Genomic DNA, 55,593 nt, shown 5'->3' with positions numbered 1-55,593 from the left:
AGACCGCGTTCCGACCGGACCTCATCGGTCGCGCGGTCGACGCCGCTCAGGCCAACCGGAAGCAGGCCTACGGGGCCGACGAGTTCGCCGGGCTGCGGACGCCCGCCGAATCGTTCGGCTCCGGCCGCGGGCTCGCGCACGTGCCACGTTCCGAGAACGTCGCCCGTCGCGTCCCGCACGCCGTGTCGGGGCGCGCCGCGCACCCGCCGAAGGCCGAGAAGGACCAGTCGAAGCAACTGAACGACAAGGAGCGACAGCTCGCGATCCGGTCAGCCATCGCGGCCACGACCGACGCCGAGCTCGTCGCCGAGCGCGGCCACGCGTTCGACGAGGACCTCGACCTCCCGCTCGTCGTGAGCGACGAGTTCGAGGACCTCGAGAAGACGCAGGACGCCCTTGGCGTGCTCGAAGCCGTCGGCGCCGACGCCGACATCGAGCGCGCCGAGGAGGGTCGCTCCGTCCGCGCCGGACAGGGCAAGGCCCGCGGCCGCAAGTACCGCCAGCCCAAGTCCGTCCTCGTCGTCACCAGCGAGGAGCCGTCCCGCGCCGCCCGCAACCTCGCGGGCGTCGACGTCGCGACCGCTCGCGAGGTCAACGCGGAGGACCTCGCGCCCGGCGCGCACCCGGGCCGACTCACGCTGTGGACCGAGAGCGCCGTCTCGGAGGTGGCCGACCGATGAACTCGATCATCGAGCATCCGATCGTCACCGAGCAGGCGATGAACGAGATGGACTTCAACAACAAGCTGCTGTTCCTCGTCGACGTGGACGCGACCAAACCGGAGATCGAGTCCGAGGTCGCCGAGCGCTACGACGTGGGCGTCGTCAACGTGAACACGCAGGTGACGCCGCAGGGCGAGAAGAAGGCGGTCGTCACCCTGTCCGCGGACGACGACGCGACCGAAATCGCCTCGCGTATCGGGGTGTTCTGAGATGGGACGACGAATCCAAGGACAACGGCGCGGACGCGGCGGCCCGACGTTCCGGGCCCCCTCCCACCGTTACAAGGCGGAACTGTCGCACAAGAAGCTCGAAGACGTGGACACGGTCACCGGCGAGATTGTCGGGATCGAACACGACCCGGCCCGCTCGGCCCCCCTCGCGGAGGTCGAGTTCGAGGACGACGACCGTCGGCTCGTGCTCGCGCCGGAAGGCGTGCGCGTGGGCGAGACGATTCAGGTCGGCGTCTCGGCCGAGATCAAGCCGGGCAACACGCTCCCGCTGGCGGAGATCCCCGAGGGCGTCCCGGTGTGTAACGTCGAGAGCAACCGCGGGGACGGCGGGAAGTTCGCGCGCGCCTCCGGCGTGTCGGCGACACTCCTCACCCACGACCGCGACGTCGCGGTCGTCCAGCTCCCCAGCGGCGAAGTGAAGCGACTCGACCCGCAGTGCCGCGCCACGATCGGCGTGGTCGCGGGGGGCGGCCGGACGGAGAAACCCTTCGTCAAGGCCGGCAACAAACACCACAAGATGAAGGCGCGCGGCACGAAATACCCGCGCGTCCGCGGCGTCGCGATGAACGCCGTCGACCACCCCTTCGGTGGCGGTGGTCGCCAACACCCCGGCCAGCCGAAGTCCGTCTCGCGGGACGCCCCGCCGGGACGCAAGGTCGGTGACATCGCATCCAAGCGCACCGGACGAGGTGGCAACAAATGAGTTCAGACTACCGAACCGGCCGCGAGGGCGAGGAGTTCGCCTACCGCGGTCACTCGCTCGACGAGCTGCAGGAGATGGACGTAGACGAGGTCGCGGAACTGCTCCCCGCACGCCAGCGGCGAAGCATCGTTCGCGGACTCGGCACCGAACAGCAGAAGCTGCTGGAGACGGTCCGGAGCCGCGACAAGGAGACGACGGCGGACGACCCGATCCGGACGCACCTGCGCGACATGCCGATCCTGCCGGAGTTCGTCGGCGTCACCTTCGCCGTGTACAACGGCCACAGCTTCGAGCGCGTTCAGGTTGAGCCCGAGATGATCGGGCACTACCTCGGTGAGTTCCACCTCACGCGAAGCACCGTCGAACACGGTCAGGCCGGCATCGGCGCGACCCGGTCCTCGAAGTTCGTGCCCCTCAAGTAACCCATGGGAATCAACTACAGCGTCGAGGCCGACCCGGAGACCACCGCCAAGGGGATGCTCCGCGACCGGCCCATCAGCGTGAAGGACAGCAAGGAGATCTCCCGAGAGATCAAAGGCGAGACGGTCGCCGACGCGGAGGAGTTCCTCCAGGAGGTCATCGACGAGGAGACTTCGGTGCCGATGCGCCAGCACAACGCCGGCGCGGGCCACCGCTCCGACATCGACGGCTGGGACGCGGGACGGTACCCCGAGAAGGCCGCCAAGGACTTCCTCAAGCTCTTGGAGAACGTCAAGAACAACGCCGACGAGCAGGGGTTCGACGGCGAGGCGATGGTCATCAAACACGTCGCCCCTCACAAGGTCGGCGAGCGACCCGGTCGGAACCCCCGCGCCGCGGGCGCGACCGAGTGGAACACCACGCTCGCGGACGTCGAACTGATCATCGAGGAGCCGGAGGCTGACAACTAATGGCTGACGAACACCAATTCATCGAGGACGGCCTGCGCCGTTCCCAGATCAACGAGTTCTTCGCGGACGAGCTCGGCCGCGCCGGCTACGGTGGGATGGACGTCGCCCAGACGCCGATGGGCACGCAGATCGTCCTGAAGGCCGAAAAGCCCGGGATGGTGATCGGGAAGGGCGGGAAGAACATCCGCAAGATCACCACCGAGCTCGAGGACCGCTTCGACATGGACGACCCGCAGATCGACGTTCAGGAGGTCGACGAGCCCGACCTGAACGCACAGATCGTCGCGGACCGTCTGGCGAACGCCCTCGAACGCGGCTGGTACTTCCGGAAGGCCGGTCACACGACGATCGACCGCATCATGGACGCGGGCGCGCTGGGCGCCGAGATCGTCCTGTCCGGCAAGGTCACCGGCGCGCGCTCGCGCGTCGAGAAGTTCAACCGCGGCTACATCAAGCACAACGGCGAACCCGCAGAGGAGGTCGTCGACCACGGCCAGGGCGTCGCCGTCATGAAGCTCGGGACGATCGGCGTCAACGTGAAGATCATTCCGCCGGGGGCGACGCTCCCGGACGACTTCCAGATCCGCGAGGACGCCGAGGTCCCCGAGGTCGAGCAGGCGGCCGCCGGCGCCGGCGACGACGAGGGCGTCGAGGCGCTGCTCGAAGAGGATCCGGAGGAGGTTCCCGACGTGGGCGCCGACGAGGATGTCGGTGTCCCCGACGAGGACCCCGCGGATGTCATCGACGAGGAGGTCGTCGAGGAGGTCGTCGAGGAGACGCAGGACACGGCCACCGAGGCGACTGACGTCGCCGCGGAGGAGCCGGTCGGCGACGCGGACGCCGACGAGCTCGACGAACTGGACGAAGAGATCGAGTCCGAGGCGGCCGACCTCGTCGCGGAGATGGAGGCGGCCGACGAGGAGGAGGAGGACGAATAATGGCGATCCTCTACACCGACGAGATCCGCGACATGACCGCGGCGGAGCGCCAGGTCGAACTCGAGGAGCTCGAGACCGAGCTGCTCAACTCGAAGGCGCAGCGGGCGGCCGGCGGCATGCCGGAGAGCCCGGGCCGCGTCAACGAGCTCAAGAAGACGATCGCCCGGATCAAGACGATCCAGGCGGAAGAAGGCGACTTCGACGAGGACGAAGCGTAAGATGATCTCCCCCGACACACTCGTTCGGCACGAGCTCGTCGGCCTCCCGGTTCGGGTGCCCGACGCCGACAGCGACGCCCACGTGGGTATCGCCGGTCGCGTGCTCGACGAGACGTTCGGTACCCTCGTGGTCCGAACGGCGTCGGGGGACAAACGCGTGCCCAAGTCGGGCGCGACGTTCGAGTTCGGCGTCGCCGAGACGCCGACCGCTCGCACAGATGAAGCCGCCGGCGACGGACAGTCGCCGGGGTCCGCGTCCCAACTCGGGTCGGATACTACGGGGGTCCGCCCCCGTCAGTCTGGCCCGTCCGGATCCGCAAGCGTCGTCGACGGTGACGGCGCGGGTCCGGCGAGCCGCCGAGGCGAGTGCAAAGACGCGGTCTACGCGACGGTGGATGGCGATCGGTTGCGATATCGGCCCGCCGAACGCACCGAACGAGGTGCCACACAATGGCGATAGGAATCGACGTACCCACGCCTCCGGAGCCAGACAACCCGGAGGATTACGACTACGAGAAATGCCCGTTCTACGGGCAGCTCTCCGTCCGCGGCCAGACCCGCGAGGGAACGGTCGTGTCGACGGATATGGAAAAGACCGTCATCGTCGAGCGAGAGTACGACGTGTTCGTACCGAAATACGATCGGTACATGAAGCGTCGCTCGCGCATCCCGGCCCACGTGCCGGGCGTGCTCGACTCGCTCGAAGTCGGTGACGAAGTGACGATCGCGGAGACGCGACCGCTCTCGAAGACGAAGTCCCACGTCGTCGTCGAGATCCGCTCGGGTGATCAGTGATGGAGGCGCTCAAGGCCGACGTCACGCAGGGGCTCTCGAAGGGCTCGCTGATCACGTGCGCCGACAACACCGGCGCCCGTGAGCTGAAGGTCATCTCCGTGTCGGGCTACTCCGGCACGAAGAACCGCCACCCGAAGGCGGGGATCGGCGACAAGGTGACCGTCTCGGTCACCAAAGGGACCCCGGAGATGCGGCGGCAGGTGCTGGAGGCGGTCGTCGTCCGCCAGCGCAAGCCGATCCGCCGTCCGGACGGCACGCGCGTGAAGTTCGAGGACAACGCGGCCGTCATCATCGACGACCTCGAGGAGCCGCGGGGCACGGAGATCAAAGGCCCCGTCGCCCGCGAGGTCGCCGAACGGTTCGGGAGCATCGCCTCGACCGCGACGATGATCGTCTAACTATGACGAAACAGCCACGCAAACAACGAAAACGGTCGGAGACCGCGCCGCTCCACGAGCGGCAGAATCAGGTCCGGGCCACCCTCACCGACGAGCTCCGCGAGGAGTACGGACAGCGCAACGTCCGCGTCAACGCCGGCGACACCGTCGAGGTGCTTCGCGGCGACGCGGCCGGCACGGAGGCGGAGGTCGTCTCCGTCGACCTGTCCGCCGAGCGGATCACGGTCGAGGACGTCACCGTCGAGAAGGCAGACGGGGAGGAGGTTCCCCGCCCGATTCCGGCGAGCAACGTCCGGGTGACCGAGCTGGACCTCGAGGACGAGCGCCGCGAGGCGCGGCTCCAGGAGGATAACGAATGACGCGACACCAGAAGCGACTGTCAGTACCGAACTCCTGGCCGGTCGAGCGCAAGACGAACACGTTCACCGTGAAGGCGGGCGCGGGCCCGCACGGCGAGGCGGGCGTTCCGCTCGTCGTCCTGCTGCGGGACGTGCTCGGCTACGTCGACTCGACGAAGGAGGCGCGCTACGCGCTGAACAACGACTCGATCCTCGTCAACGGGGACGCCGTCTCGGACGAACAGCGTCCGATCGGGATGTTCGACATCCTGGCGTTCCCCGAGCGCGGGGAGTACTTCCGCGTCTTCCCCGACGAGGGCGGTCGGCTCGCGCTGACTCCCGTCGACGAGGACGCCGCGGGCAGCCGGCTCGGGAAGATCACGAACAAGACCGTCGTCCCTGGCGGCGTCACGCAGCTGACGCTCCACGACGGGACGAACGTCCGCGTCGACGACGACGCGGACTACGAGACGAACGACTCGATCGTCGTCGACAACGAGACGAAGGAGATCGTCGCCCACTTCGAGTACGAGGAGGGCGCCTTGGTGACCGCCGTCGCCGGCCAGCACGCCGGCCAGATCGGCGAGATCGAGGACATCGACGTGACCCTCGGCTCCGGCGACAACACCGTGACCGTCGCCAGCGAGGACGGCGGCTACGAGACGGTCGAGGAGTACGTCGTCGTCATCGACGAGAACTTCACCGACGACGAGGGTGATGCGGATGAGTGAAGCCGAGAGCGCCGACCACGAGATGCGCGAGCCGTCCCTCGAGAAGGTTGTCGTCCACATGGGCGTCGGGCAGGGCGGTGAGCCGCTCGCGGACGCCGAGGAGATCATCGAGGAGATCACGGGCCAGCAGTCGGTCCGGACCACCTCGAAGCGCACCATCGCCGAGTTCGGGATCCGCAAGGGCGACCCGATCGGCGTCAAGGTGACGCTGCGGGGCGAGGACGCGCACGCGTTCCTCGAGACCGCGCTCGATCTCGTCGATGTCTCGCGGAGCCAGTTCGACGACACGGGTAACCTCAGCTTCGGGGTCGAGGACCACACCGACTTTCCGAGCCAGGAGTACGACCCCAACATCGGGATCTACGGCCTCGACGTGACGACGACGATCGTCCGTCCCGGCTACCGCGTCTCGAAACGCGACAAGGCGACGGGGACCATTCCCTCTCGCCACCGGATGACAGCCGAGGACGCGGCCGCGTTCCTCGAAACGAACTTCGACGTCGAGGTAACCGAATGAGCGAAGCGAACAACGACACGGGCGAGCACGCCGCGAAGCGCACCGACTCCCGGCACACGTGCCGGCGGTGCGACCGCGAGCAGGGACTCGTCGGCAAGTACGACATCAACCTCTGCCGGCAGTGCTTCCGCGAGGTCGCCCGAGACATGGGATTCGAGAAGTACAGCTGATCATGACGGGAAACGATCCATTCACCAACGCGCTCGCCGGCATGGACAACGCCGAGAGCGTTGGCCACCTGTCGTACACGGTAGAGCCCGCTTCGAACATCATCGGCTCCGTCCTCGAGGTCCTCTACGACCGCGGGTACGTCGACGGCTTCGAGTACGTCGACGACGGGAAAGCCGGGAAGTTCGAGGTCGAACTGAAAGGCGCGATCAACGAGTGTGGCGCCGTCAAGCCCCGCTACTCCGCGGGTGCGGACGAGTTCGAGAAGTGGGAGAAGCGGTACCTCCCCGCCCGTGACTACGGGACGCTCATCGTCACGACGAGCCACGGCGTCATGAGCCACTACGAGGCCCGCGAGGAGGGCATCGGCGGCCAAGTGATCGCATACGTCTACTAACAATGAACAGAGTCGAAATCGAGATTCCGGACGACGTCTCCGCCGAGACCGACCACCTCGAACTCACCGTCGAAGGACCCAACGGGAGCGTCACGCGACGCCTCTGGTACCCCGACGTCGACGTGACGATCGAGGACGGCGCGGTGGTCATCGCGACCGAGAACGAGGACGCGAAGACCAACGCCACCGTCGGCACCTTCGAGAGCCACGTCGCCAACATGATCCACGGCGTCACCGAGGGCTGGGAGTACGCCATGGAAGTGTACTACGCCCACTTCCCGATGCAGGTGAACGTGGAGGGCGACGAGGTCGTCATCGAGAACTTCCTCGGAGAGAGCGCCGCGCGGCGCACCCCCATCCGCGGAGACACGGACGTACAGATCGACGGCGAGACGGTCACGCTCTCGGGCTCCGACAAGGAGGCCGTCGGCCAGACCGCCGCCGACATCGAACAGCTGACGAAGGTGACCGACAAGGACACGCGCGTCTTCCAGGACGGCGTGTACATCGTCGAGAAACCCACCGGAGGTGCCTAACCGATGGCAGACGAACTGGAAGACATCAGCGGTGTCGGTCCCTCGAAGGCGGACGCGCTTCGCGAGGCCGGCTACGAGACGGTCGAGGACGTGAAGGCCGCCTCCCAGTCGGAGCTCTCCGAGGTCGACGGCGTCGGCAACGCGCTCGCAGCGCGTGTCAAGGCCGACGTCGGCGGGCTGGAGGTCGACGAGGAGGCGGACGCGGAGATCGAAGACGAGACCGACGAGGAGGAGCCGGTCGACGAGGCCGAGGAGTCCGAGACGGTCGAGACGGAGCTTCGGCCCCGCGGTCACGCCGACAAGACGCCGGAACTGGACGACGAGACCGCTCGCGCGCTCGCACAGAAGCACCGCGAGGGGAAACCGCAGTTCAACCGGCAGGACTACCACAAGAAAAAGCGGATCCCGACGTCGTGGCGCAAGCCGCGCGGCGGGCTCTCCAAGCAGCGCCGTCGCATGAAGTCGAAGGGGCCGGTCGTCGAGGCCGGCTTCCGCTCGCCGACGGCGTCGCGCGACCTGCACCCGAGCGGCTTCGAGGAGGTCCGCGTTCACAACACGGACGATCTTGAGGGCGTCGACGGCGACACGCAGGCGGTGCGGATCGCCTCGAAGGTCGGCGGTCGAAAGCGCGAACTGATCGAAGACGAGGCCGCGGAGCGCGAAATTCGCGTGCTGAACCCGACCTACGTCGAAGTGGAGGTCGACGATGAGTGATCTGAAGGCGCAGAAACGACTCGCAGCGGACGAGCTGGACGTCGGCAAGGGCCGCGTCTGGCTCGACCCCGACGCACAGGAAGAGATCGAGGACGCCATCACCCGCGAAGACGTCCGCGAACTCATCGATCAGGGAACGATCCGCGCGAAGGACGCGAAGACGAACTCGCGCGGTCGGGCCCGCGAGCGCGCCGACAAGCGCTCGTACGGCCACCAGTCGGGTGCCGGCTCCCGCAAGGGGCGCTCCGGCGCGCGGCAGAACACGAAGGACGACTGGAAGGCGCGCATCCGCGCACAGCGGGCGCGCCTGAAGGAGCTTCGCGACGACGAAGACGTGCTCGACGCCTCCGAGTACCGCACGCTGTACAACAAGGCGAGCGGGGGAGACTTCGAGGACGTTGCCCGTCTCGAGGCGTACATTCGGACGGAGTACGGTTACGAGGTGACGGACTAATGGCGACAGGACCACGATACAAGGTGCCGATGCGGCGCCGCCGCGAGGTCCGGACGGATTACCATCAGAGGTTGCGCCTGCTGAAATCGGGCAAGCCTCGCCTGGTCGCTCGGGTGAGCAACGCTCACGTCAGGGCGCAGCTGGTGACCCCCGGATCCGACGGCGACGAGACCCACGCGGCCGCCTCCAGCGAGGAGCTCGGCGAGTACGGCTGGGACGCCCCCACGGGTAACCTCCCCAGCGCGTACCTCACCGGGTACCTCGCGGGCGCTCGCGCAGTCGACGCCGGCCTCGACGAGGCCGTCCTCGACATCGGGCTCAACACGGCGACGCCCGGCAATAAGACGTTCGCGGTACAGGAAGGAGCGATCGACGCGGGCCTCGACATCCCGCACAACGACGACGTGCTGGCCGACTGGTCGCGCACGCGGGGCGAGCACATCGCCTCGTACGCCGAGCAGCTCGACGACCCGCTGTACAGCGGGTCGTTCGACGCCAGCGAGCTACCCGAGCACTTCGACGACGTGCTCGCGACCATCCAGGAGGACCATGAGTAGACACAACGACGGCTGGGAACCGCGGACGCGACTCGGCCGCAAGGTACAGGACGGCGACATCACGTCGATGGAACAGGCGCTCCAGTCCGGGCTCCCGCTGAAGGAGGCCGAGATTGTCGACCAGCTCCTCCCGGGGCTCGAAGACGAGGTGCTGGACATCAACATGGTCCAGCGCATGACCGACTCCGGCCGCCGCGTGAAGTTCCGTTGCGTGGTCGCCGTGGGCAACCGCGACGGCTACCTCGGCTACGCGCAGGCCCGCGACGACCAGGTCGGCGGCGCGATCCAGAAGGCGATCGACGTCGCGAAGCTGAACATCATCTCGGTGGACCGCGGCTCCGGGTCCTGGGAGGACCAGCCCGGCGGCACCAACTCCCTGACCCGCACGGCGAAGGGGAAGGCCGGCTCCGTCACCGTCGAGATCAAGCCCGCCCCGCAGGGGCTGGGCCTCGCGGCCGCGGAGACGGTCCGCAACATCCTAGAACTCGCCGGCGTCGAGGACGCCTGGACGAACTCCGACGGCAACACGCGCACGACGGTGAACCTCGCGAAGGCGACGTTCAACGCGCTGGAGAACGCGGCGCAGTCCCGTACGCCCCAGCACGCGCGCGAAGTCCACTACGACGAGGTGAGCGAGTGATGCAGGCGATCGTTCAGCTCCGCGGCGAGGTTAATCTCGGGTCCGGCGTCGAGGACACGCTCGACATGCTGAACGTCGGGCGCGTCAACCATGCGACGCTCGTCCCCGAGACGGACTCGTACAGCGGCATGATCGCGAAGGTCAACGATGTCGTCGCGTTCGGGGAACCGAGCGTCGAGGCCGTCGCGCGAACGATCGCGCGGCGCGGCGAGCCGCTCGAAGGCTCGGCCGACGTCGACGACGAGTGGATCGACGACAACACCGACTACGCCGACCTGGAGGCGCTGGCCGAGGCGCTCGTCGACGAGGAGACCACGCTGCGCGAGCAGGGTCTCTCGCCGACGCTGCGGCTCCACGCTCCCCGCGGCGGTCACGAGGGCATCAAACACCCCGTGATCGAGGGCGGCGAACTCGGGAAACACACCACCGAGGAGATCGACAGTCTCCTGGAGGCGATGCGATGACGAGCAAGAAACGACGACAGCGCGGCTCTCGGACGCACGGCGGCGGCACGCACAAGAACCGGCGCGGCGCCGGGCATCGCGGCGGTCGCGGCGCGGCCGGTCGCGCGAAACACGAGTACCACAACTACGGTCCGCTCGGCAAGCACGGGTTCAAGCGCCCCGAGGACGCTCAGACGGAGGTCCTCGAAGTGAAGATCCAGAAGCTCGACGAGGACGCGGCGCTGTACGCCGCGGACGGTCTCGCCGAGGAGGACGGCGACGCGTACGTCTTCGACGCGCGCGACGTCGTTGAGGACGGCCACGAGGCTGACGTGGTGAAGGTGCTCGGCGGCGGGCAGGTCCGCCGCGAGCTCCGCGTCACGGCCGACGCGTTCACCGCCGGTGCGGTCGAGCTCATCGAGGAGGCGGGCGGCGAGGCGACGCTCTCCGAGCGCGCCGAAGAGCCCGCTGACGAACCGGAAAACACTTCCGACGACGAGAACGACGAGGCGTAACATGAGCTGGAAGGAGGCCGCCGAACCGGTGCTCTCGCGGATGCCCGTCGTGGAGCGGCCCGCGGGACACGTCCCGTTCAGACGGAAGCTTACGTGGACGGCCGGAATCCTGATCGTCTACTTCTTCCTGACCAACATCAACCCGTTCGGGTTGGCGGTCGGGCAGGGGTCGGACTTCTTCGGGCAGTTCCGGTCGGTGCTCGCCGGGTCGTCCGGGTCGCTGCTACAGGTCGGTATCGGACCGATCGTCACGGCGTCCATCGTCCTCCAGCTGTTGGGCGGTGCGAACCTCCTCGGGCTCGACACCGAGAACGACCCGCGCGACCAGGTCCTCTATCAGGGCCTCCAGAAGCTGCTGGTGATCATCGTCTCCGCCCTCACGGCGGCGCCGATGGTGTTCACCGGGGGGTTCCTCCCTGCGGACGACGCGGTCGCGAGCGCGCTCGGCATCGGGACGTTCGGCGTTCAGGTGCTGATCTTCGCGCAGATCTTCGTCGGCGGCATCCTCATCCTGTTCATGGACGAGATTGTGAGCAAGTGGGGCGTCGGCTCCGGCGTCGGGCTGTTCATCATCGCGTCGGTGAGCCAGCAGATCGTCGGCGGCTTCTTCAGCTTCTCCGCACTCGGCGCCTCCGGCTTCTTCGCGAGCTGGTACGGCGTCATCTTCGGCGACGTGCCGGTGTCGATGTCGCCGTTCACGGCGGAGGGGCTCCAGAATCTCCTCTTCGATCCGGGGAACATTCTGGCGCTTTTCACCACGGTGTTCATCTTCGGGATCGTCGTGTACGCGGAGTCGGTCCGCGTCGAGATCCCGCTGTCGCACGCCCGCGTGAAGGGCGCCCGCGGACGCTTCCCGGTGAAGCTCATCTACGCGTCCGTCCTCCCAATGATCCTCGTTCGCGCGCTACAGGCGAACATCCAGTTCCTCGGCCAGATCCTCTCCTCGCAGTGGGCGGGGATGCCGGCGATACTCGGGACCTACAGCGAGCAGGGGCAGCCCATCGGCGGGTTGTTCTACTACCTGAACCCGATTCAGAGCCGGGGGCAGTGGATGTGGTTCCTCGGTGAGATACCGGCGTCCGTCGAGCCGTGGATGATCGCGATCCGGCTCGCGATCGACCTCGCGTTCATGATCGTCGGCGGCGCTATCTTCGCGATCTTCTGGGTCGAGACTACCGGCATGGGGCCGGAGGCGACCGCGAAACAGATCCAGAACTCCGGGATGCAGATCCCCGGGTTCCGCCGGAACCCGCAGGTCGTCGAGAAGGTCATGGAGCGGTACATCCCGCAGGTGACCGTCATCGGCGGCGCCCTCGTCGGGCTGCTCGCCGTGATGGCGAACCTGCTCGGCACCATCGGGCAGGTCTCCGGTACCGGGCTACTGCTTGCGGTCTCTATCACGTACAAGCTGTACGAGGAGATCGCCGAAGAGCAGCTCATGGAGATGCACCCGATGATGCGCCAGATGTTCGGAAACGAGTAACGAACATCTACACTCCTTTAAATTCTTTTTCGACCCTGAGCGACTGCTCCGTCCTCTGTTGACTCCCATCTGGGGGTGGTCGCAGTGACCGACCCGGACGACTTCTTCGGGCAGCTCGACGAGGCCGAGGCGGTCACTGACGACCAGACGGACTCTATCGAAACATCGGTCGAGCAAACGGAAGCGGACGCACTACGGTCAGATGCGGATACGACAGCCAACTCAGCCACATCCACGGAGCCACGGCGACGAACCGTTAACCCCCGATATATTGCTAGATGTCGATTCTGTCGGTGTAAGTTCAAACAACACCGTATCGCGGTGAGGCACGAGGGGAGGTGCGACGCTGAAGCAGTCTCACAGTGTCGATACTGCCACGAGACGCATACCCGGGACGATGATCCGGTCCATCATCTCAAAACGTGTGAAGCGTACCAGCGCGCCGAGAAGCGTCTCGAAGAGAGTGAGTCGGATGCGACCAATACTAACGAGGCTACCGAAGCTGCCGACTCTGATCATGAACACTTCGCCCGTACGTTCATCGACCCACAGCCCCACGAGTTCCACGCCTATCTCAAATGGAACTGTGAAGACCTCGATAATCCGCTCCGATCGTACTTCGGTCTGCGCTCCCTCCAGGGAGAGCACGACTTCGAGCAGCACGGGCGACTCAAGACGACGGCCGAAATCGATGGGACCGAGTGGAACGTTGAGTTCGGATTCAAATCCTCCGGGCTTGCCCCACGCGCTGCCGAGAATTTCCAACTCGATGAGGTCCGGGAGTATCTGGTATATGTCTATCCGAGGGGGTACGACTCGTGGGGTGCTGCCAAGTCAGAAGCTCGGAAGCGCGTGTACTTCCGAATCTCTCCCCGATGGCCAGACATCGAGACGAAGGAGGGGAACAGGTCGATGTCCAATCCCTATGACTTGGAGGGATACGACGTAGAAGTTGAGGGCTCATACTGGGACTTCGAACAGTATCCGGCGGTACTCCGGCAGTCGCTCGATGCGCTCGCGACGCGTCAGGGGTTCCGGTTCAACAGTCCGACCCCCATCTACCCGGACGACTTCGACGAGGACCGGCTTCACAAGTCGTCAAATATTGTCGACGCGGAGCTGTACGTCAGAGTGCTCAAAGGGGAAACCGGTGAGGTTATCGCGTACGACGGGACGCTTCACGAGATCTCCCTGTTGCTCGCCGGCGACCGCGAAGGGTACACGAAATCGGTCCGTGACGACCGGGAGTGTCCTGGTCACTATCACACCGCGACTATCGACTCGCGTCGTGCCGGTGAGTTAGTCGGCAGCCACGACTTAGCGAAAGAGTTCAAGCATTACCACATGCGAAACCCCGATGCCGTCGAGGGGACAGCGCTCGAAAATCCGAAGATTGGTGTCTCCTTCCAGAACTCGATCCACGACGATACGCTGTACTGGAGAGACCTCGACACGCTTGTCACTGAACTCGACGAGGCGCTGTTGAACGTTCTCAACTGGTCGAACATCCCCACCCGTCCGGACGGTCAGATGTTCGTCGACGACGACTACTTCGAGGTGACTGGATCTCGTCGGTGGCGGAAGATTCTCGAAGACCGTCTACCGCGGATCGAAACCAAACAAGACGATCAGATCTTCGGGACGGCGACGCAGATGAACGAGACGGACACGGAGCTGGTCGAGACGCTGCTCACGGACGGCGGAGAGACGTCGCCGAAGGAGTTGGCCCGTTCCATTGGTGTCCACCTCGACACTGTCTATCGCGCCCTCAAGCGGCTCTCGCCGCTCGTGGATCATACCTACGGAGAGGTTCAAATCGGGTCGAAGTACATCGCCCAAGAATTGACGGGCTATATCGATGCGGTGTCGAACAGCATCCAATCCGGTCTTGAGAATGCGCTTGATGGACTCACCAGAGCGGAGGCCCACGGTGGTGACGACGATCCATGGAGTCGGTGGCTCGACAGGTACGGTGGAGAGATTAGCCGCACCGAGGGCGTGGATCCCGACACACTCGATATCGGCTTCCAGCCTGAGACCCTCAGTGAGGCACGACGGCTCCTGCGAAGTGGGGCGAGTCAGTGGTCGAAGGTAACTGACGAGAAGCTTCGGCAGTTCGCGTTCGAGTTCGCGCCGAAGATCACTCTCGTCGACGGCCGTGTATACGAGCCTCGGCACTTTGCCGATGCGTTAGGAACTCCCGGATAGCGCGGGGCCTCCTGAGAGGCATCACTATCGATTTGGGCATTTAGAGGCTTATTTTGCTGCTTTTCGTGGGGTATTCGCGAGTAGTCTGTTGATGATGTGGCCCCTGAGCCTCCGCCCCGTCTCCTCTGCCGGCGTAACTTCGAGGTGGGGTACCCAACTCTCAGTTACGTGTGTGGCTAAGGAGCCACTGGAGTAAACCACTGCCTCGCTTCGCTCGGCAGATTACAGCAGAAACACAGGGGGTCGGCGCGCCTCACTCGGCGCCCCTTGCTTTTTTTACGCAAATCAAAGACAACTCCAAGACGTTCGAGTCTACTAAACACTAAGTTGCCTCCCTCCGATCTTCTCTCCTAAATGATCTCTCTCCCTCCGCTCGTCGACAATAGCGACAGGACGGTCGAAGACGTCTACAAAAAAATAATTCCGCAAACTGAAGAAGCGCGTATCGCAACCGGCTATTTCTATCTCTCCGGTTTTAACCTGTACCGCGAGGATCTCGAACAACTTGCCGACCCTGGTGAGCTCGGTCACGCTCCAATTCGCATCCTGATGGGCCGACAGACGAACCGGAGTACCGCAGACGAAATCGGAGAGGGGCAGAACCTGCGCGATGATCTCAAAAACGAGGTCAAACAGAGCATCGAGGAGCTGAACAACGCGCAGTTGGACCGGTTGGACCGCCTGCGAGATTTCATAGCTGAAGACAAAGTTAGCGTCCGCGTGCGAAATCCAGAAAACGGATACTTCCACGCAAAGGGGGCCTCGTTCAGAGCGCCACGCGACGATGACGACTGGGAGACTGACGATAATACAGACACACGTCCGTGTGCCACTGTCGTCGGGTCGTCGAACTTCACCGCTAGCGGGCACCGGAACAACATCGAACTGAATCTCACGAGTCAGGACAGACGCGAGGCGGAAGCGTTCGAAAACTGGTACGACAACCAGTGGGCGAACGCCGAGGACTTCAGCGAGGAGATCATCCGGATAATTGAGAACAGCGACAAGTACCAAGACTGGCAGGAACAGCAGGAAGACGAGCCTGACGACGACGAGACACCCGACGACTTAGGGACGCACATCGAACCGTTCGAGCTGTACAAGCTCCTCGCGTATGACGAACTCAGCGGGAACGTCAACATCCGTGACAGTCCGTTGTACTACTTCCAGACGCTCGGATACGAAAGCGCGAAGGAGAAGCTCTCTCAGTTCAACGGGTGTATCATCTCCGACTCAGTCGGTCTCGGAAAATCGTTCATCGGTGGTGAGCTCCTCCACGACTACCGCCAACGCGGGGATCGCTGTCTGCTGATTGTGCCGGCGAACCTTACCGAACAATGGGAAGACCTGCTCCAAGACGATACCGACGAAGACGGGAACCCGTACTTCGGACTTGAGGTCGACGGTACCCACTTGGACGTAATGAGTATTAGCAAGTTCCAGAACCTCGCGTACGAGGAGGTCCAAGACCTCAAAGACGCATTCGACGTCGTACTTATCGACGAAGCTCACCGGTTCCGGAATCACGGAAAATGGCGACCCGAGCCGGACCACGATGACGACTACAAGGGGACTCGCCGCCACGCGAACCTCCGCCAGCTCCGCGGGAAGACGATGATAATGCTGACGGCAACGCCGATCAACAACTCTGCGACCGACTTGGAGAACCTCATCAGTCTGTTCACCAGTTCCGAGGAACTGCGGAACAAGGCGTCGCTGGACTTCGGTGCCTTCGAGGAGTACATCGAACTCTCCGAGACGCGAAAGGAGATCGCCGCCGGAAAAGAGGAGGCCAGTGACGAAAAGCTCAAGAGCATCACCGAGAAGCTTCAGCGTCATTCGGAGGAGATCTCGAAGATTCTGAACGAGGTGATGGTACTTCGGACGCGGAAACACGTCAAAGATCAGATCCAAGAGGACGAGGACTTCGAGATGAGCTTCAAGCCGCCGACGCTCAACAAGGAGCAGTACTCGCTCCCGGCGGCGTACCAGCCAGTCTATCAGATGTTGCCGGACGTGATGGACGCACTCCACCTGCCGCACATCACGGTGAAGAACCCGAAGGCGGGCGGGACACTGAAGGCGCTGTACAAGCTGAATCTGCTCAAACGGCTGGAGTCGTCGACGTACGCGTTCGTTCAGTCGATCCAGACGCTTCATCAGAGCGAACGGCGGCTACTCGGGCTCCTCGACGGCCTTCCCGAGGAGAAGAAGATCGACCTGTTGCGCGCAGCGCAGGACGACGAGCAGGCGGAGACGCTCGACGACTTCGTGGAGGGAGGCGACGCTGCCGAAGACCTCGAACAGACACTCGAAGAGTTCGGATTCGACACGACCGCGGTCCGCGCGGACGAGGACACGGAGACGGACACCCCGGACGAGTTGGCGGACGCGACGATTGGCGAGGTGAAGACGTACATCCGAGAGGACCTGACGCTGCTCGCGTACTTCCTGTCGCAGTTCATCGGCGACATCGCACAGGACTCAGGCGACGTGAGCGACCAGGCCGTTGCGACGAGACAGTGGCTCCACGAGCACAACGCTGGCGTTCTTCCGGACGTTCCGGAGGAGGAATTGAACCCGATCCTCTACCCCCGAAGTGACCTGAGCGACGTCGACGGGGCGACCCGAGAGTTCTACGAGGCGGTGTTCTCGCTCCGGGAGTTCCGCGATCCGAAGGTCGAGCGACTGGTCGACGTTCTCAACGGCTACGACGACGAGAAGGTCCTCGTCTTCACGCAGTACCGCGCGACTGCGGACTACGTTCATCGAACGCTGCTCGACGACCCCGACTCGCCGCTCACGGAAGCGAACAGCGCTGTCGTCAAGGGCGGCGACGACAACAAGCAGGACGTCATTCAGCGGTTCGCGCCGGAGGCGTCGGGGTACCAGCAGACACTGGCCGAGTCTGGCGAGGACGAACTCCAGTACGTCATCGCGACCGACACGCTCTCCGAGGGGGTCAACCTTCAGGACGTATCGGTCCAGATCTCCTTTGACCTGCCGTGGAACCCGATGCGGATCGTTCAGCGCGTGGGGCGTATCGACCGGATCGGGAGCACCGCCGAGAAGTACGTCCACAACTTCTACCCCGACGGCGATATCGAGGCGGCAATCAAGCTGCTGAAACGGCTTCAGGCGAAGATCAACGACATCGCGCTGATCGTCGGCAAGGAGAACAACATCCTCGACCCGAACGAGGACCAGATTCTCGAACAGACCGGCGTGGAGACGGAGAAGACGATCGGCGAGCTACAGGTGGACGAGATCGAGGACTCGCTCCAGAAGTCCCGGGAGGTTGAGGACGTGAACGAACTCGACGACACGAGCAAGAACCCGCTCCTCCGCAACGCGGGGAGCAACGAACACGCCGCCTACGAGCGGTTCCTGCTCAAGAAGGAGCTGAACGAGGAGTTCGGCCTATCCGAGGACGACTTCGAGTACGCCGCGGACTACTTCGAGGAGTCGGCGGAGGAGCGCGAACGCCTGTACACGAACGTCACCGGTCACGAGTCCGGGCCGCGTCCGGGTGTGTTCGGGCTCGCGCATCTCTGGTTCGACGACGAGGATAGCGACCCGCCCTTGGGTCGCGTTCGGCGGGCCTTCTACTACAAGCCGTTCGCGGACGAGGTGAAGGAGCGCCCCGTCGGCACGCTCAAAATCAACCCTGAGGTGAGGGGTGAACCGATCACGGGCGACGCCGACAACGTCCTGTCCAACCGAGAGGAAATTCAGGAGGTCCTCGACGAGCGACTGGAGGCGATTCGGGAAGGGCAGGTGGAGGGCGCGTTCAAACAGGGAGACTCGTTCTCCAAGGAGCAGGAGACGATTCTGGACTTCATCGCATACTACCTAGGACCGAACCACGGGGAGGAGTCGGTTCCGCGAGACGATTACGATACACTCGGCGAGTGGGCTGAGAATCTCAGCGAGCGGCTTCAAGACGTGAAGTTAGCCAACACCGATGAAGATCGTATTCTCAGAGAGAAATTCCGTGATACTACTGAGTACAATTCGTTCCCAGACTGGCCACCCGTGGATTTCCTAGAAGAACTGGAAGTGTTCCTAAAAGAGAACGTGGAGGGTTCGACAGAGTACCAAACCAAGCTGGTTGGAGAGAGCGAGGTACAGGCCAGACTGATGTGCTGGGGAGTTATTGGAGTGTAGTCAGTTTTAATTGGCGTCCCTACGGTTGTGGCCCCTTTTGTTGGAGCGTCTCATACTTTTCGAACACCATATTGAGGTATTCATCTGTCATAATCCGCGGCGACTGGACCGTGTGGAACGTGTTCAGAACGAACTCTGTATCACTCTCTGTGAGATCATACGCGTGGAACGCAGCTGCGTCGATCTCTGCCCGCAGTTCGTTTCGTTTCTCGGCATCCGTGACCGAATCAACACCACCTAGCCTTTCACGCATTTCGGCAAATGGTTCGCCGTAGCAGTTGAGACGTGCTGCTCGGTCAGAAATGTAATTGAACCAATCATCATCTTCTGTGAGTCGGGGAACCTGTGACTCTGTGAGTTTGTACATCACGAGGTTCTCCTCGATTTTCGTCCGCATGAGATAGTCGAACGGAATGCTGTTTAAGAGCCCTAAAGCAGCGAATAGTTCCTGATCGGTGAACACGCGCTCGTACACAGAGTGTAATGAGTCGTTTGAGAGATCTTCACGGGAGATGTCGAATGTGTACGGGCGAATTGTGTTGATTGCGTGGTGGCAGACGACTCCCTTGGGGATCACCGAACAGATCATCGTCCGCTCATTCGTGGAATTCGTGATGTTCCGGAAGACGATCCGGTATTCGCTACAGTCCAACTTGACGTCGTCCAAGGAAAGTGGTTTCCCGCGTTCACGTTCCAGCAGGTCGTTCACGAACCCTTTCTGTGACCCGGTCCCGTCGAACTCGTTGTAGATCGCTTTCTTCAATCCCATATCCGGGTCACGGGATCGGAATGTCTTCTCTCGAATTCTTCGTTTTGCGCTCTTATCAGGATTCTTGCCTTCGTTAACACTCCATAGTGTTGGCGGCTCTAAGTCCTCGATGAAATCTGGTGTATAATCGTACTGGTAGATATTTGACCCACCGTAGACTGGATAATTTCCTTCATCTTCTAACTCTAAAAATCGATCCCTATCCTGATTACGGTCAAGTTCCCGGTATGGGGTTACTTTCCACCCCTGAGAGGCATCACTCAGCGGCGGATGTTCAATAACTTTCTCCAATAGTTCTGCCTGTGCTTGGGATTCAATAAGCGGAAAAATCCCAGCCTTGGGTGAATACTGCGTCAACACTTCTCGTGTGACGGAGACTGCCGATTCATCGATGTGCCGTAGGATGTCAAGATCACCTTTTCGATAGATCGATTTAAGATCCTCCGTCTTACCAGAGTTTTTGAAGGTGACAACCCCGAATTTATACTGTCGGTGTAGGTCTTCGAAGATCCCCTCGTTTTGGAACACAGCTAGGTCATTGACAGTCGTGTTATCGAGTAGATTTCGGCGTAGATCTTTCCCGGCTGCCCCTACAAATATTGTTCCTGGAAGGATCTGTGCCACGTATGATGAATCACTAGCCAACTCAAACACACGTTCCAGAAAGAGCAGAGAGAGATCGTTTTCATTCCCAACAGAATTCCCATCAATTATCGGGTCTTGGAGCTTGTACTGTGAATTCTTATTGAAATAGGTCGCACGAGTTTCCATTTCAAGTTGGTATTCTTCCCATCCCTCAGCGATATCTGGGTCTTCCAGAAGTTGATCCTGTGTCTCGTCCTTATCCGAAGGACCACGCTGTCGGAATACCTCGTCAAATTTGGTGAAATAGTCCTCACGATTAGGTGCGACAACATCCCACGGAGGGTTACCGATGATAATATCGAACCCACCGCTGGCATACACTGTCGCAAATTCGAGTACCCAGTGGAACGGTGAGTGGTCTTCTATATCATCCTGCGTGAGGCCCTCGACACCGGCTTCTTCGAAGTCCTTCTTAACCTTCTCATTGAGATCACCGCGGTAATTCGAGAGGCGTCTTTCTGCCTCTTTTCGCCAGTTTGTCGCGTCAGTTCCGCTCTCCGCAGCACGATGATTTTCGACGGCCTCGATGATGTCTTCGTACTTTTCTTCGACGCTTCCACCGATTCCGCCCCCATAGTTAGTCAGCGCAGCGTCTCCGTCTGAGTTCACTTCCATCAGATCGGTAAACCCAATAAGTGAGTTCCCCTGCCGAATGTTGAAGTCGATGTTCGGGAGCGGTTCCACCTCACTTGGCTCGTCTTCGATGTCCGCAACCATCGAGAGCCAGAGGCGGAGTTTACAGATCTCGACCGCACCCTCGTCGATGTCGACCCCGTACAGGTTGTTCAGGATGACCGTCCGCTTCGCGTACAGCGACGCGCCGCCCTGTCCCTCGTTAATCGTTTCCAACTCGTCGCGGGTCCGGGACTCCAACTCCCAGCCCTTCCCCTCCACTTCGAGCTGCTGGAAGTACTCGATACACTGGATATAGATGTCCACGAGCACATCCTGCGCGGCGAGCAGGAACGCGCCGCTCCCGACCGCGGGGTCGAGGACGTGCGCCTCCTTCAGGATGTCGTGGTACAGCGTCTCCACGTGTTTCGTATCCACGCTCTCGGTGGCCGCTTGCTGGGTCATCGTCCCGCCGTCAGCGACCGCCGCCTCGCCATCGCCAGCTTCGAACTCGGGGAACCCGAACACGTCGTCGATCTCGTCGTACTTGGCGTCGACGGCGTCGTTGAGCTGGTCGAGAAGGTACGGATGGATCGTCCGGCGAGACATGAAGCCGGTGATCTCCTCGGGCGTGTAGTACGCGCCCATCTCCTTCTGATTCACCGTCTGCTCGAAGATGTGGCCCAGTATCGCGGGCGAGAGGTTCTTCGGGTCGACGATGTCGAGCCGTTCGTCCACGTTCCAGTTCCAGTCCGACAGGAAATCCAAGACGTCGCCGAAGAGCTCGTTCGTTTCTTCGGCGGACGCGCCAAGCTTTGCGTCCGGGAACTCCTCCTCGACGGGGTTCTTCGCGAACAGCCCGCCGTTCAGGTACGGGAGGCTCCCGAAGTCGGGGTTCTGCTTGTCCTCTGCGAGGTAATCGAAGAACAGCGGCCGGTAGAAGTTCTCGTACCGGTCCTCGCCGTCATCGACGACGTCGCCGGGCTGCTCGTGGAGGTAGTTCGGATTCCGGTCCAACAGGCGCTTCTCCTGAATGAAATACAGGAAGATCATCCGGTCGAGGATGACCTGAACGTAGCGCTGCTTCGCGTCGCCGCGGTCGTCTTGGATCCCGGACACCTCCTGAACGAGGCTCGTCCGGAGCTCCTCGAACTCCTCGTAGAACTCCTTGACGACCTGTTGGGTGTCGTACAGCGTGTCGTAGATCGCGGCTGAGGAGCCGTATTCGATCGAGTTCAGCTTCTTCAGAACGGTGTTCTTCTCGCCGCTCTCGCTCGTGAACTGCGCTTTGGTAAACGAGATCTTCTGGTGTTTGATGCGCCCGTGCTGCTGTCCTTCCCAGCTCCGCATCCGCGTGAGGAAGGTGAACTCCTCGAAGTCGTTCGTGGCGACGAGGTTCGTGTGCCGAGAGCGGTTGTCCGGCTTGAAATCGGTCGCCGTCTCACCGGGCCCCGCCTTGACCAGCACGACGAACTCGTCGTCGGCGAGCTGAAGGACGAGTTCGTTGCTCTCTCCGAGGTTAGGACGCGGTTTCAGTCCGCGTTTCTCGAAGGAGTCGGCGATATCTTGGAGGGACTCCCAGCCCGCGATATCCTTCTTGGTAATCTGCTGGACGGACATGGATATTGCGACACCCGTCACTCGTATGAAAGTATGGGAATCATCCGCTATTGTCCCAATCTACTGGATATCGAGTATCAGTTTACCATACTCTACTGAACTGCGGTAATTGAGCGAGTAGGCAGGGTAGAATCTATTTGCGAGCAGGTGAGCCACCTGAGCCTGAACTCTTGGTCACTGTTCAACAGAGCTAGTGACAGTAATTACACCGTCTCATATCAGAGATCATATCGGGAAGTGGGGTGTCTCTTGAGCCGGTCTCAACTGGAAGTAATTCCCCCTGGCTCTTCTTGATCATCTCACACGAGCTGGTTGTGTGGTAACACTCTGAGCCGGCTGAGTCCACGATCCAAACTTTCCCACTCTCGCCAGTAGATTCTTCGACCAAATCACCAGACCGACCCGAAACCTGGTGTTTTGCTTCAGCGATAATACTAGCCGAACGCATCTCCACAACCGACACTTCATACCACAGATCCGACTCAATGTCCCCTCGCACGTGAATCGGGATATCTGGTACATCTGTGACAGGGATCCCAGATACATTTGTGAATCCTCCCATACAAAGCCCATCCGCGATACGACTTTCCTTGGTAACGTGGACAACTAGCGTATCTCCGGGAGAGATAGAACTCATCACACAAATATCGAATAGTGGACAACTTAATCTTTAGCACATTTACAACTTGAACTGATTAAAAGCTTGTTTAGCGCGGCCACGGCATTCATCAATGGAACTGTGACTGCCAATTTATATTACAAACTCAGATTTGAACATTGTCGTGTTGACACTATTGGACCCGAAATCGGAGGAAAAGACGTTCTACGAGGTGTTTACGGTATCGGCCGAACTGGAGAGTGATTCACAGAGGGTAATGAAGGCAGCGTTCACGGCGTTTGAACCTCTAGTGGAGAGTGGAGCGTCTGCGGCTGAACTGTCTTTTTCATGCTCACACCGTCTCAGCCGCCATTTTCGGTCAATTAAGTGTTAGATACACAACGTTCAAAGCTGAGTTCCAGAGAGTATCAGTAGCTTCTCTACTAAGATGGCCAGATATTATCGAGGAGTCCTTTTTATAGCCAAGCCACCTTCTCACGAGCGCGACGCTGCGCAGCTGGGCTGTACGTGCCTTTGTAGTGGTCGAGGAACGTCTCTAAATCTTCCCACCCACCCCAATCGAGCACCAAAAGCGGGTCTACCTCCTTCTCAGCGAGTGATGTCGCCCATGTTCGACGGAGATCGTGTGTCGAGAGGTACCTCCAGCCCTCGTCGCCAGTCTCTTCGGCCAGCTGTTCGCGAGCGTTTTTGACCCACCGACGCAGTGATCGCGTTGACTGTATCGATAAGACCGGGGCATCAGAGGGTGTGTCGCGAACGTCGCCGACAGTCTGGATAGTGGTTGCGAGATTCGCCGGCATAGGCGTCTCACGGTATTTTTCGCCTTTCCCGTCCGGAACCCGCAGCATCGGCCCGGCATCTGTACTAGCGACGTCCTGCGGAGCGACAGCAGTAATCTCTGCGGACCGCAGGCCGCAACGCGCTCCGAGCTCGAAGGCGACTCGGTGTTCGGTGTCGCTCGCGATATCAACAAGCTGCTGTACCTCCGCTTGGCTAAGCCACACCTTCTTGCCCGCCTCGTTTTCTTGATGGTCCCGCAGATTCATCGTGGCGTCCGGTTATCAAGCTAACCGGACATAAAGATGAGGTCTGTCCCCCATTTCAGGACTATTCTGGGCCGATAGACTCTATATGCGTCCGGCTTCTCCCCAATAGTCGGACAAGCACATTGAGTTAATAGCCGAATACACCATGCTGAGATATACATATGGTTTCGTATAAATTTTTAATAATATCCGTCTATATGCTTGCCGTAGCTGAATGAAAAAGAAACCCTTAGCAATTTTATTGGCGATCATCTCCCTAATTATCGCATCAATTATACTTACTGGGTACCTGTACCCGGCACCATACTTTCCCTCTCCTCAGGAACCAGCTGGCGCTGGTGATTTGTTAGCGGCAGTCGTTCCCGGTGTATTCTCACTCCTACTGGCTGTGCTATATTGGGATATGACCGGCATTCAAGAAAGACAGGTAAGTCTACAAAAAACGCAAAATCAGATTGACAGAGCATCTCGTGAACCACACATAAATGTAAGAAAAATCACCGCTAATAATGATACTGTCAAATTTGAGCTCAAGAACATTGGAGAAGGAATCGCCAAACGTCTCTCTGTAGTTGCTCACTTGTATATAAGAAAGATTGACGAGGATTCGATTTCGATCGGAAAGCCAGACTATCGAAATCAGTTAACAATGATCGATTCTAACAATTTTATAACTTCATTGGAATCAGGCAGACAACATAAGTATTCAACCAATATATATATCCCTAGTCGTGCGCATGAAGACCTCGATGAACAGTTTAATTCTGTTATCAGCAAAATCAAGGACACCGCTTCAGACGACATATCTGACGTGTACCTCCAATTTGAGATCCAGTATGATCATCAAATGCCCGACCGAGGGCGAGCTAGACAATATCTTCAATTAATGAGGGTCTCACTTGACCGTGGGTCCACTGTAGAAGCAGTCCTTTCATCGGGAACCACAGCACAGGAAGAGATTCAATCAATACTGAATACGCCAGAAAACACGCTCAAGACGCCTATGACGTTGTATGAGTGAGTGGCGGATCAGATACTACCGAATGCTTACACAATCTTGTCTCCCCGTCATTTGAACACTCAAAAATCTCGATTTTCCCCCTCATTCTACCTCTATACTGTGACGGGAGAAGAACTTTCATGAGAATAATACCCTCTCCTTGAACCCCGGTAGCGGATATCTCCTGTCTATCGCTTTTCCACTCTATGTCCTTAGGCCGCCCACGATTCTTTATTTTAAGTGGGTCAGGAGCTTGTAACCTAAGCGTGCCAGAATATGAGCTGTCGTCGGCGATTTGGTATTTTAAATTGAACTTAGCCTCTGGCTGTAATAGTAGTTCATCAGATTCTGGTAATGTATCCCTTGGGACCAAGTTGAGTGTTAAATCGGGAATCCCATCTTTTGAATTTAAAAAACACCATGGGAACCCTGCCATCTCACTATGTAGTAAAAATTGTCTCAAAAACTTGTACCACATACTCCCGGAACGTACCGTTCTGTGCCACTTGCTGTAGTAGGTCCTCACCGTTCACATTTAGCGGTATCTCAAGTTGACCATCAGCATAGGTAACCCTACGACTGTCTCCTTGGTAATTGAACCGTAACCGAGCTACTTCAACAGGCACATCTTCCCCATTCCTAATTCTTTCACTCGCGTCCTCTACTCCTGGGGGAGCACCAATTTTAATGATACCATCTGCCTGCCGGATAAAATCGCAAATCTCAGTATAGGTGGGTGAAAAGTCCTGTTCTATTTGTGGGCCCTGCTCGGAGGCCGCAGAGAGTTCGGCAAAGATGGTGTCTGGCTTGGGAACATCTTGATCCAATATTAAAAAGATCAAGTCTGATCCCTCTCGAATCTCAAGTACGCCCGTGGCCTGTACCGGCGACCCGAACATGGGGTCAGTTGTAAACTCAAAACCCCTGTACCGCCGTTGCTGACCAACATAAGGATATTCAAGCTCGGACCCACCAAGTAGATCTTCGCTCGTTATTTCCCTCTCATCTTGCCAATCAAATTGCGTGATCTGGCCCGATAGAAGTTGCTGTTGACCGTTGGGGCCTGACAAACGGCGAACGGTGTCAACAGCCATTTGCCTCTATTTGAGCTTAATTCCGCATCTTGATAGCAGTTGCGATGCTTTCATTTATATGTTGAACTGGGTGTTGTAGTCCGCTGGGTTTTCACCTCTGAGGTGAGCGTACCGTTGTACAAGAGCATTGAAATCAAAATCATAGGTAGCACTGCGTGGTAGATTCTTAGCGCGTTCGTGAAGTAGTTCAAAATAATCGGGATGAACGTATTTACGAGTGGGATCCATTGAGCGCCACTCAAGATAGACATCTAGAAACTCTCGAAGGAACTTGTTTGTAATTAGTACTCGTCCGTAGTCGGAGGCATCTCCAACGTCCTCTTGGGCCATCACGCGGATTCTACCGTCTCTCCAAAGTTGCGCGTCAACCTCTACGTCGTCCACTTTAAATATGCCTTCGAGTTTCTCAAAGTCACGATCATCCAACATTCCAGCAATAATTGGATGTGATTTAGTAATATCCCGCGAATCCCCAACATCATTTCTCTTACCAAAGTTAGAAAGATCACCAGACATGGACGCATCAGAGAACTCAACGAGCTCTAATCCATTGGCGTGTCCAGTAGTATCATACTTCCAAACAAGCCACTGAAGAAATTCAGGATGGAATAGTCGGTGGGGATGGTTTCCTTCTCCATCTCCGTTGTCTCCGCCCTCATTGGAGTTTCCATCCGTATCATTATCATCGGTTTCACTTGCTTGTTCAGATTCGAAGTGTGAGCGCCCTATTGTTGGGAACAGCTTCTCTTCTAGATCTTCTAGCTTGGATTTGCTTGCCTGTAATATTAGGAACTCATCTGGATACCAATACACGTACGCCGACCAATCATCGCTCACAAACCCATCGACTGGGTCACCTTGCTCATCAACCAAGTCTTCAGAAAGATCATAGGTCTCTCGACGGTACTCTATATCCCAAACGTCATCAGTTATCTCTAGCAGTTCAGGAGGTATCTCACTGTATCGCTCGGCCCACTCACCAAGCTGTAAGTCCTTAAATCCGAACCCGGGTTCCCCCGGAGTGCCCTCAGTGAATTCTGACAGTTCACTGAGCAGTTCTTCTTTTGAATTATACGGCGAAGATTCTGTTTCGATAAATATTCCATTGAAGACTAATCTCCCATCATACTCGAACTTCTCGTCAAGGTCGTTGGGATCTCCCATATATTTCTGCTTTACCTGTTACCTACAAAATACTTAATATTACATGTTTCCGTCACGAGCTACCGGAATAAATACCTGCGACATATCGTACAATTTCTGTTTGGATATACGTAGCAAAATCCTCGCTGTTGAATTCTGAAGGTTGGTATATTTCAATATATCCGCTCTCTGTCAGTGTTAGTTTCATTTGCTCCCCATCATACTCGTATCTGAACCCAAGCTGGTTGATTTGTGCTTCTCTCAGGGGATCGCCCATGTCACTATCATCGAGGACATCCTCACCATAGACAACGCCTTTCTGTGCGGTCCCGAGCCGATCGTAGAACCCAGCCTGCCAAAGTTCGGTTTCCGCATAATCTGACCGCATTGAGGTAAGATCTAGCTTGGCCCTATTTGCCTCGTAACCGTATTCTGAAGCGAGTAAATCAAAAAAGAATTGTCCACCACTGTTTTCCACCAACACAATCTCATCAGGAATCAGGATCCAATTAGTGTGCCTTGTTTGAGTCCTTGTCTGAGACTCTTCCACGATATTTCCGTCGTGTATCACCTTTTGATCGACCCTTTCTGGTACCTCAAGGGCTGCTTCGCCGATCTGGACCGGCTTACTGAGACTTTCTGGGTGAATTGTCTCACTGGGTTGAATACAATACTGATACTCACGGCCATCACGATCGGCGGTTCCAACAGCCTGATCAATCGGTGTTTCTGTAGAATTTAGCAGTCCGAGGATCCCGGCTTTCATACAGGTTAGTAAAACAACTAATAAAAATATTTTTCGAAAATAAACGATAGCTGTTATTTTGGGTTGCTACCTTGAGTCCTACCTTGATAAGGGTGACCTAGAGTTCTTTCGAGCCACATCAGACGAGGATCCTGTCTACGTCTGTGGTACTTCGGTAGACATGGTATGGAAAAACGTCAAGAGTAACGATATTGCGCTCGTCATTACGATGGAGGGTTGGTTGCGAGAGGCTAAGTCCTTCAACTCGACACGATCCCAACCTTGTGGAATCTCTCTGGAAGGAGAATGTTGGCCACGATCGCTTGGAACAAAGAAAGTCCCTATGAGTACGAATTTCCTGATCGATATTGAAGAGGTTGACGTCGACATCGAGGATTTCAACGAGATCGGAGGGTCCGACGAGACCTATCGCTCTAGAGGTTTACACGAATCGCCGACAATCGTTTTGACCAACTTGCCAGGGACAAGTTGGTCGAAACCGCTATAGCTGACCCGACCGATACCGGCGAGAGGTTCATACACCCAACTTGAGAAAGAAGACGACCATGGTGGCAGACCAACTCCTAACCTTATCCACCAACTTTCGCCGACCAGCACGGACAGAAACGCCTACGACGAGTTCGAAACTCGTCGCGAAAGACTTCTCCAAGCTAGGTGTACCGCCGACTGGACCGAGGGAGGGGGACACCGACGTGGAAATCCGATCCCCCGAACACGTTGTTGTCGAAGTGAAAGGTTAGGGTAACGGTGAGGCAATTCACCTGGTGTCACCAATGTAGACAAGAACCGCCGCCAACGAGGGGCCGACCATGCTATCGTGGTTGCTCTGGGATTCGCGCTGGAGGTCATCGACAGCACTGAGGCGACAGATCTGACTACCCTCGCTGTCGACGACACTACCAAACCTCTTCGACCGACTAGACCGGCACGCCGTCCCCTCGGGGAATAGCCTTGCTCTCTTGACTTGCTCTGGGTCCTTCTAGAACGACAGGCTCGATCTTCTTGACGAGTCCATCCAGGACCGAGTTGACGCCGGGGAGACCCTCCTCGCAGTCATTCGAGCCCTCGAAGGTGGTGATAGGGCGTGTTGGATCTTGTAGGCATGGAGGGCTCCGACGATATCCCGAGCATCAAAGAGATCTGGTCGGCCCTCCAACTCCTCGCACACCCGGGCACCGGGGTCGTTACACAGGACGAAGGCGGGTATCGGGTCACAACCGACTACGAGAACGGGGTCAAGTTAGTGCGGTCCCTCGGAGATGTTGTACAACTTCTTACCGAAGAAGAGAACAGCTAACAGGCGGTGTGTCCGATTTCGACGTTTTAGTTCCATCAAAGCTGTCGAATTCGAGTGTTACGGATATCTCTCCTCTCCCAGGCTCTGGGGATTCAAGTGATCCCAGTCTTTCCCGAGACGTTCCCCGGTAGTAGCCCTGTGGGGTCCCGACCAACTCCCCGGAGATTTCTGGGGCCCCTCCGAGAACCGGGTGCCGCCGACCCCGTCCACCAGAGCTGTCCTACTGTCCTAACATGGCCGGTGGTAGCTGACCGAAGTATCGGCCGATTTCGACGTTTGAATCCCATCAAAAATGCTGAATTCGGATATTACGGGTACTCCCTATCCTCTGACTCTAGAGACATGTTCCACGTCCGATGCTTAACAGGAGACCCCCAGATGTCCCCCGGGACTCCTGGCCAATTTTCCGGGGCCGTTTCGGGCAGGAGGCGCGTACCAGCGGTACCCCGGTGATACCCCACTTCTCCCTCTCCCCCTCATTGGTCGGTAGTTGCTGAGTATAATATCGCTCGATTTCACTGTTTCACTCCGGCCAGACCTGCCGAATTCGGATAGTCAAAAGAACTCCTGCCCGTGCCCTTGATGTGGGAAGCGAATTCCCCTCGGTATCTTCCGGGGCTGTTCAAGGTTATAGGGGAACTCCCGACCAATTCTGTTGAAGCGTCTTCCGGGGTCCCCGATCAATTCTCTCGGGGCGTTACCCGTGAAGCCCGGGGGATTCGAAGGCGTCGTTGACGACCGAGGGGATGGGGGAGTTAAGGTACGGTTCGATAGCTTGGAAGGGGTCTCACCCCCCGACCTACATCACCACCCGGGGATTCATGTTCTCCTCCACGAGCAACCACTGGGCGAACCGCTGGTGAGGGTCGTGGGAGTTCACGTGATGGTAGTCCGGACCACCTTTCTACTCGGCGGCAGCCTCGGCTGTACGCTTGATGGCGGCCTGGACGCCCCGGACGGGGAGGTCAACGAAGGGTGGTCGGGGGCGATGTTCTCGGTGTTTTGGTACCGCCGGAGGGACCGCTCGACATCCTTGGGGAGGTAGCCGTTTCGGGGCTTCCCGCCCGAGCTGGTGGTGTCCTTCCCTCGGGGCACCCGGAGACGGTAATGATCGGCGTCGGTCTGGCGGACGTGCGTCGGCTTAACCTGCGGGATCTCGAAGGCGCGTAACCCGACGAATCCGCCCAGTTGGAGTATCACATCGTCCCGGTATGAGACGGTGGCTCGACGGAGTTGGTTGAGGTCGTCGTCGGTCATCTACACGTGTCTTCGCCCTCTGTCGCCTCAAGTCGTATGTTGGTTACCAGACTTTCCGTCGTGAAGTATACTTTTTCTGATTAGAATTGACCGGTATACGGGGGATATTGGCTTGGGAGCGACCGCCGATTCTCCACTTACTTCCGGGTTATCACACAAACCGTCATTGTGGAACTCCTCTGTAATACCCTCACAAAACTAGGCAGAAACTAACAAACTAGACCTCTCAGGGATACGCCTCTATTTCTGTTGCCTCGTGTCCCTATCTCGATCACTTGTCCTCATTCGGGGGCTCATCGACCAATTCTACCCCATCCATTTCTTCTGCCATCTTTTTCATTTGATTCATATTTCTCGCCAACTTTGGAGGAAGATCCATTGGGTCACTACGATCCAATCTCTCAAGATCTTCGGCTGTTAGTTTTCCTTTCCGAACAAGCAGACCAATCTCTTCAGGCATTAGTTGCGCATCTTCACCCTCTCTAAAACGCTGATACACCTCGTCAATATCCGGCTCGTACTCAACATCAACATTTACTGAAATCGATTTAATATCTGCTGCTAAGGCACCATCTTCGTCGATACTAATTCCGTCGAATAGCCCTCTACGGATTATTTCTTGTAAGCGTTCTATATCTCCGTTCAGCCCCTTATAAACGAACGAAACGAAAGAGGAGAGATCATTTTCTAACGTAGTCTCATTGATTTCTTCAAAAACTCGTTCTCGCTGATCTTTGTCTAAGTATGCTGTTAGTATAGGAAAATCGTGAAAACTGTTCGTTACTCGCTTTCGTATCTCCTGTTTTCTGTTTGATTCTGTCTGTTGGTGCTCGTACTCTTGTTGTCCTGTTAGGTACTCACGATCAGTTGTGGAGAGGACGCCTCTTGGACGATCTGTATCAAACAGAGCTGGATCTATGTAATGCGTAGAATCTGCCATTATATCACCGTCTATTGGCTCGTCTATGTTATCGTCTCCCATTAGTAGATTTCCTCCTAACTGTGTAATCTATTTCGAACAAAATAGTTTTATCGGTGGGGCCCTCTCGTCAAGACAAGCGTGGAAAACAGTCGGCTCAACTCATGGCCAACGACCACGAGTACGGTAGTCGGCGAGAATCCACGCAAGAGATTGGTAACAGTCCGGTCCTACGGTACGCAGCGCTCAGCGTTGTATCAGGCGATGTCGGCGATACCCAGCCAAGGAACCCGCCGACATCTGAAGCAAACTTACGACCGGACAGGCCAACCGTGACGGCTGACCTTTACCGGCTACCTACAAGTCAATTTTTGACCGACAAAGGTGTTTCGGGGTTTTTGTCGAAAACCCTCCGATCGGTGAGCCTGTCCGTGTACGTCGACCGGGATCGCCCGGCACCAAACGGACAATATGACCGAATCCCACGATAACGCGGACTCGACAGCACAGAGTAACGAACAAGATTCAGTTGAGGAGCTGATCGAGAGTCATTTCGATACGTTCTCCGAACTCGCTGACTCTGACCTACCGATCTCAGAAGACGCCGAGAAAGCTATCGCACTAACCGACGGTGGGGAAGACCAGTGAGCTGTTCACACGTCGAGCAGCTCGCGCCGCAGCCGGGGCGACTCGTCAAGAAGTTGCCGGAACTCCAGCACGGCACTGGCGAGTTCCGTGTCCGCCTGTGCGGCGGACTCGATGATCCGGTTGTCCTGCTCGTTGACGGCGTCTTCGGTCGTTCGGTCCGCGGGAGCACCGCACCGCGGACAGAACTGAGCAGTCGGCTTGAGCGTCTCGCGACAGTTACCACACGTCTTCGGCTTCGAAGGACCGGTCTCGTCGTCCGCTTCCTCGACGTATCCGGTCTCGACACGAATTTTCTCGTTCCGTTGCCGGTCGGTGGTATGGTCGTAGGCTTGGAGCATTCGGTCGTCGTTCCAGCCGGCGATGTGTTGGATCTGCTGGGGCTGGAGTCCTTCTCGGGACAAGCGGGTGATTCCCGTGTGTCGGAAGTTGTGGGGGTTCACCGGCTTTTCGATGCCCGCACGGTCGGCGCAGATCTTGAGCATACTGCGCAACGCGTCGGTACTGAGGGCACACTCTTCGGGATTGTCGAAATCGTAGTTTCGGAGGACCGGCCAGAGTGGGGACTCGTCGCGCGGGTCAGGGTGGCCCTGGTTCAGCCAGGTGCGGAGTTCGGCAGCGCTCTGAAGGATCGGGTACCGCTTGTCTGGGGCACCCTTGTGACCGGAACCGTTCGGATTTGGAGTGAAGTAGGGGCGTTTGGTGTTGAGGTCGTGGACGTCCTTGACTCGAAGCTGAAGTGCCAGGGATGCGCGAGCGCAACTGTCGACCAGGAACTCGATGAGCGCCGGGTCCCGGTGGTTTTTGGTGTGCTGTTTCAGCGCTTCGATGTCCTCGGGTTCGAGAATTTGGTCTTCGTTGACTCGGCTGATGCTCTGGGAGGGTGTATCGATCCCCTCGTAGAAGCCGAATTCACCGTGTTCCGGTTCGTCGTTCAGCCACTCGAAGAAGACCTTGATAGCCGCCTTGTACCCCCTCATGCCGCTGCCGTTGGGTTCGAGTCCGTATCCGCCCTGATCCTTCGGCTTGGTGAGGGTCCGAATGAGATCGCGGTAATCGGATCGGTCCATCTCGACAAGCGGTACTTCAGCTCGGTCGGAGGCGTTTCGAAGACTACTGAGGTCCCGGTACAGGGTGTTGCGGGCCATGTCTTGGTTCCCCTGTCGCTCCATTCGAACGAAATCGTGGATCGCTTTTCGGTCGGATCCGTCGATTTCGCTCTCCTCAAGCAGTGTCCACTGCCGATCGAGCTTATTTTGTGTGTTGCTGGCATCGTCGACGTCCATCGTGTATTGCCTAACTCAAGACAGATATTAAGAGGTTTTGTATTAACAAGCGCCAGATGTTCGGCAACGAGTAGCGAACATCCACTCCTTTCCGTTCTTCTTCGACCCTGAGCGACTGCGTCGTACTCAGCAGTCTCCTACCGGGGGGAGTCGAAGTGACCGACTCGGACGGCTTCTTCGAGCAACTCGACGAGACCGAGGCGATCGCCGACGATTAACCGGAATCTATCGAAACACCGGTCGAACAGACGGAAGCGGACGCCCCCGCGCGGATGCGGATACAACGGCCGGCTCAACGTTCACCGAGCCACGACGACGTACGGGTACCTCCGGTACATCGCCAGCTGTCGATTCCGTCGGTGTAAATTCAAACGACACAGTATCGCGCCGAGTCGGTTCCTGACGCTTCGCGTCGACAACGGATCGAGAACTCGGCGTTAGGGGAGCGACCGGTCGGGTTCGGCCGCTATCGCCCGCGACTTCCGAGGCGTGACCAGATCGGGTTGTTCCGGCTGGTCGTCTTTCGCTCGGAGACGCACCGCTCGGCTCGATACCACCGAGACCGCCGGCCGCGGTCGCCCCGGCTATACGGCGTCGGACCGATCGCTCGCAGCGGCTTCGTCCGCCGCGTCCTCTTCGTCGTCGCTCATCTCCTCGGCAGCTTCTTCGACCTTTTCTTCGACGGTTTTCTCCACCGTCTCTTCGACTTTCTCGCCGACGGTTTCTTCGACGGTTTTCTCCACCGTCTCTTCGACTTTCTCGCCGACGGTCTCCTCGACGGTCTTCTCTACCGTCTCTTCGACTTTCTCGCCGACGGTCTCCTCGACGGTCTTCTCTACCGTCTCGCCCACGGTCTCTTCGACCTTGCCCGAGACCTCCTCGCTGACCGTGTCGCTGACGTCGTCGGCGACCTCGCCGACCTCCTTGTTGACGGTCTCGCCGACGCTCTTCTCGACCTCCTTGCTCACGGTCTCCTCCACCTTCTCGCCGACCGTCTCCTCGACGGTCTTCTCGACCTCCTTGCTCACCGTTTCGCCGACGGTCTTCTCAACCTCCTTGTTGACGGTCTCACCGACGGTCTTTTCGACCTCCTTGTCGACGGTCTCGCCGACGCTCTCTTCAACCTGTTTCCCGACCTGGTCGGCGACCTCGCGCGTCATCCAGTCCGGATCGAAGCGGGCCATCTTCCACACGACGTGGATCACGTACGACGCGAACACCCCGATCCCGAACGCGATCGCGACGTTGTTCACCTGCGTCGTCGCGATCAACACGATCGACAGGACGATCAGCGCGCCGTACGCGATGTCGGTCGCCGCGTCTACCCGCGCCGGGCTTACCATTCTCGGCCCTCCGTCTCCTCGTCGACCGCGCTCGCCCGCCGCGTGGGATATCCGTTCATACGGTTACCTTGCGAGCCCGCGGCGTAAAAGCCTCCCTCGTTGGGCGTCCGCGCCCCGCGCCCGGAGATCCGGAGCGCACCCCCGGAGATCCGGAGCGCACCCCCGGACCCGGAGCGCGACCCTTTTAGCCCGGATGGTCGAATCGAGCGTATGGACATCGAAGAGGGCGGACTCACCGTCTCCGTCCCGGAGGCTCGCGACGGCGCCAGCAAGGGCACCGGCGGCGGCGTCTTCTTCAACCCGACACAGGAGCTGAACCGCGACGTGACGGTCGCGACGCTGCGCGCCTACCGCGACCGCGAACCGCGCGTCGCCTCGTACCTCGACGCGATGGCCGCCTCCGGGGTCAGGGGGGTCCGCGCCGCCGCGGAGGGGTATCGGGTCACCTGCGCCGACGTCGACGCGGACGCGGTCGAGCTCGCCGCCACGAACCTCGACGCCAACGGCCTCGACGGCGAGGCGGTCCACCGCGACGTCAACGCCCTCCTGTACGACGAGGGGCCGTTCGACGTCGTCGATCTGGACCCGTACGGCACACCGATCCCCTTCGCGGACGCCGCGTTCGCGAACGGGCGCAACCTGGTCTGCGTCACCGCCACCGACACCGCGCCGCTGTGCGGCGCCCACCTCAACAGCGGGATCCGGAAGTACGGCGCGGTCCCGCGCAACACCGACTATCACCCCGAGATGGGGCTCCGAACGCTGATATCCGCCTTGGTGCGGACCGCCGCGCGCTACGACAAGGCGGCGACGCCGATCCTCTCGCACGTCTCCCGTCACTACGCGCGGACCTACCTCGAACTGGAGTCGGGCGCCCGCGCGGCCGACGACTGCCTCGACGGCGTGGGGTACGTCGACCACTGCGAGGACTGCCTCTGGCGCTCGGCGACGCCGGGGCACGTCGCCGACCCGGTCGACGCCTGCCCGGAGTGCGGGAGCGACCGCGTCCTCACGGCCGGTCCGATCTGGCTCGGCCCGGTCGCGGACGCCGACTTCGCGCGCGCCGTCCGCCGCGAGGTGACGGACGACATGGGCGAGGCGAAGCGTGCGCGCAAGCTGCTCGGGACGGTCGCTCGCGAACTCGACACCCCCACGCACTACGACCAGCACCGGCTGTACAAGGAGTGGGGCGAGCCTGCGATCGGGATGGACGAGTTCGTCGAGCGCGTCCGCGGGGCCGGCCACGAGGCGAGCCGCGCGCACTACCGTGGCACGGCGGTGAAGAGCACGGCGTCGATCCCCGAGATGCGCGAGGCGGTCCTCGGCGACAACGCGGACTGACGGGGCCGCGGCCGCGTCCGCCGCGAATTCCACCCCACGAGCGCCCGCCCGCGCCGTGCCCGGCACCCTCCCGCTTTTGTCGCGGTCGGTCGAAACGCGTGACGTGTCTCGACACTCGCGCACCGCGTTCGGCACGGTTCGGCGCGTCGCCGACCTCGCGGTCGACAGGCAGGTGACGTTCCTCGCGGCCGCCATCGCCTACTACGCGTTCGTCTCGCTCGTCCCCGCGCTCCTGCTGCTGGTCGTCGTCGCCACCGCCGTCTTCGGCGAGACCATCGCCGCCGAGCTGGTGGCGTCCACGGGCGAGTTCCTCACGCCGGCCGGCGAGGAGGCGGTCGTCGGGGCCGTCTCCTCGGCCGGCGGGCGGACCGGCGCGAGCCTGCTCGGGGTCGGGCTGCTGATCTGGTCGACGCTGAAGGTGTTCCGCGGGCTCGACACGGCGTTCGTCTCGCTGTACGGCGGCGAGGAGACGCCCAGCCTCCTCAAGCAGATCGCCGACGCCGCCTCGGTCGTCGTCGGCGTCGGCGTCGGCCTCGGCGTGATGGTCGCCGTGGGCGCGTTCGTCGCGGCCGCGGACGCGCTTCCCCTGATCGAGGCGGCGAGCGTCCTCGCCCTGCCCGCCCTCCTCGCGGTCGTGTTCCTCCCGATGTACTACCTCCTGCCGCAGCCGGCGATCGCCGTCCGCGAGGCGCTGCCGGGCGCGGCGTTCGCGGCGGTCTGCTGGACGCTGCTTCAGGCCGGGTTTCAGGTGTACGCCGCGGGCGCCGCGCAGTACGAGGTGTACGGCGTCATCGGCGGCATCCTCCTGCTGGTCACGTGGCTGTACCTCGCCGCCGTCGTCGTCGTCCTCGGTGGCGTGGTCAACGTGGGGCTCGCCGGGCGGGGGACTGGCGGCGACGACTCCGGGGAGGCCGGGGGCGGCGGTCCCGCCGCCGCGTTCGACGGCACCGACGACGCCGCGGACCGGCAGTTACAACAGGACCGCGACCGACCCACGGGTATGAACGGCGAGTCGGATCCCGAGGGGGACGACGGCGAACGGCCGCGCGGCGCGCCGGACGTCGCCGCCCTCGAAGCGGAGGTCCGGGAGCTGCGGTCGCAGCTCGACGAGTTCGAGGACGACGTGGAACGCCGGACGGTCGACAAACCGGAGGTCGAGTCGGAGCTGAAGCGGTACGTCCGCTCGCGGATGCGCCGCGGCCACGCCCGCGGCTGGGGCCCGTACCTCGTGCTGCTGTACGGGACCGTGCTGACGCTCGCCGCGTTGACCTCCCTCGACGGGATCTACGCGGTCGGCGCCATCGTCGTCCTCGGACTCTCGACGCTCGGCCTGTACACGATCTTCGTCGTCGTCGGTATCGGCCTCAACCTGATCGAAACGCCGGGGAAGGCGCTCGACTACGCCCGCCGCCGCGGCGATGACTGACCGGACGACGGACGCGTGACGGGACTCGTCGCCGCCGAGCGTGGGATCGGCGAGTTCGCCGTCGTCGACGCCCTCCCGGAGGCCGTTGTCGTGGTCTTCGCGGCAGTCACCCACCTCGCGGACCCGTGGCTGCTCTTCGCCATGCTCGCCGTCGGCTACTGGTTCGCGAGCGAGGGGGTCGCGGGCTCGCCGCGCCGCGCCGGCGCCACGGCCATCGCGGCCGTCACCTGCGCGTACGCCGCGACGGCGCTCGGCAAGGCGTGGTTCGCGGCCCCCCGCCCGCCCGGCGCGATGCCCCCGGCGGACGTGCCGACGTGGCTCCCCGCGCTCCTGTCGGGCTGGTACGAGGCGCAGGTGCTCTCGGACGGGTTCGGCTTCCCGAGCGGGCACGCCACCGGCGGCGCGGCGGCGTACCTCGCGCTCGCGCTGCTGTACGACCGGCTCTGGACCGACCGCGCCCGCTACCTCGCGGCCGGGGCGGTCGCCGTCGCCGTCGCGGCCTCGCGGGTCGTCATCGAAGTCCACTACCTCGTCGACGTGCTCGCCGGCCTGCTCGTCGGCGCGGGGACCGTCGCCGTTGCCCTGCGGCTCGCCGGCGACCCGCGGGTCCGCGGCTCGCCCGGCACGGACGCGGCGGCCGGACCGACCGCCGATCTGAACCCCGCACCGGCGTTCGCCCTCGCGGCGGTCGTCTCCGCGGGCGCGCTGGCCGTCGCCGTCGCCGGCGGGCACACGGGGGAAGTCGTCGAGGCGGGGATCGGGATCGCCACCGGTGCCGGGGGCGCGATCGGCTGGCGGTTCGTCGACGGCGAGGAGCCGTCGGTCCCGCCCCGCGTCGCCGTCCCCGCGCTCGCGGTCACCGGCGGCCTCTGGGTCGGCGCGTACGCCCTCGCGGGGACGCTGCCGGTGACGCTGGTCGCGACGACCGCCGCCGTGGTCGCCGTCGTCGCGCTCCCGGCGCTGTCCGGGCGGATCGAGCGGTCGCTCGCCGAGTGACGCGGCGTCGGAAAAAGTCCCGTCGCGGACCGCGGTCGGGGGCTACTCGACTCGGACCGGGCTCAGAACGTCTCCAGGTAGCGGTCCTCCTCCCACTGCGACACCTGGGTGAGGTACTCGCTGAACTCCTGAGACTTCGCCTCGGCGAACTTCTCGGAGGTGTGCGGGCCGAGCGCCTCCTGGAGCACCTCGTCGGTCTCCAGCTCCTCGACCGCGGCGCCGAGGTTCGGGGGCAGCGTCTCGATGCCGTACTCCTCGCGCTTCGCGTCGTCGAACTCGTAGATGTCCTCGCGGACCGGGTCGCCCGGGTCGGCGCCGGTCTTGATCCCGTCGAGGCCGGCGGCGATGAGCGACGCCATGCCGAGGTAGGGGTTACAGGACGGGTCGGGGCTGCGGACCTCGAAGCGCGCGGAGACGCCCGCGGCGTCCGGGACGCGGACGAGCGCCGAGCGGTTCGTGTCGGACCACGCGACGTAGATCGGGGCCTCGTAGCCGGGCACCAGCCGCTTGTAGGAGTTCACGGTCGGGTTCGTGACCGCCGTGAACGCGGGGGCGTGGTTCAGGATGCCGCCCATGAACTGGTAGGCCGTCTCGCTCAGGTTGAACTCGTCGGAGTCGTCGGCGAAGGCGTTGCCGTCCTCGTCGAACAGCGAGATGTGGCTGTGCATGCCCGAGCCGTTGATGTCGGCGATGGGCTTGGGCATGAACGTCGCGTGGAGGTCGTGCTGCTCGGCGACCGCGCGAACGACGGCGCGGAACGTCGCGATGTTGTCCGCGGTCGTGAGCGCGTCGGCGTACTTGAAGTTGATCTCGTGTTGGCCCTCCGCGACCTCGTGGTGGGAGGCCTCGATCTCGAAGCCCATCTCCTCTAAGGTGAAGATGATCTCCTTGCGCACGTCGGACGCGAGGTCCTTCGGGGCGAGATCGAAGTAGCCGCCGTTGTCGTGCGGGATGGTCGTCGCGTTGCCGTCGTCGTCCTTCTCGAACAGGAAGAACTCCGGCTCCGGCCCGATCGAGACGGAGTAGCCCATCTCCTCGGCCTCGGCGAGGACCGACTTCAGGACCTGCCGCGGCCCGCCGACGAACGGCTCGCCGTCGGTGTCGACGATGTCACAGATGAGCCGCGCCGCGCCCGAGTCGCCGTCGTTGCGCCACGGGAGCACCGCGAACGTGTCGGGGTCGGGGACGAGCCGCATGTCCGACTCCTGGATGCGCACGAACCCCTCGATTGAGGAGCCGTCGAAGTAGATGCCTTCGGTGAACGCCTTCTCCGCCTGGTGGGCGGGGACGGAGACGTTCTTCACGACGCCGAGGATGTCAGTGAACTGAAGCCGCAGGAAATCGACGTTCTGCTCCTCGATCTCGTCGAGTACCGCCTGTTCCTCGGCCGTGAGGCCGCCGTCCGGTTTCGCGTGTTCGTCCGTCATGTTCTGGACGTTTGATTCGTTATCTGCCAGTATAAAGGCCTTATCGCTTGGCGCATGAACCGCCGGACAGGCAAAACTGCTGGACGTTCGTAAAATTCTAAACCCCCGAAAGCGTGGTTAGGTGTGATGACGTACGAAAACCTCGACGCGAAGCTCATCAACTCGCTGCTCAGCAACGGCCGCGCGAGTCTCCGGAGCTTGGGCGACGAGCTCGACGTATCGGTGACGACCGTTTCGAACCACCTGCGCGACCTCGAAGAGGAAGGCGTCATTCGGGGGTACACGCCCGTCGTCGACTACGACAAGCTCGGCTACGACGTGACCGCCGTGCTCCAGCTCAAGGTCGAAGGGAGCGCGCTGCCGGACGTGACCGAGAAGCTGCGGCAGGAGAAACAGATGGTGAGCGTCTACGAGGTCACCGGGGATTACGACGTGATCGCCATCGGGAAGTTTACCGACACGGACGGGATGAACGACCAGATCAAGTCGATCCTCACGGACGCGGACATCCGGGAGTCGAACACGAGCGTCGTCCTCAACGCGGTCACGGAGAACGAGCAGTTCGACCTCGACGTCAAGGAGTAGTTCGGCCGCCGCCGGGGCCCTCTCCGCGCCGCCGACACCTCTCTTCGTACCGGCGCGAGCCGTCCCCGCGCTGCCCGCTGCCGGCTCAGTCTCTCCGCCGCTCCGCCGCCGCCTCCAGCGTCTCCACCGCCGGGAGCGGCTCGCCCGTCAGCGCGCGGATGTACGCGCCGCCCGCGATGGAGACGTGCGAGAAGTCCGCCTCGCTCAGCCCGTACATCTCGATGGCCCGCGAGGTGTCGCCCCCGCCGACGACCGAGAAGCAGTCCGTCTCCGCGATGGCGTCGAGGACGCCCACGGTGCCGTCGGCGAACCGCTCGTCCTCGAAGACGCCGAGCGCGCCCTTCACGAAGACCGCGTCGGACTCGCGGATCGCCGGCTCGTAGTCGGCGACCGTCGTCGCCCCCACGTCGAGGTACCCCGTCTCCTTCTCGCCGATGTCGTCGACGGGGACCTCAGCGCGCTCGCCGTCGGGACCCTCGTACGCAAGGTCGCTCGCGAGGCGGATCGCGTCGCCGCGCTCGTCGAGGACCGACTCGATCAGCTCGCGGTTCCGCTCCCACTGCTCGTCGAAGAGGTCCATCTCGCCCACGTCGCGGCCGACGGGGTGACCCGCGGCGCGGAGGAACAGCTCGCCGGCGACGCCGCCGAGGAGGAAGCGGTCGACGCGGTCGTCGAGGGCGTCCATTACGCCGATCACGTCGGTCGCCTTCGTCCCCCCGACGACCATCGTGACCGGGCCGTCGAACTCGCGGGTCGCGATCGCGGTGTTCGCCTCGTACTCCGTCTCCATCACGCGGCCCGCGTACGCGGGGAGGACGAGCGGGAAGCCGACGAGCGAGGCGTGCTTCCGGTGGGCCGCCGAGTAGGCGTCGTTGACGTACGCGTCGAACAGCGGCGCGAGCGTCCGGACGAACTCCGTCTCGGCCTTCTCTTCGGGCGACGCCTCCGGAAGCTCGTCGTCGCACATCCGCGTGTTCTCGAGCAGGAGGATCTCTCCCGCGTCGAGCGCGTCGATCGCCTCCAGCGCCTCGTCGCCGTACGTGTCGGCCACGAACCCAACGTCGCGGCCGACGCGGTCGGCGAGGATCTCGGCGTGGCCGCCGAGGGACGTGAAGTCGTCGCGACCGGGTCGGCCCTGATGGGCCAACAGGACGACGCGGTGTCCCGCCTCGGCCAGCTCGCGGACGGTCTCCGCGTGGCGCTCGAAGCGGCGGTTGTCCTGCGGTGTTCCGTCCTCGATGGGCGAGTTGAGGTCCAGTCGGACGAGGACGCGCGAGTCTGCCGAGAGGTCGTCGAGGGTGTTGAACGCGGGCATGGGTGAGGAGTCGTCGATGAGCTCGTTAAGCGGTTGCGCTCCGGGGGAACGTTGCCGTCCGAAGGTCCGTCCCGTCGAACGGGCGGTGCGTGTCGAGCGCGTCGGTCCCGACGCGCCAGACGAACCGGCCGTCTACGCCTCGTCGTGGACGTACGCGGCCATGTCGAGCAGCCGGTTCGAGAAGCCGTACTCGTTGTCGTACCAGGTGAGGATCTTCAGCAGCTTCCCGCCGGCGATGACGTTCGTCGACTGGAGGTCGACGTAGCTGGAGAACGGGAGGCCGACGATGTCGGAGGAGACGACCTCGTCGTCGGTGTAGCCGAGAACGCCCGCGAGCGGACCGGAGTCGGCGGCTTCGCGGAAGGCGGCGTTGACCTCCTCCTCGGTGACGGTCTCGTCGAGGCTGACGACGAACTCGGTGAGGGAGCCGGTCGGGACCGGGACGCGCATCGCCATGCCGTCGATCTTCCCCTCCAGCTGCGGGAGGACCTTCTGCGCCGCGCCCGCGGCGCCCGTCGAGGTGGGAACGATGTTCTCGGCAGCCGCACGGCCGCGGCGACGCTTGCTCATCGGGCCGTCGATGAGGCTCTGCGAGCCCGTGTAGGCGTGGACGGTGGTGAGGGTACCGGCGTCGATGCCGAACTCCGCGTCGAGCACCTTCGCGACCGGCGTGATGGAGTTCGTCGTACAGGAGGCGTTCGAGATCACGTCGTCGCCCTCGTACTCGTCGTGGTTGACGCCGTAGACGAGCTGTTTGACCGGCTTGTCGCCCTTCGGGGGCGCCGAGATGATCACGGTGTCGGCGCCGCCGTCGAGGTGCGCGCTCGCGTCGTCGCGGGTGCGGAAGACGCCCGTACACTCTAGGGCGACGTCGACGTCGAGCTCGTCCCACGGGAGGTCGGCGGGGTCCTGAACGTTGAACAGCGGGACGGCCGTGTCGCCGACCGTCAGCTCATCGCCGTCGCGCTCGACGCCGTCGAGACGACCCATGACGGTGTCGTACTTCGCGAGATACCCCATGTCGTCGAAGTCCATCACGTCGTTGATCCCGACGAGTTCGATCCGCGGGCTCTCTAACACCGCGCGGAACACGTTGCGCCCGATGCGACCGAAGCCGTTGAGCCCCACCCGCACGACCTCGTCGTCGCTCACGTCGTCACCGGCCGCCAGATTCGATTTACTCATATTCGAAAAAGCCGAGCCGCAACTACTTAAATCCGGCCCAGTCGCGGCGAGACCGTCATAATCGTTGGAATTTGTTACGGCCGGTGTCGCGTTTCGCGGCCGAGGGCCCGCGACGGCGGCCGCTCGTCGTCCGCCGGATCGCTGCTTTCCCGCGGCGGATAGCGGCCGATACGGCGACCGACAGAAGGCTTATCGGGGTCACCGACCTCACGGAAGGTATGGACAGAGACGACCGCGACGATCCGTTCGGAGACTTCTTCGAGGAGATCGAGCGGATGATGAACGAGATGGCCACCGGCGACGCTCCGTCGGCCGACGACGCCGGGTTCGGCTCCGACACCCACGTCGACGCGTACACCACCGAGGAGTCGGTGCGTCTCGTCGCCGACCTCCCCGCCGTCTCGAAGGAGGACCTCTCGCTCCGCTGTGACGGCGACGCGCTCACCATCTCCGCGGTCTCCGACCGGCGCGAGTACGACGAGACGGTCGACCTCCCCGCGCCCGTCGACGAGCACTCCGCCGACGCGACGTTCAACAACGGCGTCCTCGAGGTCTCGTTCGACCGCGACGAGGACAGCGCGTCGATCGACCTCGTCTGAGCCGGCCCGCCTCCCGGGGCTCGCTCGCTCTCCTCACTCCTCCTCGGCGGTCCGCCGGACGAGCGCCGCGAACCGGTCGTAGAAGCCGTCCTCGTACTTCGTCGCGGCGTCGACCGTCGGCCGCGCGTTCGTCTCGTTGACGACGAGCCGGTCGTCGGTCGCGAGCAGGTCGACGCCGAGGTAGTCGATCCCCAGCGCCGCGGCCGCGCGCTCCGCGAGGTCGCGCGCTCGCGGATCGAGGTCGACGCCGCGAGCGGTCGCACCGCGGTGGACGTTGTGTTTCCACCGGCCGGCCGCGAGCGCGTCGGCGTCGAGTTCGCGTTCCACCGCCCCGGCGTACGCGCCGTCGACGACCATCGCGCGGTAGTCGCGCGCGTCGGGAAGGTACTCCTGAAGCAGGAACGACTTGTCGCCGGTCGCGCGGTAGTCGTGGATCAGGTTCAGGTAGTCGACGACGCCCAGCAGCGAGTCGAGGTCGGTCGCGGTCGCGACGCCCACCCCGCGGGTCGCGGAGTTCGGCTTCACGACGACCGGGTAGGAGAACTCGCTCGCGGCGTCGACGACGACCGACTCGTCGACGGGGTTCGACACGAGCGTCGTCTTCGGCGTCGGGAGGCCGGCGGCGGAGAGCGTCGCCAGCACGCCGGCCTTGTTGCGCGAGGTCACGACCGCGTCGCGGCCGTTCACCCACGGCACGCCCAGCCGCTCGTCGACGACCGCGCCCTCCATGAGCCGGGTGGGGTAGACGAGGCCGACGTCGAAGTCGGCGAACTCGTCGGGGTCGCCCGCGCCGTCTCGCGCCGCCGCGCCGCCCGAGACGCGCAGCGCTCGCTCTTTCGCTCGGACGTGACCGACGTCGATGCCGCGGTCCGCGAGGGGCCCGCGCACGCGCTCGAACGTCTCCGCGTCGGTGGTCATCGCGAGCCGGAGCATAACCGTGTTGGGGGCCGTTCGGACTTAAAAACGGCGCGAGCGGAACGACGGCAGCGACGCGTTCCGACGGCCGGTGGCGCGTGCCTCGCGGCCGGGGACTCGGAGGCGTTCACCGTCGATTCGCAGTCTGATACGTACGAATAAGCGGTCGAGGTGTCGGCGAGGTCTCCCGTCGATACGCGCGAAGCGACCTATTGGAGGTGGCCTTCCTCGCGGAGCTGTTCGGCCTCGCTCTTCTCGTAGCGCCACGAGATGTCGGCCTTCTCGTCCTGCCAGTCCCACGGCTCGACGAGAACGATGTCGTCTTCGCGGATCCACACGCGCTTTTGCATCCGGCCGGGGATGCGCGCGGTCCGCTGTTTCCCGTCCGCGCAGCGCACCTTGACGCGGTTCGCGCCGAGCATCTCGACGACCTCCGCGAACACCTCGTCGTCGTCGGGCATCCGGAGGTCGTTCCGACCGCCGCCGTCTCCGTTGCTCATGCGTACGCGGTGATACGCGCTCGCAGAAATAAAAGGGCCGCTCTCCGCCGGGACCGAAACGGCCCTTTTACCTCCGGGGACCGCCGAGGCGACGACATGCGTGACACGCTCGGACTCGAAGGCATCGCCGGCGTCCTCGTCGTCCTCGTCGGTATCGGTATCCTGACCCTCCGCGATCCGGTCGTCGCCGGCGCCCTGATGGTCGTGCTCGCCGGTCTCGCGCTGATCGCGAAGGGGCTCGTCGACACCGCCATGCGATCGTTCGGGCTGAAGTGAACCCTCGGCGGCGGTCCGACCGACTCCGGACGAGCGGCCGTCCGCTCGACGCGGCGTTCACCGTGGTCCCGAAAGAGTCATAATCGCCGACCGTCCCTCACCGGGTATGGTCGAAGTACCTGCCGTCGCGGTCGAACTCGTCGAACTCCTCGCCGCTGCCGTCGGCGCCGGCGCGGCCGCCGCGGTCGGCGTCGTGCTCGAACAGTTCGGGCTCTCCGCCGTCTCCGGCGGCGATCTCGTCCTCGGCGCGTGGGCCGTCGGCATGGGACTGATCGCGCTGTACGTCGGCCTCGTCGGTCTCGGCTACGAGCAGGCGCTCCCGCGGCTGCGCCGCCTCGCGAGCGGCGAGTAACTCACAGGTCCCCGTCCGCGGCGAGTTCGCGCACTCGATCGGCGCGCTCGCGGATCGCCGCCCACTCCTCGTCGTCCTTCTTGTCGACGTGCGAGTACATCAGCCCCATTCGCCCGGTGCCGCGGAGCGTCTCCTCGTTCTCCTTCAGGAAGTCCCAGTAGAGCGCGTTGAACGGGCAGGCCCCGTCGCCCGTGGTCCGCGAGACGGCGTACGGGCAGTCGGCGCAGTGGTCGCTCATCCGGTTGACGTAGCTCCCCGAGGAGGCGTACGGCTTCGAGGAGAGCACGTCCGTGCCGAACGACCCCATCGCGACGACGTTCGGCGTCGTCACCCAGTGGTAGGCGTCGACGAAGCCGAGGTGGAACCACTCGTTCACGTCGGCGGGGTCGGCGCCGTACACGAGCGCGAAGTTCGACAGCACCATCAGCCGCTCGATGTGGTGGGCGTAGCCGAACTCGCGGACGTGCCCGACCGCCTCCGAGAGACACCGCATGTCCGTCTCGCCGTCCCAGTAGGCGGGGGGAAGCTCCCGGTCCTGTTCCAACTGATTCGCCTCCGCGAGCTCCGGCATCGCCTCGCGGTAGACGTGGCGCATGAACTCCCGCCAGCCGATCACCTGCCTCACGAACCCTTCTACGGCGTTGAGCGGGACGGGGGCGGGCTCGTTGCCCCCGGCCGCTCTGCCCCCGGTCGCTCCGTCCTCGCCGTCCGCCGCGTCCCCGCCGAACTCGTCGAGCGAGGTCGCCGTCCCGCCCGCGTCGCCGTGGTCGTCTGGGTCGTACGCGCCGGGCTCGACCCCCCGCTCCTCGTAGGCGCGCTCGACCGCCCGCACCGGCTCGCGCGGGTCGAGCAGTCCGAGGTTGATCGCCGGCGACAGCAGCGAGTGCGAGAGGAACGGCTCGCCGCCGACCATCGCGTCCTCGTACCGTCCGAACGCGGGCAGCCCGTCGCGGACGAACCGGTCGAGCGCCTCGCGGGCCTCTGCCCGCGTGACCGGCCACGCGAACCCGTCGAGCGCGTCGTTCCCCCACGTGTCGAACCGGTCGCACACCCACGCGTGGGTCTCGCGGGTCAGCTCGTCCGGCTCGAACGTCGGCCGCCCCGGCGGTTCCCAGTCCTCCGGCGGCGTCTCCTGATTCAGGTCGTCGTAGTTCCACTCCCCGCCGACCGGCTCGCCGTCGTCCATCAGCACGCCCGTCTCGCGACGGACGTGCCGGTACCAGTGCTCCTGCCGGTAGGTGCGCTCCGCGGCCCCGTCGGCGCCGATCTCGGTCCCCTCGTCGCCGGCCCACTCGCGCCAGTCCGCCGGCGTCGTCCAGAACAGCTCGTTGTCGACGAGTTCGAGGGTGCCGCCGCGCTCGGCGACCAGCCCGCGGAGCCGCTCGCCGGCGCCGTGGCTCGCGGGGCGCATGAGCCGCAGGCGCGGCCCGTCGTCGTCCTCGCCGTCGTTCGCCTCGGCCGCCCGACCGGCGAAGAACTCGTCGAGCCCCTCGCCGAACGACTCCGCCTGAACGTACGTCACGTCGTGGCCGCGATCGCGGAGGTCGTCGCGGAAGTGCCGCATCGCCGAGAACACGAGCGTCAGCTTGTGGGCGTGGTACGGCTTCCGGTCGGCGAACCCGTGCGCTTCGATCAGGAGGACCTCGTCGGCCGCGTCGAGGGCGTCGAGGTCGGGGTTGAGCTGGTCGCCGAGCAGCCAGCAGGTCGTCCGGTCGCTCACGGGACGAATAACGGTCCCGAGTCTCATAGCTCCGGCGGCGTCGCTCGGCCGCGACCTCCCGGAACGACGCGTCACCCGCGGACTTTTGTCGGCCCCCCGTGTCGGGCGAGCCATGGACGAGATCCTCACGAACTGGCTGCTCGGCCTCATCGCCGCCCTCCTCGCCGTGCTGGTGCTCGACTCGACCGGACAGTCCTTCCTCGCGCCGCTCTCGCCGGTCGCGAACGTGCTCGCGCTCGTGACGTTCCTCGCGTTCGTCATCCTCACCGGGGCGTTCCTCGTGTACACGGCGTCGTTCCGGGACCTCTGATCCCCGCCTCGGGCCGAGCCCGTCGCTGCCGCCGCGCGTAGCTTTTTGTTCCGCCTCGAACTGGTGCGCGTATGGAGTACACCACGCTCGGCTCCACCGGCACCACCGTCTCGAAGATCTGTCTCGGCTGTATGAGCTTCGGCGACCCGGACTGGCGCGAGTGGGTGCTCGACGAGGAGGCGGGCCGCGAACTCGTCGACCGCGCCGTCGAACTCGGCGTGAACTTCTTCGACACCGCCAACATGTACTCGAACGGCGCGAGCGAGCGCGTCCTCGGTGACGCCCTCGGCGAATACGACCGCGAGGAGTTCGTCGTGGCCACGAAGGGGTACTTCCAGATGGACGAGTCGAACCCGAACTCGGGCGGCCTCTCCCGGAAGGCCATCGAGCAGGAGCTGTCGAACTCCCTCGACCGGCTCGGCATGGAGACGGTCGACCTCTATCAGATCCACCGCTGGGACGACGACACGCCGATCGAGGAGACGCTCGCCGCGCTCGACGACGCGGTGCGACGGGGCGACGTGCGACACGTCGGCGCCTCCTCGATGTGGGCCTACCAGTTCGCCGAGGCGCTCCACGCGAGCGACCGCGAGGGGTACGAGCGGTTCGCCACGATGCAGAACCACTACAACCTCGCCTACCGCGAGGAGGAGCGCGAGATGCTCCCGCTGTGCGAGAAGGAGGGAATCGGCGTGATGCCGTGGAGCCCCCTCGCGCGCGGCTACCTGACGCGCCCGCACGAGGAGGTCGACGCCACCCTCCGCGGCGAGACCGAGGAGCACCTCTACGCGCACCCCTACCGCGAGGGCGGCGGGCGGGCGGTCAACGAGCGAGTCGAGGAGCTCGCCGCGGAGAAGGGCGTGAAAATGGCGCAGATCGCGCTCGCGTGGCTGTTCCACAAGGAGTGGGTCGACACGCCCATCGTCGGCACGACGAGCGTCGAACACCTCGAAGACGCGGTCGAGGCGCTCGACGTCAACCTCTCCGATTCCGACGTGGAGTGGCTCGAAGAGCCGTACGAGCCGGTCCGCGTCTCCGGTCACGAGTGACGGCGGAGCGCGACTCCGGCTGCGCGCTCGGCGACCTAAATCGTGTTTTAGGAATATGTCGATAAGCCATTTGTATGCTAGTGAATGCCACACTCATATGGCCGACGACACCGACAGAACCCCGACCCGGTCGAGGACGGAGTACGCTCGCACCCGGATCCGGTGTCCGAACTGCGGCGACCGCGTGCCTGCGGCCGGCCGGGACACGGACTCGGCGGAGTGCCCGAACTGCCACCGGCTGATTCGGACCTGACGCCGGCTCGGGGCCGCCGGCGGAGCGCCGGTCCGACACCGCCGCCCGCCGGCTATTTATAAACACACCGTCGCGGGCGCCACGACAACCCTTTTCGGCGGCGCCGCCGAACCGTGGCGCATGGCAGACGACGACGCCACCGACCCCGAGAACGGCGAGGGCGGCGAACAGAGCGACGGCGACGACGGCGAGGAGAAGTCGTTCCGCGAGCGCGTCGAGGAGATCCGGGAGCGACGCGAGCAGGAGCGCGAGGAGGGCGACCGGCCCGACCCGGAGGAGATGATGGGCGGCGGCGGCCCGCCGGGGATGGGCGGTGGCGGCGGCGGCAACCCCTTCGCGCAGATGATGTCCGGCATGATGGGCGGCGGCGGCGGCCCCGGCGGCGCGGGCGGCCCGCCCGGCATGGGCGGCGGTCCCGGCGCGGGCGCAGAGCAGGGCGCCCGCGGCGACGACGGCGGCAACGAGGAGCTCGTCCGCGAGGTGCGCCAGCTCCGCGACGAGGTCCGCGACGCCACCCGCCAGCTCCAGCGCATCGCGCAGGCGCTCGAAGACGACTGAGCCGACGGTAATCTCTTTCGGTCCCGACCCCTTCACCTGACCCGAACAGTGTCACGCTCGTCTATCGACCGGTAGTGAACGCGCGCGGGAGCGTCAACGACCCGCAGAAAACCGCGCCGTCGACCGCCCGCTACCGACGTTCGCGCCGCCCGGCTAACACTCCGACCAGCCGCACGACTCGCACGTCTTACAGCCCTCGGAGTAGTAGAGGTTCATCCCGCCGCACTCGGGACACTCGGGCGACTCGCCCGCCGCGATGAGCTGCTGGGTCGAGTCGTCGGCGCCGGCCGCGTCGTCCTCGCCCGTCGGAGCGGTCCCGCTCGGGGCGCCGGTCGCCGCGCCGGCGTCGACCGCGCCGCCGTCGGTCTGGCTCGGCGGACTCGCGCTCGACGCGGCCTCCTCGACGTCGTCGAGGCTCTGCTGTTGAGGGATCCCCTTGTCGACGTCGTCGTCGAGGTAGCGCCGCAGCGCGGTGCCGATGGCGTCCGGGATCGACTGGATCTGCTCGCCCTTGTCCCAGGCGACCTTCGGGCTCCGGGTGCCCTGGAGCTCGTCGACGATCTCCTCGGGGTCGACGCCGGAGCGCAGCGCCGTCGAGATGACCTTCGCGAGCGCCTCGGTGAAGGAGTTGGTGTAGCCGCCGGAGTGGCCGATGTTCGCGAACAGCTCGAACGGTCGACCGTTCTCGTCCTCGTTGATGGTGACGTACAGCTTGCCGTAGCCCGTCTCGACCCGCTGGGTGACGCCCGACAGCGAGTCGGGGCGCGGGCTGCGCTCGCTGTAGTCGATCCGGGGCTGCTCGGTCGCTTCGAGCAGGTCCGCGACCTCCGCGTCGATCGCCGCGCGGACGTCCTCGTTGTCGAGGAACGCCTCGACGCCGCCGAAGACCTCGTTGATCTGCTCGACGATGGTCTCCGCGGCCTCGCTCTCGTCGGCGAACTCCGTGTTCTGTGCCCGCGTCGTGAGCACCTGCTTCGAGCGGGTGCCGTCGCGGTAGTAGGTGACGCCCTTCCCGCCGTTCTCGTAGATGTACTCGAAGACCTCCTTGGCGTCGCCCAGCGTCGAGTCGTTGGGCGCGTTCACGGTCTTCGAGATGGCGGAGTCGACGCCCTTCTGACAGGCGACCTGGACGCCGGCGTGGTCCTTCGCCGAGAGGTCGCCGGTGACGACGAACAGCTCGCCGATGGCGTCCGGGACGGTGTCGAGCCCCTCGACGCCGTCGAACGCGTTTTCGGCCATCTGCGCCTGCGCCTCGCGCTTGACGGCCTCGACGTCGACGTCGTTGGCCTCCAGCGTGCGCAGGAAGTAGTCGTCGAACTCGACGAGCATCTCGTCGCCCTGGACGTCGTCGGAGACGTTCTTGTAGTAGGCGACGTTGTAGATCGGCTCGCAGCCGCCGGTCGTGTTGCCGATCATCGACGTCGTGCCCGTGGGGGCGATCGTCGTCGTGTTGTGGTTCCGGATCGGGAAGCCGTCCGCCCACTCGTCGGCGTCGAGCCCGGTGAAGTGCTCGAACCAGTCGCGGTGCTCGGTCGGGTTCGCGTACTTCGAGTCCGCCCAGTCGTTGAACGTCCCGCGCTCCTCGGCGAGATCGTGGGAGGCAAGCTTCGACTCGTGGTTGATGTGGGTCATCAGCTGCCGGGCGATCTCGTTGCCCGACTCGGAGCCGTAGCGGACGCCGAGCTGGACGTACAGCTGCGCGAGCCCCATGATTCCGAGCCCGATCTTCCGCATGTCGCGGACCTTCTCCTCGATCTCGTCGACCGGGAAGTCGGACATCGTGACGACGTTCTCGAGGAAGCGGGTGCCGTACGCGATCCGCTCTTCGAACTCCTCGAAGTCGATCGCCTCTTCGAGGAACGCCTCGACTGCGGCCGCCTCGGAGTCGTACTCGTCGGCGTGCTCGTCCGACCAGACGCGCCAGTCGGGCGCGTCGAGGTCCGCGAGCGTCGAGAGGTTGATGTGGCCGAGGTTACAGGCCTCGTACTCCTCTAACGGCTGCTCGCCGCAGGGGTTCGTCGCGAGGATCTGGTGCTCCGGGTGCTCCTCCACGTCGAAGGAGTGCTCCTTGTTGATCCGTTCGAGGTAGACGACGCCCGGCTCCCCGTTCTCGTGGGCGCCCTGGATCATGTGATCCCAGATCTCCGCCGCCGGGACGGAGAGCTCCTCGCCGACCTCGACGTGCTCGCCGAGCCCGAACATGTCGTAGAGCTCCTTCGTCTCCGGGGTGGCGACGTGGGGCTCCTCGGTGCGGGGGTTGGTGAAGGTGAACTCCTCGTCGTTCGCCAGCGCCTCCATGAAGTCGTCGGTGACGCCGACGCTGATGTTGAAGTTCGAGAGGTGTCCCTCGACCGCGTTCCGGAGGTGCTCGGGCACCTTGCCGTCCTCGTCGATGAGCTCGCGGGCCTCCTCCAGCGCGTCCGCGAAGGAGTTGTGCGTGAAGTCGTCGGGGTCGTTGAGCCGCAGCGAGTGGGCCAGCGAGACATCCTTGTTCTTCGCGTGGATGAACTGGATCACGTCCGGGTGCGAGATGCGCATGACGCCCATCTGGGCGCCGCGGCGCGCGCCGCCCTGCGCGATCGTCTCGCACATCTGGTCGAACGTCCGCATGAACGTGATCGGCCCGGAGGCGATGCCGCCGGTGGAGCCGACGGAGTCGCCGTACGGCCGGAGCTTCCAGAACGCGTACCCCATGCCGCCGCCGGACTGGAACACCTCGGCCGCCTCCTTGGCGGTCTGGTGGATGTCGGTGATGTCGTCGCCCGGCGAGTCGACGAAGCAGGCGGAGAGCTGCTGGAGCTCGTCGCCGGCGTTCATCAGCGTCGGGGAGTTCGGCATGAAGGAAAGCGACTCCATCCCCTGTCGGAACGTCTCGGCGGTCGCCTCGACGTGGTCGCGAACCCCGTCGGGGAGCTCGGGAACGACCGTCTCGTACGCGAACTTGTTGACGTTGTGGGCCGTGAGCGTCGCCTCCGCGTCGTCGTCGGCCGTCGTGCCCGCGCCGAACACGTCCTCGGCGAGCTCGTCGCGCCGCGGGTGGTCGGGCTTCAGCTGGTCGGGCGTGACGGTGACCTCGACGCCCTGGTTTTCAGCCTCGAAGACGGCCTCCGCGAGCGCGACGTTTCGCGCGACGCGGTCGAAGAGTTCCTCCTGGTCTTCGATCGGTTCGCCGTCCGCGTTCTTCCGGAGGTAGCGCGCGGGCAGGATGTTCTGGTAGGCGTTGCCCGTGAGGCGCTCCTCCATCGTCTCGCCCGTGGTTCGTTTGATCGGCAGTTCGACTCCGTCGGCGGAGACGCCGTCGCTGCTCATTCGGCGGCCACCCCGCTGGCTTTGCGTGGAATATGGATCATCTGTAGTGTTGGTGTACTGGCGAGGCGGGCCCTTGTACGTTCGGATGTTCGGCCCCGCCCGGCTTCTACATGTCCGATTCGGTATGTAACGTCTCTCCGGTGCGCCTGACGCTGAATCCGGTACGTCGGTAAGGAATGGGCTCTGGACACATAAGCATAGGTAGACCGGAGTGAAACTGGTCGTCGATCGAAAAAACCACACGATGTGAGCGGTCTCCCACGGGAACAGAAGGGGGGTCGATCGAGGCGGCAACCGCCGGCCCAGCCGGCGCCCGATACCGCCGTGTCGGCCGGTGTCGGGCGGATCCACGCTCGGCCCCATCACCGGAATGCCTGAATACCTATCAGAACCAGTAAACGACTTTCGGCTCCTCCCACAAGCTTATGCCCGGCGTCGCCGTGGTCCGGGACATGACCGCAACGTCGCTCGCGCTCGCGGGGCTCGCCGCGCCGGCACAGGCCGCGCTGCTCGGCAGTCAGGTCGGGCAGCTCCTGGTCGCCCTCGTCGCCGTCGCGCTCGTCATCGTCGTCGGCAAGTTCGTGTTGAAGCTCGCGTGGCGGCTCGTCACGATCGGCATCGTCGTTGTCGCGGCGTTCTACCTGCTGTCGACGCTTGGACTTGTCTAAAAAACCGCCGCGGGCCGGCCGCCGGTTCGGGTCGAAGCGCCCGGCTTACTGGAACGCCGCGCCCGGTTCGGCCTCGGTGCGGTCGACCTCCGACCGCTTGAACTGCTTTTCTATCTCCTCGTAGCGCTCGCGCGTCTCGGGGGTGACGCTCGGGTTCACCTCGCTCAGCGCGTCCTCGAAGTGCTCCATCGTCACGCGGACGTTGCCGACGGACTCGCCGACCTCCTCGCGCGTGACGCTGCCGATGAACTCCCGAGAGGCGTTCATCGACGCCTCGCGGGCGACCGCCTCGATGTCGGCCCCCACGTACCCCTCGGTCTTGCGGGCGAGGGCGTCGAGGTCGACGTCGTCCGCTAGCGGCTTATCCCGCGTGTGGACCTCGAAGATCCGGCGGCGCGCCGCCTCGTCGGGGACTGGCACGTGGACGTGCCGGTCTAAGCGACCGGGGCGGAGCAGCGCCGAGTCGATGAGGTCGGGGCGGTTCGTCGTCGCGACGACGACGACGTCCTCCAGCGACTCGAGGCCGTCGAGCTCCGTCAGCAGCTGGGAGACGACGCGCTCGCCCACGCCGGAGTCGCCGGAGTTGTTCCCGCGCTCGGTGGCGATCGAGTCGATCTCGTCGAAGAACACGATCGTCGGCGCGTTCTCGCGGGCCTTGCTGAACACCTCGCGGACGCCCTTCTCGGACTCGCCCACGTACTTGTTCAGCAGCTCGGGCCCCTTGATCGAGATGAAGTTGGACTCGCTCTCGTTGGCGACGGCCTTCGCGAGCAGGGTCTTCCCCGTGCCCGGCGGGCCGTACATCAGGACGCCCTTCGCGGCCTGCATGTCGAGCTCGTCGAACACCTCGGGGTACTCGAGCGGCCACTGGATCGTCTCGCGGAGCCGCTCTTTCGTGTCGCCGAGGCCGCCGACGTCGTCCCAGGTGGTGTCGGGGACCTCCACGAACACCTCCCGCAGCGCGGAGGGTTCGATCCCCTTGATCGCCTCCTTGAAGTCCGACTCGGTCACCTGGATGCTGTTCAGCACGTCGGCGTCGATCTCGTCCGATTCGAGGTCGATCTCCGGGCGGATGCGCCGCAGTGCGTGCATCGCGGACTCCTTCGCCAGCGATTCGAGGTCGGCCCCGACGAAGCCGTGCGTGTTCTCGGCGTACTCGTCGAGGTCGATCCTATCGGTCAGCGGCATGTTCCGCGTGTGGACCTGAAGGATCTCCTTGCGACCGTCCCGGTCGGGGACGCCCACCTCGATCTCGCGGTCGAAGCGGCCGCCCCGTCGGAGCGCCTGATCGATGGCGTCGACGCGGTTCGTCGCCCCGATGACGACGACCTCGCCGCGCTCTTCGAGCCCGTCCATCAGCGAGAGCAGCTGCGCCACGACGCGGCGCTCCACGTCGCCGCCCGCCTCCTCGCGCTTGGGCGCGATGGAGTCGAGCTCGTCCATGAAGATGATCGACGGCGACTCCTCGGACGCCTCCTCGAACACTTCGCGGAGCTGCTCCTCGCTCTCGCCGTAGTACTTCGACATGATCTCCGGGCCGGAGATCGTGTGGAAGTTCGCGTCGATCTCGTTGGCGACCGCCTTCGCGATCAGCGTCTTCCCAGTGCCCGGCGGGCCGTGGAGCAGGACGCCCTTCGGCGGGTCGATGCCGAGGCGCTTGAACAGCTCCGGGTGCCGCATCGGGAGCTCGATCATCTCGCGGACCTGTTCGAGCTCGTCGTCGAGCCCGCCGATGTCCTCGTAGGTCACGTCCGGCCCCTCGCCGGTGCCGCCCGCGGCCTCGCCGCGGTCGGCGATCTCCTCGGCGGAGATCTCGGAGATGCTGATCTCCGTCTCGTCGGTGATGACGACCGTGCCGCCGGGGCTCGTCTCGGCGATCTTCATCGGGACCGCCTGCGACTGGCCGCCCATCAGCCCGAAGCCGAGCGAGGTCCGGATCGTCTGCCCCTCGGTCACCGGCTGACCGGAGAGCTTGTCCCGGATGAA

General features: G+C 62.9%; 56 protein-coding genes and 1 pseudogene (2 of these 57 cut by a window edge). 39 read left to right on the top strand and 18 right to left on the bottom strand.

Features of this window, described 5'->3' with window-relative positions; translation table 11 throughout:
• The 25 genes from rpl4p to EXE41_RS04765 form a co-directional block, all read left to right on the top strand.
• A protein-coding gene (gene rpl4p / locus EXE41_RS04885; protein WP_086216128.1) for a 50S ribosomal protein L4 crosses the window boundary here: on the top strand, window positions 1-680 show its 3' portion. The gene continues 67 nt to the left of window position 1, outside the view; 680 of the gene's 747 nt are visible here — the last part of the coding sequence; the start codon falls outside the window, past its left edge; its stop codon occupies window positions 678-680.
• Window positions 677-931, top strand: a complete 255-nt coding sequence (locus EXE41_RS04880; protein ID WP_049930182.1) for a 50S ribosomal protein L23 — start codon at window positions 677-679, stop codon at window positions 929-931. Before rpl4p ends, EXE41_RS04880 begins: the two co-directional genes overlap by 4 nt.
• 1 nt (window position 932) lies before the next feature.
• The gene (locus tag EXE41_RS04875) at window positions 933-1,655 is read left to right on the top strand and encodes a 50S ribosomal protein L2 (protein WP_049930183.1); all 723 of its coding nucleotides are present in this window, start codon (window positions 933-935) and stop codon (window positions 1,653-1,655) included.
• Window positions 1,652-2,077 (top strand): 30S ribosomal protein S19, encoded by a 426-nt coding sequence (locus EXE41_RS04870; protein ID WP_049930185.1) that lies wholly within the window; start codon window positions 1,652-1,654, stop codon window positions 2,075-2,077. The genes EXE41_RS04875 and EXE41_RS04870 overlap by 4 nt, the downstream gene beginning before the upstream one ends.
• A gap of 3 nt (window positions 2,078-2,080) precedes the next feature.
• Window positions 2,081-2,545: a 50S ribosomal protein L22 gene (locus tag EXE41_RS04865; protein ID WP_006114468.1), complete on the top strand. Its 465-nt coding sequence runs from the start codon at window positions 2,081-2,083 to the stop codon at window positions 2,543-2,545.
• On the top strand, window positions 2,545-3,483 hold the full coding sequence (locus tag EXE41_RS04860) for a 30S ribosomal protein S3 (protein ID WP_086216131.1): 939 nt from the start codon (window positions 2,545-2,547) through the stop codon (window positions 3,481-3,483). The genes EXE41_RS04865 and EXE41_RS04860 overlap by 1 nt, the downstream gene beginning before the upstream one ends.
• The gene (rpmC, locus tag EXE41_RS04855) at window positions 3,483-3,701 is read left to right on the top strand and encodes a 50S ribosomal protein L29 (protein ID WP_006114466.1); all 219 of its coding nucleotides are present in this window, start codon (window positions 3,483-3,485) and stop codon (window positions 3,699-3,701) included. Before EXE41_RS04860 ends, rpmC begins: the two co-directional genes overlap by 1 nt.
• 1 nt (window position 3,702) lies before the next feature.
• A complete protein-coding gene (locus EXE41_RS04850; RefSeq protein WP_137690416.1) occupies window positions 3,703-4,161 on the top strand; it encodes a ribonuclease P protein component 1 in 459 nt (152 codons plus the stop codon).
• A complete protein-coding gene (locus EXE41_RS04845; protein WP_006114464.1) occupies window positions 4,152-4,496 on the top strand; it encodes a 30S ribosomal protein S17 in 345 nt (114 codons plus the stop codon). The genes EXE41_RS04850 and EXE41_RS04845 overlap by 10 nt, the downstream gene beginning before the upstream one ends.
• Window positions 4,496-4,894 carry a 50S ribosomal protein L14 gene (locus tag EXE41_RS04840; RefSeq protein ID WP_004597429.1) on the top strand — a complete coding sequence of 133 codons (399 nt, stop codon included), beginning with the start codon at window positions 4,496-4,498 and terminating at the stop codon, window positions 4,892-4,894. The genes EXE41_RS04845 and EXE41_RS04840 overlap by 1 nt, the downstream gene beginning before the upstream one ends.
• Window positions 4,895-4,896: 2 nt before the next feature.
• Window positions 4,897-5,253: a 50S ribosomal protein L24 gene (gene rplX, locus EXE41_RS04835; protein WP_049930190.1), complete on the top strand. Its 357-nt coding sequence runs from the start codon at window positions 4,897-4,899 to the stop codon at window positions 5,251-5,253.
• Window positions 5,250-5,963: a 30S ribosomal protein S4e gene (locus tag EXE41_RS04830; protein WP_049930192.1), complete on the top strand. Its 714-nt coding sequence runs from the start codon at window positions 5,250-5,252 to the stop codon at window positions 5,961-5,963. Before rplX ends, EXE41_RS04830 begins: the two co-directional genes overlap by 4 nt.
• Complete coding sequence (locus tag EXE41_RS04825; protein ID WP_049930678.1) at window positions 5,956-6,480, top strand: 50S ribosomal protein L5; 525 nt, start codon at window positions 5,956-5,958, stop codon at window positions 6,478-6,480. Before EXE41_RS04830 ends, EXE41_RS04825 begins: the two co-directional genes overlap by 8 nt.
• On the top strand, window positions 6,477-6,650 hold the full coding sequence (locus tag EXE41_RS04820; RefSeq protein WP_004597423.1) for a 30S ribosomal protein S14: 174 nt from the start codon (window positions 6,477-6,479) through the stop codon (window positions 6,648-6,650). Before EXE41_RS04825 ends, EXE41_RS04820 begins: the two co-directional genes overlap by 4 nt.
• A 2-nt stretch (window positions 6,651-6,652) precedes the next feature.
• Entirely contained in the window at window positions 6,653-7,045 is a 393-nt protein-coding gene (locus EXE41_RS04815) for a 30S ribosomal protein S8 (RefSeq protein ID WP_004047215.1), read from the top strand.
• Between the two features lie 2 nt (window positions 7,046-7,047).
• Window positions 7,048-7,581, top strand: a complete 534-nt coding sequence (locus EXE41_RS04810) for a 50S ribosomal protein L6 (RefSeq protein ID WP_049930194.1) — start codon at window positions 7,048-7,050, stop codon at window positions 7,579-7,581.
• A 3-nt stretch (window positions 7,582-7,584) separates the two neighbouring features.
• Complete coding sequence (locus EXE41_RS04805; RefSeq protein ID WP_137690415.1) at window positions 7,585-8,295, top strand: 50S ribosomal protein L32e; 711 nt, start codon at window positions 7,585-7,587, stop codon at window positions 8,293-8,295.
• On the top strand, window positions 8,288-8,749 hold the full coding sequence (locus EXE41_RS04800) for a 50S ribosomal protein L19e (RefSeq protein WP_137690414.1): 462 nt from the start codon (window positions 8,288-8,290) through the stop codon (window positions 8,747-8,749). Before EXE41_RS04805 ends, EXE41_RS04800 begins: the two co-directional genes overlap by 8 nt.
• Entirely contained in the window at window positions 8,749-9,306 is a 558-nt protein-coding gene (locus EXE41_RS04795) for a 50S ribosomal protein L18 (protein WP_137690413.1), read from the top strand. The genes EXE41_RS04800 and EXE41_RS04795 overlap by 1 nt, the downstream gene beginning before the upstream one ends.
• Complete coding sequence (locus EXE41_RS04790) at window positions 9,299-9,946, top strand: 30S ribosomal protein S5 (protein ID WP_049930200.1); 648 nt, start codon at window positions 9,299-9,301, stop codon at window positions 9,944-9,946. The genes EXE41_RS04795 and EXE41_RS04790 overlap by 8 nt, the downstream gene beginning before the upstream one ends.
• Window positions 9,946-10,410: a 50S ribosomal protein L30 gene (locus EXE41_RS04785; protein WP_049930202.1), complete on the top strand. Its 465-nt coding sequence runs from the start codon at window positions 9,946-9,948 to the stop codon at window positions 10,408-10,410. Before EXE41_RS04790 ends, EXE41_RS04785 begins: the two co-directional genes overlap by 1 nt.
• Entirely contained in the window at window positions 10,407-10,904 is a 498-nt protein-coding gene (locus EXE41_RS04780) for an uL15m family ribosomal protein (protein WP_086216135.1), read from the top strand. The genes EXE41_RS04785 and EXE41_RS04780 overlap by 4 nt, the downstream gene beginning before the upstream one ends.
• A gap of 1 nt (window position 10,905) precedes the next feature.
• A complete protein-coding gene (gene secY, locus EXE41_RS04775) occupies window positions 10,906-12,387 on the top strand; it encodes a preprotein translocase subunit SecY (protein ID WP_049930205.1) in 1,482 nt (493 codons plus the stop codon).
• An 84-nt stretch (window positions 12,388-12,471) separates the two neighbouring features.
• Window positions 12,472-14,595, top strand: coding sequence for an Lrp/AsnC family transcriptional regulator (locus EXE41_RS04770; RefSeq protein WP_137690412.1), 2,124 nt, complete (start codon window positions 12,472-12,474; stop codon window positions 14,593-14,595).
• Window positions 14,596-14,949: 354 nt separating this feature from the next.
• Entirely contained in the window at window positions 14,950-18,762 is a 3,813-nt protein-coding gene (locus EXE41_RS04765; protein ID WP_137690411.1) for a helicase-related protein, read from the top strand.
• 19 nt (window positions 18,763-18,781) lie between these two features.
• Here the strand turns inward: EXE41_RS04765 and EXE41_RS04760 are convergent, their stop codons facing one another.
• Window positions 18,782-22,408 (bottom strand): Eco57I restriction-modification methylase domain-containing protein, encoded by a 3,627-nt coding sequence (locus tag EXE41_RS04760; RefSeq protein ID WP_137690410.1) that lies wholly within the window; start codon window positions 22,406-22,408, stop codon window positions 18,782-18,784.
• Between the two features lie 1,074 nt (window positions 22,409-23,482).
• The gene (locus EXE41_RS04755) at window positions 23,483-24,073 is read right to left on the bottom strand and encodes a site-specific integrase (RefSeq protein ID WP_137690409.1); all 591 of its coding nucleotides are present in this window, start codon (window positions 24,071-24,073) and stop codon (window positions 23,483-23,485) included.
• A 214-nt stretch (window positions 24,074-24,287) separates the two neighbouring features.
• On the opposite strand from EXE41_RS04755, the gene EXE41_RS04750 reads away from it, so the two are divergent.
• Window positions 24,288-25,094: a hypothetical protein gene (locus EXE41_RS04750; RefSeq protein WP_137690408.1), complete on the top strand. Its 807-nt coding sequence runs from the start codon at window positions 24,288-24,290 to the stop codon at window positions 25,092-25,094.
• Here the strand turns inward: EXE41_RS04750 and EXE41_RS04745 are convergent.
• Genes EXE41_RS04745 through EXE41_RS04730 form a run of 4 tightly spaced genes read right to left on the bottom strand, consistent with a single transcriptional unit; the run spans window position 25,075 to window position 28,076 of the window.
• Window positions 25,075-25,509, bottom strand: coding sequence for a hypothetical protein (locus tag EXE41_RS04745; RefSeq protein ID WP_137690407.1), 435 nt, complete (start codon window positions 25,507-25,509; stop codon window positions 25,075-25,077). The genes EXE41_RS04750 and EXE41_RS04745 overlap by 20 nt on opposite strands.
• 4 nt (window positions 25,510-25,513) lie before the next feature.
• Window positions 25,514-26,167: a hypothetical protein gene (locus tag EXE41_RS04740; RefSeq protein WP_137690406.1), complete on the bottom strand. Its 654-nt coding sequence runs from the start codon at window positions 26,165-26,167 to the stop codon at window positions 25,514-25,516.
• 54 nt (window positions 26,168-26,221) lie between these two features.
• Window positions 26,222-27,331, bottom strand: a complete 1,110-nt coding sequence (locus tag EXE41_RS04735; RefSeq protein WP_137690405.1) for a hypothetical protein — start codon at window positions 27,329-27,331, stop codon at window positions 26,222-26,224.
• Window positions 27,332-27,383: 52 nt separating this feature from the next.
• The gene (locus tag EXE41_RS04730; protein ID WP_137690404.1) at window positions 27,384-28,076 is read right to left on the bottom strand and encodes a hypothetical protein; all 693 of its coding nucleotides are present in this window, start codon (window positions 28,074-28,076) and stop codon (window positions 27,384-27,386) included.
• A gap of 1,102 nt (window positions 28,077-29,178) precedes the next feature.
• Here EXE41_RS04730 and EXE41_RS04720 point away from each other — a divergent pair.
• On the top strand, window positions 29,179-29,373 hold the full coding sequence (locus EXE41_RS04720; RefSeq protein WP_137690403.1) for a hypothetical protein: 195 nt from the start codon (window positions 29,179-29,181) through the stop codon (window positions 29,371-29,373).
• 697 nt (window positions 29,374-30,070) lie between these two features.
• On the opposite strand, the pseudogene EXE41_RS20005 reads toward EXE41_RS04720, so the two are convergent.
• From EXE41_RS20005 to EXE41_RS04700, 4 genes and pseudogenes are all read right to left on the bottom strand, one after another.
• Window positions 30,071-30,668, bottom strand: a pseudogene (locus EXE41_RS20005) (site-specific integrase).
• A gap of 233 nt (window positions 30,669-30,901) precedes the next feature.
• A complete protein-coding gene (locus EXE41_RS04710) occupies window positions 30,902-31,612 on the bottom strand; it encodes a hypothetical protein (protein WP_137690402.1) in 711 nt (236 codons plus the stop codon).
• Between the two features lie 590 nt (window positions 31,613-32,202).
• Entirely contained in the window at window positions 32,203-33,480 is a 1,278-nt protein-coding gene (locus EXE41_RS04705; RefSeq protein ID WP_137690401.1) for a site-specific integrase, read from the bottom strand.
• A 584-nt stretch (window positions 33,481-34,064) separates the two neighbouring features.
• Complete coding sequence (locus EXE41_RS04700) at window positions 34,065-34,823, bottom strand: hypothetical protein (RefSeq protein ID WP_049930207.1); 759 nt, start codon at window positions 34,821-34,823, stop codon at window positions 34,065-34,067.
• A gap of 210 nt (window positions 34,824-35,033) precedes the next feature.
• Here EXE41_RS04700 and EXE41_RS04695 point away from each other — a divergent pair, with 210 nt between their 5' ends.
• From EXE41_RS04695 to EXE41_RS04685, 3 genes are all read left to right on the top strand, one after another.
• Entirely contained in the window at window positions 35,034-36,164 is a 1,131-nt protein-coding gene (locus EXE41_RS04695) for a tRNA (guanine(26)-N(2))-dimethyltransferase (RefSeq protein ID WP_049930208.1), read from the top strand.
• Window positions 36,165-36,267: 103 nt separating this feature from the next.
• Window positions 36,268-37,590, top strand: a complete 1,323-nt coding sequence (locus EXE41_RS04690) for a YihY/virulence factor BrkB family protein (RefSeq protein WP_137690400.1) — start codon at window positions 36,268-36,270, stop codon at window positions 37,588-37,590.
• A gap of 15 nt (window positions 37,591-37,605) precedes the next feature.
• Window positions 37,606-38,586, top strand: a complete 981-nt coding sequence (locus EXE41_RS04685) for a phosphatase PAP2 family protein (RefSeq protein ID WP_049930211.1) — start codon at window positions 37,606-37,608, stop codon at window positions 38,584-38,586.
• Window positions 38,587-38,648: 62 nt separating this feature from the next.
• Here the strand turns inward: EXE41_RS04685 and glnA are convergent, their stop codons facing one another.
• The gene (glnA, locus tag EXE41_RS04680) at window positions 38,649-40,013 is read right to left on the bottom strand and encodes a type I glutamate--ammonia ligase (RefSeq protein ID WP_086216099.1); all 1,365 of its coding nucleotides are present in this window, start codon (window positions 40,011-40,013) and stop codon (window positions 38,649-38,651) included.
• Window positions 40,014-40,139: 126 nt separating this feature from the next.
• Between glnA and lrp the strand changes: the two genes are divergently transcribed.
• The gene (gene lrp, locus EXE41_RS04675; protein ID WP_008441157.1) at window positions 40,140-40,598 is read left to right on the top strand and encodes an HTH-type transcriptional regulator Lrp; all 459 of its coding nucleotides are present in this window, start codon (window positions 40,140-40,142) and stop codon (window positions 40,596-40,598) included.
• Window positions 40,599-40,683: 85 nt separating this feature from the next.
• On the opposite strand, the gene EXE41_RS04670 is transcribed toward lrp, so the two are convergent.
• Both EXE41_RS04670 and gap read right to left on the bottom strand, forming a co-directional pair.
• Window positions 40,684-41,913 carry a phosphoglycerate kinase gene (locus EXE41_RS04670; RefSeq protein WP_089308355.1) on the bottom strand — a complete coding sequence of 410 codons (1,230 nt, stop codon included), beginning with the start codon at window positions 41,911-41,913 and terminating at the stop codon, window positions 40,684-40,686.
• 132 nt (window positions 41,914-42,045) lie between these two features.
• Window positions 42,046-43,098: a type I glyceraldehyde-3-phosphate dehydrogenase gene (gap, locus tag EXE41_RS04665; protein WP_049930217.1), complete on the bottom strand. Its 1,053-nt coding sequence runs from the start codon at window positions 43,096-43,098 to the stop codon at window positions 42,046-42,048.
• A 218-nt stretch (window positions 43,099-43,316) separates the two neighbouring features.
• Between gap and EXE41_RS04660 the strand changes: the two genes are divergently transcribed.
• Window positions 43,317-43,697 (top strand): Hsp20/alpha crystallin family protein, encoded by a 381-nt coding sequence (locus EXE41_RS04660; protein ID WP_049930219.1) that lies wholly within the window; start codon window positions 43,317-43,319, stop codon window positions 43,695-43,697.
• A gap of 33 nt (window positions 43,698-43,730) precedes the next feature.
• On the opposite strand, the gene EXE41_RS04655 is transcribed toward EXE41_RS04660, so the two are convergent.
• Window positions 43,731-44,630, bottom strand: a complete 900-nt coding sequence (locus tag EXE41_RS04655; RefSeq protein WP_086216096.1) for a RimK family alpha-L-glutamate ligase — start codon at window positions 44,628-44,630, stop codon at window positions 43,731-43,733.
• Window positions 44,631-44,821: 191 nt separating this feature from the next.
• Window positions 44,822-45,112: a translation initiation factor eIF-1A gene (eif1A, locus tag EXE41_RS04650; protein WP_004597376.1), complete on the bottom strand. Its 291-nt coding sequence runs from the start codon at window positions 45,110-45,112 to the stop codon at window positions 44,822-44,824.
• 96 nt (window positions 45,113-45,208) lie between these two features.
• Here eif1A and EXE41_RS04645 point away from each other — a divergent pair, with 96 nt between their 5' ends.
• Both EXE41_RS04645 and EXE41_RS04640 read left to right on the top strand, forming a co-directional pair.
• Window positions 45,209-45,388, top strand: coding sequence for a hypothetical protein (locus EXE41_RS04645; protein WP_049930222.1), 180 nt, complete (start codon window positions 45,209-45,211; stop codon window positions 45,386-45,388).
• A gap of 106 nt (window positions 45,389-45,494) precedes the next feature.
• On the top strand, window positions 45,495-45,740 hold the full coding sequence (locus EXE41_RS04640; protein ID WP_089308354.1) for a hypothetical protein: 246 nt from the start codon (window positions 45,495-45,497) through the stop codon (window positions 45,738-45,740).
• Between the two features lies 1 nt (window position 45,741).
• On the opposite strand, the gene EXE41_RS04635 is transcribed toward EXE41_RS04640, so the two are convergent.
• On the bottom strand, window positions 45,742-47,460 hold the full coding sequence (locus tag EXE41_RS04635) for a cryptochrome/photolyase family protein (RefSeq protein ID WP_089308353.1): 1,719 nt from the start codon (window positions 47,458-47,460) through the stop codon (window positions 45,742-45,744).
• A gap of 112 nt (window positions 47,461-47,572) precedes the next feature.
• Here EXE41_RS04635 and EXE41_RS04630 point away from each other — a divergent pair, with 112 nt between their 5' ends.
• From EXE41_RS04630 to EXE41_RS04620, 4 genes are all read left to right on the top strand, one after another.
• Window positions 47,573-47,770 (top strand): hypothetical protein, encoded by a 198-nt coding sequence (locus EXE41_RS04630; RefSeq protein WP_049930226.1) that lies wholly within the window; start codon window positions 47,573-47,575, stop codon window positions 47,768-47,770.
• 71 nt (window positions 47,771-47,841) lie between these two features.
• Complete coding sequence (locus tag EXE41_RS04625; protein ID WP_137690399.1) at window positions 47,842-48,819, top strand: aldo/keto reductase; 978 nt, start codon at window positions 47,842-47,844, stop codon at window positions 48,817-48,819.
• A 97-nt stretch (window positions 48,820-48,916) separates the two neighbouring features.
• The gene (locus tag EXE41_RS19210; RefSeq protein ID WP_176450687.1) at window positions 48,917-49,072 is read left to right on the top strand and encodes a hypothetical protein; all 156 of its coding nucleotides are present in this window, start codon (window positions 48,917-48,919) and stop codon (window positions 49,070-49,072) included.
• A 120-nt stretch (window positions 49,073-49,192) separates the two neighbouring features.
• A complete protein-coding gene (locus EXE41_RS04620; RefSeq protein ID WP_086216092.1) occupies window positions 49,193-49,630 on the top strand; it encodes a hypothetical protein in 438 nt (145 codons plus the stop codon).
• A gap of 153 nt (window positions 49,631-49,783) precedes the next feature.
• Here EXE41_RS04620 and EXE41_RS04615 read toward each other — a convergent pair whose 3' ends face one another.
• Window positions 49,784-52,939, bottom strand: a complete 3,156-nt coding sequence (locus tag EXE41_RS04615) for an adenosylcobalamin-dependent ribonucleoside-diphosphate reductase (RefSeq protein WP_089308351.1) — start codon at window positions 52,937-52,939, stop codon at window positions 49,784-49,786.
• 425 nt (window positions 52,940-53,364) lie between these two features.
• Between EXE41_RS04615 and EXE41_RS04610 the strand changes: the two genes are divergently transcribed.
• On the top strand, window positions 53,365-53,607 hold the full coding sequence (locus tag EXE41_RS04610; protein ID WP_049930233.1) for a hypothetical protein: 243 nt from the start codon (window positions 53,365-53,367) through the stop codon (window positions 53,605-53,607).
• A gap of 45 nt (window positions 53,608-53,652) precedes the next feature.
• On the opposite strand, the gene EXE41_RS04605 is transcribed toward EXE41_RS04610, so the two are convergent.
• On the bottom strand, window positions 53,653-55,593 hold the 3' portion of the coding sequence (locus tag EXE41_RS04605) for a CDC48 family AAA ATPase (protein WP_137690398.1). It continues 327 nt past the right edge of the window; only the last 1,941 of its 2,268 coding nucleotides appear in the window; its start codon lies off the right edge, out of view; its stop codon occupies window positions 53,653-53,655.

Origin of the sequence: Halorubrum sp. SD690R, from assembly GCF_005435035.1 — an archaeon.
GTDB lineage: Archaea > Halobacteriota > Halobacteria > Halobacteriales > Haloferacaceae > Halorubrum > Halorubrum ezzemoulense.
The sequence above is the reverse complement of the archived record's forward strand: the minus strand, read 5'-3'. Positions and strand labels throughout refer to the sequence as shown.

What these genes read in the sequence shown, in the direction of transcription:
- EXE41_RS04640 (WP_089308354.1), top strand. Translation starts at nt 45,495, where the DNA reads ATGGTCGAAGTACCTGCCGTCGCGGTCGAACTCGTCGAACTCCTCGCC.
- EXE41_RS04625 (WP_137690399.1), top strand. Translation starts at nt 47,842, where the DNA reads ATGGAGTACACCACGCTCGGCTCCACCGGCACCACCGTCTCGAAGATC.
- EXE41_RS04875 (WP_049930183.1), top strand. Translation starts at nt 933, where the DNA reads ATGGGACGACGAATCCAAGGACAACGGCGCGGACGCGGCGGCCCGACG.
- EXE41_RS04820 (WP_004597423.1), top strand. Translation starts at nt 6,477, where the DNA reads ATGAGCGAAGCGAACAACGACACGGGCGAGCACGCCGCGAAGCGCACC.
- EXE41_RS04660 (WP_049930219.1), top strand. Translation starts at nt 43,317, where the DNA reads ATGGACAGAGACGACCGCGACGATCCGTTCGGAGACTTCTTCGAGGAG.
- EXE41_RS04755 (WP_137690409.1), bottom strand. Translation starts at nt 24,073, where the DNA reads ATGAATCTGCGGGACCATCAAGAAAACGAGGCGGGCAAGAAGGTGTGG.
- EXE41_RS04670 (WP_089308355.1), bottom strand. Translation starts at nt 41,913, where the DNA reads ATGCCCGCGTTCAACACCCTCGACGACCTCTCGGCAGACTCGCGCGTC.
- rpmC (WP_006114466.1), top strand. Translation starts at nt 3,483, where the DNA reads ATGGCGATCCTCTACACCGACGAGATCCGCGACATGACCGCGGCGGAG.
- EXE41_RS04825 (WP_049930678.1), top strand. Translation starts at nt 5,956, where the DNA reads ATGAGTGAAGCCGAGAGCGCCGACCACGAGATGCGCGAGCCGTCCCTC.
- EXE41_RS04815 (WP_004047215.1), top strand. Translation starts at nt 6,653, where the DNA reads ATGACGGGAAACGATCCATTCACCAACGCGCTCGCCGGCATGGACAAC.
- EXE41_RS04810 (WP_049930194.1), top strand. Translation starts at nt 7,048, where the DNA reads ATGAACAGAGTCGAAATCGAGATTCCGGACGACGTCTCCGCCGAGACC.
- rplX (WP_049930190.1), top strand. Translation starts at nt 4,897, where the DNA reads ATGACGAAACAGCCACGCAAACAACGAAAACGGTCGGAGACCGCGCCG.
- EXE41_RS04620 (WP_086216092.1), top strand. Translation starts at nt 49,193, where the DNA reads ATGGCAGACGACGACGCCACCGACCCCGAGAACGGCGAGGGCGGCGAA.
- secY (WP_049930205.1), top strand. Translation starts at nt 10,906, where the DNA reads ATGAGCTGGAAGGAGGCCGCCGAACCGGTGCTCTCGCGGATGCCCGTC.
- EXE41_RS04800 (WP_137690414.1), top strand. Translation starts at nt 8,288, where the DNA reads ATGAGTGATCTGAAGGCGCAGAAACGACTCGCAGCGGACGAGCTGGAC.
- EXE41_RS04870 (WP_049930185.1), top strand. Translation starts at nt 1,652, where the DNA reads ATGAGTTCAGACTACCGAACCGGCCGCGAGGGCGAGGAGTTCGCCTAC.
- EXE41_RS04865 (WP_006114468.1), top strand. Translation starts at nt 2,081, where the DNA reads ATGGGAATCAACTACAGCGTCGAGGCCGACCCGGAGACCACCGCCAAG.
- EXE41_RS04730 (WP_137690404.1), bottom strand. Translation starts at nt 28,076, where the DNA reads ATGAAAGCCGGGATCCTCGGACTGCTAAATTCTACAGAAACACCGATT.
- EXE41_RS04695 (WP_049930208.1), top strand. Translation starts at nt 35,034, where the DNA reads ATGGACATCGAAGAGGGCGGACTCACCGTCTCCGTCCCGGAGGCTCGC.
- gap (WP_049930217.1), bottom strand. Translation starts at nt 43,098, where the DNA reads ATGAGTAAATCGAATCTGGCGGCCGGTGACGACGTGAGCGACGACGAG.
- EXE41_RS04645 (WP_049930222.1), top strand. Translation starts at nt 45,209, where the DNA reads ATGCGTGACACGCTCGGACTCGAAGGCATCGCCGGCGTCCTCGTCGTC.
- EXE41_RS04735 (WP_137690405.1), bottom strand. Translation starts at nt 27,331, where the DNA reads ATGGGAGATCCCAACGACCTTGACGAGAAGTTCGAGTATGATGGGAGA.
- EXE41_RS04610 (WP_049930233.1), top strand. Translation starts at nt 53,365, where the DNA reads ATGCCCGGCGTCGCCGTGGTCCGGGACATGACCGCAACGTCGCTCGCG.
- EXE41_RS04700 (WP_049930207.1), bottom strand. Translation starts at nt 34,823, where the DNA reads ATGGTAAGCCCGGCGCGGGTAGACGCGGCGACCGACATCGCGTACGGC.
- EXE41_RS04765 (WP_137690411.1), top strand. Translation starts at nt 14,950, where the DNA reads ATGATCTCTCTCCCTCCGCTCGTCGACAATAGCGACAGGACGGTCGAA.
- EXE41_RS04830 (WP_049930192.1), top strand. Translation starts at nt 5,250, where the DNA reads ATGACGCGACACCAGAAGCGACTGTCAGTACCGAACTCCTGGCCGGTC.
- EXE41_RS04740 (WP_137690406.1), bottom strand. Translation starts at nt 26,167, where the DNA reads ATGGCTGTTGACACCGTTCGCCGTTTGTCAGGCCCCAACGGTCAACAG.
- EXE41_RS04780 (WP_086216135.1), top strand. Translation starts at nt 10,407, where the DNA reads ATGACGAGCAAGAAACGACGACAGCGCGGCTCTCGGACGCACGGCGGC.
- EXE41_RS04745 (WP_137690407.1), bottom strand. Translation starts at nt 25,509, where the DNA reads ATGGCAGGGTTCCCATGGTGTTTTTTAAATTCAAAAGATGGGATTCCC.
- EXE41_RS04750 (WP_137690408.1), top strand. Translation starts at nt 24,288, where the DNA reads ATGAAAAAGAAACCCTTAGCAATTTTATTGGCGATCATCTCCCTAATT.
- EXE41_RS19210 (WP_176450687.1), top strand. Translation starts at nt 48,917, where the DNA reads ATGGCCGACGACACCGACAGAACCCCGACCCGGTCGAGGACGGAGTAC.
- eif1A (WP_004597376.1), bottom strand. Translation starts at nt 45,112, where the DNA reads ATGAGCAACGGAGACGGCGGCGGTCGGAACGACCTCCGGATGCCCGAC.
- EXE41_RS04655 (WP_086216096.1), bottom strand. Translation starts at nt 44,630, where the DNA reads ATGCTCCGGCTCGCGATGACCACCGACGCGGAGACGTTCGAGCGCGTG.
- EXE41_RS04785 (WP_049930202.1), top strand. Translation starts at nt 9,946, where the DNA reads ATGCAGGCGATCGTTCAGCTCCGCGGCGAGGTTAATCTCGGGTCCGGC.
- EXE41_RS04850 (WP_137690416.1), top strand. Translation starts at nt 3,703, where the DNA reads ATGATCTCCCCCGACACACTCGTTCGGCACGAGCTCGTCGGCCTCCCG.
- EXE41_RS04630 (WP_049930226.1), top strand. Translation starts at nt 47,573, where the DNA reads ATGGACGAGATCCTCACGAACTGGCTGCTCGGCCTCATCGCCGCCCTC.
- EXE41_RS04840 (WP_004597429.1), top strand. Translation starts at nt 4,496, where the DNA reads ATGGAGGCGCTCAAGGCCGACGTCACGCAGGGGCTCTCGAAGGGCTCG.
- EXE41_RS04720 (WP_137690403.1), top strand. Translation starts at nt 29,179, where the DNA reads ATGGAGGGCTCCGACGATATCCCGAGCATCAAAGAGATCTGGTCGGCC.
- EXE41_RS04880 (WP_049930182.1), top strand. Translation starts at nt 677, where the DNA reads ATGAACTCGATCATCGAGCATCCGATCGTCACCGAGCAGGCGATGAAC.
- EXE41_RS04760 (WP_137690410.1), bottom strand. Translation starts at nt 22,408, where the DNA reads ATGTCCGTCCAGCAGATTACCAAGAAGGATATCGCGGGCTGGGAGTCC.
- lrp (WP_008441157.1), top strand. Translation starts at nt 40,140, where the DNA reads ATGACGTACGAAAACCTCGACGCGAAGCTCATCAACTCGCTGCTCAGC.
- EXE41_RS04805 (WP_137690415.1), top strand. Translation starts at nt 7,585, where the DNA reads ATGGCAGACGAACTGGAAGACATCAGCGGTGTCGGTCCCTCGAAGGCG.
- EXE41_RS04615 (WP_089308351.1), bottom strand. Translation starts at nt 52,939, where the DNA reads ATGAGCAGCGACGGCGTCTCCGCCGACGGAGTCGAACTGCCGATCAAA.
- glnA (WP_086216099.1), bottom strand. Translation starts at nt 40,013, where the DNA reads ATGACGGACGAACACGCGAAACCGGACGGCGGCCTCACGGCCGAGGAA.
- EXE41_RS04845 (WP_006114464.1), top strand. Translation starts at nt 4,152, where the DNA reads ATGGCGATAGGAATCGACGTACCCACGCCTCCGGAGCCAGACAACCCG.
- EXE41_RS04710 (WP_137690402.1), bottom strand. Translation starts at nt 31,612, where the DNA reads ATGGGAGACGATAACATAGACGAGCCAATAGACGGTGATATAATGGCA.
- EXE41_RS04790 (WP_049930200.1), top strand. Translation starts at nt 9,299, where the DNA reads ATGAGTAGACACAACGACGGCTGGGAACCGCGGACGCGACTCGGCCGC.
- EXE41_RS04860 (WP_086216131.1), top strand. Translation starts at nt 2,545, where the DNA reads ATGGCTGACGAACACCAATTCATCGAGGACGGCCTGCGCCGTTCCCAG.
- EXE41_RS04705 (WP_137690401.1), bottom strand. Translation starts at nt 33,480, where the DNA reads ATGGACGTCGACGATGCCAGCAACACACAAAATAAGCTCGATCGGCAG.
- EXE41_RS04795 (WP_137690413.1), top strand. Translation starts at nt 8,749, where the DNA reads ATGGCGACAGGACCACGATACAAGGTGCCGATGCGGCGCCGCCGCGAG.